The organism is Martinezella tropici (assembly GCF_003287875.1).
In the GTDB taxonomy this organism is placed as follows: Bacteria; Pseudomonadota; Alphaproteobacteria; order Rhizobiales; family Rhizobiaceae; genus Rhizobium; species Rhizobium tropici_C.
On sequence record NZ_QMKK01000021.1, the window covers coordinates 114377 to 169139 of the forward strand.

57 protein-coding genes (2 of these 57 cut by a window edge) are annotated in these 54763 nt (G+C 60.4%); 20 read left to right on the top strand and 37 right to left on the bottom strand.

Annotated features, from left to right (window positions below; all coding sequences use genetic code 11):
- The 6 genes from DQ393_RS04835 to DQ393_RS04860 all read right to left on the bottom strand — a co-directional run.
- Positions 1–1218, bottom strand: partial view of an ABC transporter ATP-binding protein gene (locus DQ393_RS04835; protein WP_112340667.1) — the 5' portion only. Its footprint begins 627 nt before the window's first position; 1218 of the gene's 1845 nt are visible here — the first part of the coding sequence; it begins with the start codon at positions 1216–1218; the stop codon falls past the left edge of the window.
- Between the two features lie 243 nt (positions 1219–1461).
- Positions 1462–1665 (bottom strand): hypothetical protein, encoded by a 204-nt coding sequence (locus DQ393_RS04840; protein ID WP_112340668.1) that lies wholly within the window; start codon positions 1663–1665, stop codon positions 1462–1464.
- 101 nt (positions 1666–1766) lie between these two features.
- A complete protein-coding gene (locus DQ393_RS04845; RefSeq protein ID WP_181592285.1) occupies positions 1767–2609 on the bottom strand; it encodes an anti-sigma factor in 843 nt (280 codons plus the stop codon).
- A 3-nt stretch (positions 2610–2612) separates the two neighbouring features.
- A complete protein-coding gene (locus DQ393_RS04850) occupies positions 2613–3125 on the bottom strand; it encodes an RNA polymerase sigma factor (RefSeq protein ID WP_112340670.1) in 513 nt (170 codons plus the stop codon).
- A gap of 208 nt (positions 3126–3333) precedes the next feature.
- Complete coding sequence (locus tag DQ393_RS04855; protein ID WP_432421979.1) at positions 3334–3882, bottom strand: hypothetical protein; 549 nt, start codon at positions 3880–3882, stop codon at positions 3334–3336.
- Positions 3883–3991: 109 nt separating this feature from the next.
- On the bottom strand, positions 3992–4912 hold the full coding sequence (locus tag DQ393_RS04860) for a metallophosphoesterase family protein (RefSeq protein ID WP_112340672.1): 921 nt from the start codon (positions 4910–4912) through the stop codon (positions 3992–3994).
- Between the two features lie 68 nt (positions 4913–4980).
- On the opposite strand from DQ393_RS04860, the gene DQ393_RS04865 reads away from it, so the two are divergent.
- Complete coding sequence (locus DQ393_RS04865; protein WP_112340673.1) at positions 4981–5472, top strand: NUDIX domain-containing protein; 492 nt, start codon at positions 4981–4983, stop codon at positions 5470–5472.
- A gap of 15 nt (positions 5473–5487) precedes the next feature.
- On the opposite strand, the gene DQ393_RS04870 is transcribed toward DQ393_RS04865, so the two are convergent.
- On the bottom strand, positions 5488–6477 hold the full coding sequence (locus DQ393_RS04870) for a glutathione S-transferase family protein (RefSeq protein ID WP_112340674.1): 990 nt from the start codon (positions 6475–6477) through the stop codon (positions 5488–5490).
- Between the two features lie 347 nt (positions 6478–6824).
- On the opposite strand from DQ393_RS04870, the gene DQ393_RS04875 reads away from it, so the two are divergent.
- Positions 6825–7397, top strand: coding sequence for a GNAT family N-acetyltransferase (locus DQ393_RS04875; RefSeq protein ID WP_112340675.1), 573 nt, complete (start codon positions 6825–6827; stop codon positions 7395–7397).
- A 32-nt stretch (positions 7398–7429) separates the two neighbouring features.
- Here DQ393_RS04875 and DQ393_RS04880 read toward each other — a convergent pair whose 3' ends face one another.
- From DQ393_RS04880 to DQ393_RS04900, 5 genes are read right to left on the bottom strand one after another with little or no spacing between them, the layout of a single operon-like run.
- Positions 7430–7852, bottom strand: a complete 423-nt coding sequence (locus tag DQ393_RS04880) for a GNAT family N-acetyltransferase (protein ID WP_432421980.1) — start codon at positions 7850–7852, stop codon at positions 7430–7432.
- 5 nt (positions 7853–7857) lie between these two features.
- The gene (locus DQ393_RS04885) at positions 7858–9930 is read right to left on the bottom strand and encodes a hypothetical protein (protein ID WP_112340676.1); all 2073 of its coding nucleotides are present in this window, start codon (positions 9928–9930) and stop codon (positions 7858–7860) included.
- 1 nt (position 9931) lies between these two features.
- Positions 9932–12757, bottom strand: coding sequence for a DUF4159 domain-containing protein (locus DQ393_RS04890; protein ID WP_112340677.1), 2826 nt, complete (start codon positions 12755–12757; stop codon positions 9932–9934).
- On the bottom strand, positions 12754–13674 hold the full coding sequence (locus tag DQ393_RS04895; protein WP_112340678.1) for a DUF58 domain-containing protein: 921 nt from the start codon (positions 13672–13674) through the stop codon (positions 12754–12756). The genes DQ393_RS04890 and DQ393_RS04895 overlap by 4 nt, the downstream gene beginning before the upstream one ends.
- Positions 13675–13700: 26 nt before the next feature.
- Positions 13701–14711, bottom strand: a complete 1011-nt coding sequence (locus DQ393_RS04900) for an AAA family ATPase (RefSeq protein WP_112340679.1) — start codon at positions 14709–14711, stop codon at positions 13701–13703.
- Between the two features lie 167 nt (positions 14712–14878).
- Between DQ393_RS04900 and DQ393_RS04905 the strand changes: the two genes are divergently transcribed.
- Genes DQ393_RS04905 through DQ393_RS04915 form a run of 3 tightly spaced genes read left to right on the top strand, consistent with a single transcriptional unit; the run spans position 14879 to position 17387 of the window.
- A complete protein-coding gene (locus DQ393_RS04905; protein WP_112340680.1) occupies positions 14879–15502 on the top strand; it encodes a DUF1285 domain-containing protein in 624 nt (207 codons plus the stop codon).
- Positions 15499–16134 carry a CoA pyrophosphatase gene (locus tag DQ393_RS04910; protein ID WP_112340681.1) on the top strand — a complete coding sequence of 212 codons (636 nt, stop codon included), beginning with the start codon at positions 15499–15501 and terminating at the stop codon, positions 16132–16134. The genes DQ393_RS04905 and DQ393_RS04910 overlap by 4 nt, the downstream gene beginning before the upstream one ends.
- Entirely contained in the window at positions 16131–17387 is a 1257-nt protein-coding gene (locus DQ393_RS04915) for a CCA tRNA nucleotidyltransferase (RefSeq protein WP_112340682.1), read from the top strand. The genes DQ393_RS04910 and DQ393_RS04915 overlap by 4 nt, the downstream gene beginning before the upstream one ends.
- Positions 17388–17413: 26 nt before the next feature.
- Here DQ393_RS04915 and DQ393_RS04920 read toward each other — a convergent pair whose 3' ends face one another.
- The 3 genes from DQ393_RS04920 to hemF all read right to left on the bottom strand — a co-directional run bounded on the left by DQ393_RS04920 (position 17414) and on the right by hemF (position 19125).
- Positions 17414–17599, bottom strand: a complete 186-nt coding sequence (locus DQ393_RS04920) for a DUF1059 domain-containing protein (RefSeq protein ID WP_112340683.1) — start codon at positions 17597–17599, stop codon at positions 17414–17416.
- A gap of 142 nt (positions 17600–17741) precedes the next feature.
- Entirely contained in the window at positions 17742–18020 is a 279-nt protein-coding gene (locus DQ393_RS04925) for a hypothetical protein (RefSeq protein ID WP_112340684.1), read from the bottom strand.
- Positions 18021–18213: 193 nt separating this feature from the next.
- The gene (hemF, locus tag DQ393_RS04930; RefSeq protein ID WP_112340685.1) at positions 18214–19125 is read right to left on the bottom strand and encodes an oxygen-dependent coproporphyrinogen oxidase; all 912 of its coding nucleotides are present in this window, start codon (positions 19123–19125) and stop codon (positions 18214–18216) included.
- A 174-nt stretch (positions 19126–19299) separates the two neighbouring features.
- Between hemF and DQ393_RS04935 the strand changes: the two genes are divergently transcribed.
- The gene (locus DQ393_RS04935; protein WP_095435419.1) at positions 19300–19557 is read left to right on the top strand and encodes a hypothetical protein; all 258 of its coding nucleotides are present in this window, start codon (positions 19300–19302) and stop codon (positions 19555–19557) included.
- Positions 19558–19646: 89 nt separating this feature from the next.
- On the opposite strand, the gene DQ393_RS04940 is transcribed toward DQ393_RS04935, so the two are convergent.
- Both DQ393_RS04940 and DQ393_RS04945 read right to left on the bottom strand, forming a co-directional pair.
- Positions 19647–20804, bottom strand: coding sequence for a hypothetical protein (locus DQ393_RS04940; protein WP_112340686.1), 1158 nt, complete (start codon positions 20802–20804; stop codon positions 19647–19649).
- Positions 20805–20898: 94 nt separating this feature from the next.
- Positions 20899–21390: a tRNA (cytidine(34)-2'-O)-methyltransferase gene (locus DQ393_RS04945; protein WP_112340687.1), complete on the bottom strand. Its 492-nt coding sequence runs from the start codon at positions 21388–21390 to the stop codon at positions 20899–20901.
- Between the two features lie 393 nt (positions 21391–21783).
- Here DQ393_RS04945 and DQ393_RS04950 point away from each other — a divergent pair, with 393 nt between their 5' ends.
- Positions 21784–23637 carry an ABC transporter ATP-binding protein gene (locus DQ393_RS04950; RefSeq protein ID WP_112340688.1) on the top strand — a complete coding sequence of 618 codons (1854 nt, stop codon included), beginning with the start codon at positions 21784–21786 and terminating at the stop codon, positions 23635–23637.
- 41 nt (positions 23638–23678) lie between these two features.
- Here DQ393_RS04950 and DQ393_RS04955 read toward each other — a convergent pair whose 3' ends face one another.
- Together DQ393_RS04955 and DQ393_RS04960 are read right to left on the bottom strand one after the other, a co-directional pair.
- Entirely contained in the window at positions 23679–23954 is a 276-nt protein-coding gene (locus DQ393_RS04955) for a type II toxin-antitoxin system RelE/ParE family toxin (protein ID WP_112340732.1), read from the bottom strand.
- Entirely contained in the window at positions 23954–24229 is a 276-nt protein-coding gene (locus DQ393_RS04960) for a CopG family ribbon-helix-helix protein (RefSeq protein ID WP_112340689.1), read from the bottom strand. Before DQ393_RS04960 ends, DQ393_RS04955 begins: the two co-directional genes overlap by 1 nt.
- Positions 24230–24435: 206 nt before the next feature.
- Here DQ393_RS04960 and DQ393_RS04965 point away from each other — a divergent pair, with 206 nt between their 5' ends.
- Positions 24436–26298, top strand: coding sequence for an ABC transporter ATP-binding protein (locus DQ393_RS04965; protein ID WP_112340733.1), 1863 nt, complete (start codon positions 24436–24438; stop codon positions 26296–26298).
- Positions 26299–26310: 12 nt separating this feature from the next.
- Here the strand turns inward: DQ393_RS04965 and DQ393_RS04970 are convergent, their stop codons facing one another.
- Positions 26311–27282 (bottom strand): endonuclease/exonuclease/phosphatase family protein, encoded by a 972-nt coding sequence (locus tag DQ393_RS04970; RefSeq protein WP_112340690.1) that lies wholly within the window; start codon positions 27280–27282, stop codon positions 26311–26313.
- 468 nt (positions 27283–27750) lie between these two features.
- On the opposite strand from DQ393_RS04970, the gene petA reads away from it, so the two are divergent.
- The 4 genes from petA (at position 27751) to DQ393_RS04990 (ending at position 31171) form a co-directional block, all read left to right on the top strand.
- Positions 27751–28329 (top strand): ubiquinol-cytochrome c reductase iron-sulfur subunit, encoded by a 579-nt coding sequence (petA, locus tag DQ393_RS04975; RefSeq protein WP_112340691.1) that lies wholly within the window; start codon positions 27751–27753, stop codon positions 28327–28329.
- A 14-nt stretch (positions 28330–28343) separates the two neighbouring features.
- The gene (locus tag DQ393_RS04980) at positions 28344–29624 is read left to right on the top strand and encodes a cytochrome b (RefSeq protein ID WP_112340692.1); all 1281 of its coding nucleotides are present in this window, start codon (positions 28344–28346) and stop codon (positions 29622–29624) included.
- A gap of 21 nt (positions 29625–29645) precedes the next feature.
- Positions 29646–30512 (top strand): cytochrome c1, encoded by an 867-nt coding sequence (locus DQ393_RS04985; RefSeq protein WP_112340693.1) that lies wholly within the window; start codon positions 29646–29648, stop codon positions 30510–30512.
- 116 nt (positions 30513–30628) lie between these two features.
- Positions 30629–31171 carry an adenine phosphoribosyltransferase gene (locus DQ393_RS04990; RefSeq protein WP_112340694.1) on the top strand — a complete coding sequence of 181 codons (543 nt, stop codon included), beginning with the start codon at positions 30629–30631 and terminating at the stop codon, positions 31169–31171.
- Positions 31172–31217: 46 nt separating this feature from the next.
- On the opposite strand, the gene DQ393_RS04995 is transcribed toward DQ393_RS04990, so the two are convergent.
- From DQ393_RS04995 to ychF, 3 genes are all read right to left on the bottom strand, one after another.
- Entirely contained in the window at positions 31218–31685 is a 468-nt protein-coding gene (locus DQ393_RS04995; protein ID WP_112340695.1) for a MaoC family dehydratase, read from the bottom strand.
- Positions 31682–32146: a MaoC family dehydratase gene (locus tag DQ393_RS05000; protein ID WP_112340696.1), complete on the bottom strand. Its 465-nt coding sequence runs from the start codon at positions 32144–32146 to the stop codon at positions 31682–31684. Before DQ393_RS05000 ends, DQ393_RS04995 begins: the two co-directional genes overlap by 4 nt.
- Before the next feature lie 138 nt (positions 32147–32284).
- Positions 32285–33388, bottom strand: coding sequence for a redox-regulated ATPase YchF (ychF, locus tag DQ393_RS05005; protein ID WP_069612665.1), 1104 nt, complete (start codon positions 33386–33388; stop codon positions 32285–32287).
- 235 nt (positions 33389–33623) lie between these two features.
- On the opposite strand from ychF, the gene clpS reads away from it, so the two are divergent.
- Positions 33624–33935 carry an ATP-dependent Clp protease adapter ClpS gene (gene clpS / locus DQ393_RS05010; RefSeq protein ID WP_112340697.1) on the top strand — a complete coding sequence of 104 codons (312 nt, stop codon included), beginning with the start codon at positions 33624–33626 and terminating at the stop codon, positions 33933–33935.
- 16 nt (positions 33936–33951) lie between these two features.
- On the opposite strand, the gene DQ393_RS05015 is transcribed toward clpS, so the two are convergent.
- The 5 genes from DQ393_RS05015 to DQ393_RS05035 form a co-directional block, all read right to left on the bottom strand.
- Positions 33952–34431 carry a GNAT family N-acetyltransferase gene (locus tag DQ393_RS05015; protein WP_112340698.1) on the bottom strand — a complete coding sequence of 160 codons (480 nt, stop codon included), beginning with the start codon at positions 34429–34431 and terminating at the stop codon, positions 33952–33954.
- 1 nt (position 34432) lies between these two features.
- The gene (gene pth / locus DQ393_RS05020) at positions 34433–35149 is read right to left on the bottom strand and encodes an aminoacyl-tRNA hydrolase (protein WP_112340734.1); all 717 of its coding nucleotides are present in this window, start codon (positions 35147–35149) and stop codon (positions 34433–34435) included.
- Between the two features lie 73 nt (positions 35150–35222).
- Entirely contained in the window at positions 35223–35954 is a 732-nt protein-coding gene (locus tag DQ393_RS05025) for a substrate-binding periplasmic protein (protein ID WP_112340699.1), read from the bottom strand.
- A 14-nt stretch (positions 35955–35968) separates the two neighbouring features.
- Positions 35969–38335: an EAL domain-containing protein gene (locus DQ393_RS05030; RefSeq protein ID WP_112340700.1), complete on the bottom strand. Its 2367-nt coding sequence runs from the start codon at positions 38333–38335 to the stop codon at positions 35969–35971.
- Between the two features lie 246 nt (positions 38336–38581).
- Complete coding sequence (locus DQ393_RS05035) at positions 38582–39199, bottom strand: 50S ribosomal protein L25/general stress protein Ctc (protein WP_112340701.1); 618 nt, start codon at positions 39197–39199, stop codon at positions 38582–38584.
- A gap of 298 nt (positions 39200–39497) precedes the next feature.
- On the opposite strand from DQ393_RS05035, the gene DQ393_RS05045 reads away from it, so the two are divergent.
- The 3 genes from DQ393_RS05045 (at position 39498) to DQ393_RS05055 (ending at position 43773) form a co-directional block, all read left to right on the top strand.
- Positions 39498–40940 (top strand): hypothetical protein, encoded by a 1443-nt coding sequence (locus tag DQ393_RS05045; RefSeq protein WP_112340703.1) that lies wholly within the window; start codon positions 39498–39500, stop codon positions 40938–40940.
- Positions 40941–41051: 111 nt separating this feature from the next.
- Entirely contained in the window at positions 41052–42512 is a 1461-nt protein-coding gene (locus DQ393_RS05050; RefSeq protein ID WP_112340704.1) for a hypothetical protein, read from the top strand.
- 25 nt (positions 42513–42537) lie between these two features.
- Entirely contained in the window at positions 42538–43773 is a 1236-nt protein-coding gene (locus DQ393_RS05055; protein ID WP_112340705.1) for an MFS transporter, read from the top strand.
- A gap of 15 nt (positions 43774–43788) precedes the next feature.
- Here the strand turns inward: DQ393_RS05055 and DQ393_RS05060 are convergent, their stop codons facing one another.
- The 6 genes from DQ393_RS05060 to lgt form a co-directional block, all read right to left on the bottom strand.
- On the bottom strand, positions 43789–44721 hold the full coding sequence (locus DQ393_RS05060) for a ribose-phosphate pyrophosphokinase (protein ID WP_112340706.1): 933 nt from the start codon (positions 44719–44721) through the stop codon (positions 43789–43791).
- Positions 44722–44826: 105 nt separating this feature from the next.
- Complete coding sequence (locus DQ393_RS05065; protein WP_112340707.1) at positions 44827–45696, bottom strand: hypothetical protein; 870 nt, start codon at positions 45694–45696, stop codon at positions 44827–44829.
- A gap of 54 nt (positions 45697–45750) precedes the next feature.
- Positions 45751–46902, bottom strand: coding sequence for a M24 family metallopeptidase (locus DQ393_RS05070; protein ID WP_112340708.1), 1152 nt, complete (start codon positions 46900–46902; stop codon positions 45751–45753).
- A gap of 1 nt (position 46903) precedes the next feature.
- Positions 46904–47731: a peptidoglycan editing factor PgeF gene (gene pgeF, locus DQ393_RS05075; protein WP_432421978.1), complete on the bottom strand. Its 828-nt coding sequence runs from the start codon at positions 47729–47731 to the stop codon at positions 46904–46906.
- Between the two features lie 90 nt (positions 47732–47821).
- Positions 47822–48919 carry a class I SAM-dependent methyltransferase gene (locus DQ393_RS05080; protein ID WP_112340710.1) on the bottom strand — a complete coding sequence of 366 codons (1098 nt, stop codon included), beginning with the start codon at positions 48917–48919 and terminating at the stop codon, positions 47822–47824.
- Positions 48920–48995: 76 nt separating this feature from the next.
- Positions 48996–49883: a prolipoprotein diacylglyceryl transferase gene (gene lgt / locus DQ393_RS05085; protein ID WP_112340735.1), complete on the bottom strand. Its 888-nt coding sequence runs from the start codon at positions 49881–49883 to the stop codon at positions 48996–48998.
- A 241-nt stretch (positions 49884–50124) separates the two neighbouring features.
- Here lgt and DQ393_RS05090 point away from each other — a divergent pair, with 241 nt between their 5' ends.
- The 4 genes from DQ393_RS05090 to DQ393_RS05105 all read left to right on the top strand — a co-directional run bounded on the left by DQ393_RS05090 (position 50125) and on the right by DQ393_RS05105 (position 52474).
- On the top strand, positions 50125–50385 hold the full coding sequence (locus tag DQ393_RS05090; protein WP_112340711.1) for an accessory factor UbiK family protein: 261 nt from the start codon (positions 50125–50127) through the stop codon (positions 50383–50385).
- A gap of 389 nt (positions 50386–50774) precedes the next feature.
- On the top strand, positions 50775–51275 hold the full coding sequence (locus DQ393_RS05095) for a YbjN domain-containing protein (RefSeq protein WP_112340712.1): 501 nt from the start codon (positions 50775–50777) through the stop codon (positions 51273–51275).
- 1 nt (position 51276) lies between these two features.
- On the top strand, positions 51277–52116 hold the full coding sequence (proC, locus tag DQ393_RS05100; protein WP_112340713.1) for a pyrroline-5-carboxylate reductase: 840 nt from the start codon (positions 51277–51279) through the stop codon (positions 52114–52116).
- A 16-nt stretch (positions 52117–52132) separates the two neighbouring features.
- Positions 52133–52474: a tRNA-binding protein gene (locus tag DQ393_RS05105; RefSeq protein ID WP_112340714.1), complete on the top strand. Its 342-nt coding sequence runs from the start codon at positions 52133–52135 to the stop codon at positions 52472–52474.
- A gap of 191 nt (positions 52475–52665) precedes the next feature.
- Here the strand turns inward: DQ393_RS05105 and DQ393_RS05110 are convergent, their stop codons facing one another.
- The 3 genes in view from DQ393_RS05110 to DQ393_RS05120 are tightly spaced (at most 22 nt apart) and all read right to left on the bottom strand, a layout consistent with a single transcriptional unit that may run on beyond the window.
- Positions 52666–53247, bottom strand: a complete 582-nt coding sequence (locus DQ393_RS05110; RefSeq protein ID WP_112340715.1) for a DUF1349 domain-containing protein — start codon at positions 53245–53247, stop codon at positions 52666–52668.
- 11 nt (positions 53248–53258) lie between these two features.
- Positions 53259–54641 carry an ATP-binding protein gene (locus DQ393_RS05115; protein WP_112340716.1) on the bottom strand — a complete coding sequence of 461 codons (1383 nt, stop codon included), beginning with the start codon at positions 54639–54641 and terminating at the stop codon, positions 53259–53261.
- Between the two features lie 22 nt (positions 54642–54663).
- Positions 54664–54763, bottom strand: partial view of a response regulator gene (locus DQ393_RS05120; RefSeq protein WP_112340717.1) — the 3' end only. The gene runs 602 nt beyond the window's last position; only the last 100 of its 702 coding nucleotides appear in the window; its start codon lies off the right edge, out of view — the gene reads right to left on this strand; its stop codon occupies positions 54664–54666.

Genomic DNA, 54763 nt, shown 5'->3' on the forward strand with positions numbered 1-54763 from the left:
CAGGTTGACCAGGGTCGATTTGCCGGTGCCGGAGCGACCGACAAGGCCGACCTTCTGGCCTGCAGCAATTCGAAGCGAAACGCCGTTCAGCCCGCCATCTCCCTTGCCATAGTGATGCGTGATTTGCCGGAAGACGATCTCACCCTTGGTGACGGCAAGCGGCTTGGCGTCCGGCATATCGGCAATCGCAAGCGGCTGCGAGACGGTCAGCAGTGATTGCCGCATGGCCCCGAGATGGGCAAAAAGCGACGACACCGCATCCAGCATCCATTCGGCCATGCCGGTTATGCGGAAGCTTAAGGCGAGCGATGCCGCGATCAGTCCTAGCGGTGCGCCGCCGGACTGCCACAGCACGACCGCATAGCCGACGAGCGCGACGATGAGGAAGCTGCCGAGAAACAGCATGCTCGAATTGACAAGCACTTCCAGCCTCTGCACCCGGACGAATGTTTCTCGCGTTTGAGAGAAACGACGACGGGCTTCCTTGTCTTCCGCCATGGCATCGGCAAAAAGCTTGATGAGGTCGATATTGGCATAGCTGTCGACCAGCATGCCCGTCAGCTGGGCATAGGCTCCCTGGTACTGTGCGGAAGCCTTTTGCAGGCGAGGGATGACATAGGCCATCAGTCCGAGATAGCAGAGCAGCCAGATGGCGAGGGGCCAGATCAGGCGCGGGTCGATCGAGGCCATCAGCCAGAGCGAGCCGGCCACATAGATCGTGACGAAAGACAGCGTGTGCAGCACGGCATAGGCGGCGCCTGTTGCCGCCGTACCGATGTCGCGCACCTGGCTGGCGATCCGCCCGGAAAAATCCTGACGAAACCAGCCGACGGATTGCCGAAGGACGTGGCTATGGGCGCGCCAACGAAACAAGGTCTCGGCATTCGGCCGAAATGCGATGTCATCCAGGCTTTCGCGGAGATAGCCGGCAAGCGGCCGTCCGATCAGCACAAGTGCGGCCGCAGCAAGCAGGCCCAATCCTTCGGACGTCCAGAAATCCTCCCGGCGAGCGCCGGCCAGATTGTCCACCAGCCGGCTGGAATAGCCGATGAGCCAGATCTCGATGACAGCGCCGATGACAGTCAGGCCGAGGCTCATCGCCATGACTGTGCGAAACGGGCGAAGGTTGGTTAGGAGATAGCGCCAGGCCTTGGATGATGGTTGCGGCTCATCATGATCCTGGAACGGATCGACAAGCTCTTCGAAGCGACGAAACATGAGGGCCCTCCACGGGCGAACATAGCAATCTGATGGTCGGGCCGATAAAGCAGCCCTTCACGGCACTGCTTTTCAGCGGTGGTTTCCTGTGCCGTGATTTTTCATCAGAGTGCTCTCCTCATTGATCGCTACAACCTACATAGCGTGTATTGGCGCCGATGTCAGCAGCAATTGTATTGTGATCGCTCGACACGGCTCGCGTCGAAGTCGTCCGAGGATATGTGCTTCAATGGCGTATTTTGTTCAAGGCCTGCCCTTGGCAAGCTCTTCGCGCTGCTTCGTCAGGCGCTCGAGTTCTTCTTCCTGTTCGGCAATCCGCTCCGACGTCCGTTCTTCGTCGGCTGCGCCGGAGAAGGCGGCAGCTTGCTCGATCAGTTCGCGAAGATTGTCTCTTATCACCGCAATGCGCCTGTCGATTTCCGGAATGGTCAGCAGAACGTCGGACATGTGGAAACTCCAGTAAGAATATCGGCCTCATGCGATTGCCGCAGGGTCATTATCCATCCGCGAGCGTTCGGCTGCAAGCTGCAAAGAAAGAGAGGGGGCGGTCAGATCTCCGACGATACCCTATTGGCGATCTGGTCGAGCATCGCATCCGAGGACGGGCCGACGACGGCGTAGGTCGCGCCATCGCGATGCCAGGACACGATGCTGATATCGTCCTTGATGGTCTCGTTGAAATCGTTGTCGTTGACGGCGCCGTCAGTCTTGGTGAAACAGACGGCGACGACATCGCCATCGAGATTCTTATAGATCAGCTGGCCAACGGGCTTGCCGCCGGCGATGAACATCCGCGCGCCCTGGAAGACAAGGCCGTCGGCAGCCAGATCCGGGAAATTGAACTTGACGCCGACCGTGCTGCCCAGCCACTTGCTGATTTCGTCCAGTTCGCTTGCCTGCAGTTCGACCATATGGCGTGGCTGACGCGAATAGATGCGATGATAGGCGGCTATGTCATCCAGCCAGTTTCGCGTCGCGGCCTGGGCCGGGGTGACGGGTGCCGCCTCCGGCGCATTGGCGGGTTGTGCGCCCAGGAGATATCCTATGCCGCCGCCGACCGCGAAGAGGATCAGGGCCGCCGCCAGCGACTGCCTGCCGTTCGGCGCCAATTTCAGGGATGGCCTGGCGAGACGGGGAGAAGGGTCGCGGGTCTTCGGGGGCTGGGCGCTCTTGATGGAACGGACGAGTGCAAGCGGGACAGGCTCTTTCAAAACCTCGTCGAAAGCCTTGCGGCCGACATCGGAGCCGTGCTTCAGCTCATCGAATATGCGCTGCGCATTCGGATCGGAAGCGATGAGCTTTTCCAGCTCTTCCTTTTCTTCCCGGGTCGTCTCGCCATCCATGAAGGCGGACAAGCGGACTTCGAGCGGCGTTTTTTTCATGTCCTGCAATGCTTAAAACCTTCGAGGCGAGCGGCTGTGACCTTGAGAAGCAAGGTAAAGGCGTGCGCTGGAGAGTCGCGACATCACTGCCGACAGCGGAATGCCGAGGATATCGGCCGCCTGCTTGTAGCTGTGTCCTTCGACATCGACCAGCAGGAAGACACTGGCAAGTCCTTCGGGCAAAGATGTGACGAGGCGATGCGCTTCCCCGGCTTCAACCGGATTTAAATGTGTTCCGGATGCCGGGTCGCCCTCTTCCAGAGCATTGCCCTTGCCGGCAGGGCGCAGCTTGTGGTGCCGCGCCTCGTCGATCCATTGATGCCGAGCCATGGTGTAGAGCCAGCTCTCCAATTTGCCGCCGCTGTTCCACAGATGGAATTTGGCTATGCCGCGCTGACAGACGCTCTGCACAAGCTCGTCCGCCTCGGCCAGATCGCCGGTCAGCGTTACCGCGAAGCGCCGAAGCTTCGGAAGAAGGCCGACCAGATCGCGTCTGATATCGATGGCTGCTACCGGCGTTGGCATGGTCTTTCCAAAGAAGCGTTGGAGGTTGTCACATGGGCGACGTGCTTCCGCAAAGAGTGACCTTTCCCTTGGAAAAGGTGATGCGAGCAGAATGTTCGTCCTGTGTTGGTATGAACCATTTCCGTGCCGTTTCGCAAGCCTTCAAAACACTCGCACTTAACTGTCCTTCTCCGGGCGGCGGTCTGTGCATGCGCCGACCCATGCTGTCTCAATAGGTGACATGGCCCTTCAGCGATTGCAGTAGCGAGCGGTAAGCCCAGCTATTTTCGCCGCCGCGATCGCGGATCTCGACCAGCTGCACGCGGGCGCCCTGAACATCGCCCTGCTCGAGGAGGGCCTGTCCCATATAGGAGCGCGCAAGGATATAATTCTCGTCGCGTTGCAGCGCCTTGCGATAGTAGCTCATGCCGAACTCCATGCGGCCTGCTTTGCGATTGGCGTAACCAAGGTAGTTGAGGATGCGGGGGTCGTCCTGGTTCCTCGCCAGCTTCAGGACGATGATGGCGTTATCATACTGCCCCGCATAGGCGAATTCGCGCGCTGCCTGGAACAGTTGATCGTCATTGAAGGCGCTTTGCTTTGGCTTCACGCATTGCTTCTTATCCTTGTCCCAAACCTTGCCATCGGTGCATTGGGTGGTCGTCTTGCTCTTTGGCGGCGGGGCCGTTTCGTCATTTTCCGAGCCGGCGGCGATGGCCTGGAGGCTGGCGGCAGCCAAGAATCCGGCGGCGAACGCCACAGTTGAGAAGCTTTTCATCACCGCCTTGAAACCCATCCTATCCTCCCGGGATTCCGATGGTCCGATTGTAGCTCCGTATCTTAGAAAACGCTACCGAAACGATGCGCGCGACGTTCTAAAATGCCGATCATGTCGCCAGGATATCGATGCCTTCCGGATCGACGCCATTGCCGTTGTCGTTGAGGCTGTAGCGTTCGGCCTTCAACTCCCAGGCGCCGGGACGACCGGCGATCGTAAAGAGATTGTAGGCGGCGCGCGGCTTCAGGCCACCGACCCCTTGCGAGGCGGAAGCGATCCCGACGATCGGCACGGGACCCATGTGGCCGCGCAGCCAATGCAAGGTGTTGAGATGCGTATGCCCGTGCAGGACCAGTTCGGCCCCGCCCGTCGAGAGGACCGCCGCAAAGCGGCGGATGCCGATCATGCGCTTGTAGAAGCTGGTCGCGCCGCGAATCGGCGGGTGATGGATCATGACGACACGAAAGAGCCCGGCTTCGCCGGCAGCGCGCAGGATATTGACCGTCTCGCGCGCCTGGCGGGCGGAGTAGAAGCCGCTGGCGGCAAAGGGCGGCGTGGCGACTGCGGTCGAGCAGCCGATCAGCGCCACTTGATCCCGGATGCGCAGATAGGGAAAAATGCGCTGGTCTTCCGGCCATTCGGCGGGAGCGTGATCGCCGCTCACATAGGGATACCAGGCACGCATGGCCTTTTCGTAGGCGCCGGGCACATAGGCATCGTGATTGCCCGGCACGACTGACGTGTGCAGCGGATCGCCGACCGTCTTCAGCCATGCTGCTGCGGTCTGGATCTCCATGCCGCTCGCAAGATTGACGAGATCGCCGGTTACGGCCAGATGATCGGCCTGCTTTGCCCTTATGTCGTCAAGAAGGAGATCAAGCGTACCGCCAAAAAGGTGCTTGCGCCGGTTTCGGTGCCAGTTCACAAATCCGGTAATGCGTTTGGAGGCGAGCTCTCTGATCGAAAGGCGTGGCAGCGGACCAAGGTGAACATCGGAAATATGCGCGAGCTTGAACATGGGATGAGACATAGCCCACTCTATTGTCAAAACAAATACATGCCCAACCTCAATGCGGATCGGGACATCGGGTTTCACGCATGAGCGACGATATTTCGAGGGACGAAAAGCAGAGTTTGGCAGTGCGGTTGTTCGGCCGGGCACTGCATGTCTATTTCGGCCTGACTCGCAGCATGACGCTTGGCGTGCGCGCCGCCTGCTTCGATCGGGAGGGGCGAGTGTTCCTGGTGCGCCATTCCTATATCGCCGGCTGGCATATGCCCGGCGGCGGCGTCGAACGTCATGAGACGGTGGAGGAAGCGCTTGCGAAGGAGCTGCGGGAGGAGGGCAATCTGGTGATCTCGGGCCGGCCGCAGCTCTTCCACGTCTATTTCAACAATCGCACCAGCAAACGAGACCACGTCGTTTTCTACCGTGTCGAGGTCACGCAGACCGCGCCGCGCAAGCCGGATCGCGAGATCGTCGAAAGCGGTTTCTTCGCGCTCGATGCGCTGCCGCCCGGAACGACGAAGGCAACCTATCGCAGGCTGAAGGAATTGGAAGGAGCGGAAGCCCCTTCCAATCACTGGTAGCCACCGGCATTCAAGTCAAGCGGCTTTTGCCAGTCGCTCGCGGCCGTGCGGGCGATCAAACTCCAGATCGGGGCCGACCGGCACGATGCCTGTCGGATTGATCGTCTTGTGGCTGCGATAATAGTGGTTCTTGATATGCGTCAGGTTCACCGTCTCGGCAACGCCGGCGATCTGATAGAGATCCCGCAGATAAGCCGAGAGGTTGGCATAATCGGCGATGCGGCGGATGTTGCATTTGAAATGGCCGACATAAACGGCATCGAAGCGGACGAGCGTCGTGAATAGGCGCCAGTCGGCTTCCGTCAGCCGGTCTCCGAACAGATAGCGCTTCGTCGCCAGCCGCTGGTCCAGCATATCGAGGGTTTCGAAGAGGCGAAGTGCGTTTGCCTGGTAGGCTTCCTGCGTCGTCGCAAAGCCGGCCTTGTAGACGCCGTTGTTGACGGTATCGTAGACGCGCTCGTTCAATGCATCGATATCGGCGCTGAGATCGGCGGGATAGAAATCCGCCTTGGAGCCGGTGAGGCCATCGAAGGCGGTATTGAACATGCGAATGATTTCGGCCGATTCGTTGTTAACGATCGTGCCGGTCTGCTTGTCCCATAGAACGGGAACGGTCACCCGGCCGGAATAACGCGGATCGGCCTTGACATAGACCTCCCAGAGCTTCGTCGCGCCGAAGAGATGGTCGACGGTGCCGCCGTCTGTGCCTTTGAACTCCCAGCCATTTTCCAGCATCAGCGGATCGACGATCGAGACCGAGATCAGCTCCTCCAGCTTCTTCAGCTTGCGGAAGATCAGGGTCCGATGTGCCCAGGGGCAGGCGAGCGAGACGTAGAGATGGTAGCGCCCGGCTTCAGCCTTGAAGCCGCCGGTGCCTGTCGGCCCAGCGCTGCCATCCGCGGTCACCCAGTTTCGGAACTGCGACGCGGCGCGCTTGAAATGGCCCTTCGTTTCTTTGGTATCGTACCAGACGTCATGCCAGACGCCGTCCACCAACATGCCCATTGCTTGATCCTTTCGGGAAACTGCCGAAACTATATATCAAGAGATACGGCATGCACGCCGGATTTCGAGACGGCAAATGATGAACACTGCGTCGCATGCATGGCTGAGAGGCTTCGGGCACCGGCGTTATGCGTGAAGGCCAGAATGTGGGCACGATGCCGCATTAAAAAATGGCATCATGTATTTTGCATTGGACGCGCCGGATATTTCCTGCTATCCGGCTTTTCACAATTTAAGGACCCTTGTCATGAAAGTAGCCAGAAGCCTGCGACGACGCCGATGATCTTGAACGCTCCACGAGCGCTTTCGGGAACAATATCGTTCGTCTATCTGGTTTCACTGGTCTAATGTACAAGCACGATCTGGTCTACCTCACTGAGGATGCGTCGCACGACGCCGTCATCGAAATCATCAACGAAGAAGCGTTCGGTCCTGGCCGGTTTACGCGCGCTGCCGCTCGCATTCGCGAACAGGGGCCGCATGACCGGTCGCTGTCCTTCATCTGCGCCGACGATGGCGAGACGATCGCCTCCGTGCGGATGACGCCGGTGCTGGCCGGATCGGTCAAGGGCCATCTGCTCGGCCCGCTTGCCGTGCGCCCCTCCCACAAGAACAAGGGCATCGGTCGCGAGCTCGTGCGCATCGCCGTCGAGGCCGCCAAGCGCAAGGGCTCGGAAGCCGTCATCCTCGTCGGCGATCCACCCTATTATGGTCCGCTCGGTTTCGAGAAGGTCGCCTACAACGCATTGACCTTCCCGGGGCCTGTCGATCCCAACCGGGTGCTGGTCGTGCCGATCGCCGCCGACACGCATGCGCGGTTGCACGGTTCGATCGCCTGGCGCGATGATTCCACTGCGGCTACGGAAGCCGAAGACGACGATCTGGATGATGTCGTGCAGTTCACGGCGATCGCTGTCTAAGGCGCTATCAATAAAAATCGCCCTGCTTGATGTCAGCGGGGCGACAACGTCTTCTTCAGAAAGAATCGGCTGCGACCAGCCGGGAAATCCGGCAGTTCGCCGAAGATCGTATAGCCCTGCCGCTGATAGGCTTTCAGCGCCTGCGGGTTGAAGGTATCGATCCACGCGCCGAAACAGCCGCGCGCGCTTGCCTCCGCTTCCGCTGCCTCTAGCAACTTTCCGGCCATGCCCTGGCCGCGCAGACTTTCGGGCACGAAGAGCCATTGCGTGAACAGCCACCCCCAGGCGGTATAGCCGGAAATGCCGCCGATGGTCCTGCCGGCATCGTCGCGGATCAGGACCGCCAGGGGACGGCGCTCCGAGGGCCCGACATCGGCAGCATTGAAGGCCGTCAATCCCTCGCTGATGGCTGCGAGTTCGCTTTCGCTTGGGGCATCGGTCACGTCAATTTTCATCACGGTCACCGTCCTTCGCGCCACCATGTGGCGGAGAAGGCAAAGAGGAGGGCGGCAAGACCGGCAAAGCCCGCAAACAGCGGCAGTGTATTGATGCCCTTCAACACGGTTTCGTCGGTCATGCGGATGGTCAGGCGCTGGTTGTCGGCGACGCGCACGGCGCCGCGCACGGGAAGGACCTGAGGCACTGTCACGCTGCCATTGACGCCGGCAACCCGGGTGACGAGACCCTTTGTTTTCTGCGACAGCGGCTTCAACGTCTCGGTGGTCGAGATCATCGCCCGGAATTCCGGGGCATCGATGGCGCCGATATGGACGAGCGTCGACAGATTGCCATTGGCAATCTGATAGAGCCCGATCTCGTCCATATGTTTTTCGGCCTGATAGAGACCCGGCTGCGTCTGTTTCAGCGGCAATGTCTGTGACCTGCCGGATGGCGATTTGATCGTGGCGGGGCCGGGATCGTCGCCGATGGTCTGGCGCGTCACCTGCAGCGTGCGGCCGGCGGCGTTCGCAGTCAGCGCTTCTTCCTCCAGCGCCGGCTCCTTCAACAGCCAGTGGGCGATGCGGCGATAGAGCGACACGTGCGGGCCGCCGCCTTCGAAGCCGCGCGCCCAGAGCCAGCCTTCGTCGGAGAGCAGCATGGCGACACGGCCCTGGCCGACGCGGTTCAGCACCAGCAAGGGGCTGCTATTCGCGCCGACCATCACGGTCTGTCCCTGCGGCGGTTCGACATCGACGCTGCGGAACCAGCGGCCCCAATGCGGCGGCTCGGCGTCGGATCCATCCAGGCCGCGTGTCACGGGATGTTTGCGGCCCTGATCCGACAGACGCGGATAGAAGGCCTTCTCGATCATCTGGCCCGTCGGCTCGGCCGGCAGCACGGAAGCTAGCGGCGTCAGCGCGATCGAACTGCCGCCGGCATGTTCCGGACCGGCGGCCACGAGCAGGGCGCCGCCGTTTTCGACATATTGCGCCATATAATCATAATAGATCGTCGGCAGGACGTTCTGACGATCCTGGTAGCGATCGAAAATGATCAGGTCGAAAGAATTGATCTTGTCGACGAAAAGCTCGCGCGTCGGGAAGGCGATCAGCGACAATTCGTTGATCGGGGTACCGTCCTGCTTATCCGGCGGACGCAGGATGGTGAAGTGCACGAGATCGACCGAGGCGTCCGATTTCAAAAGGTTGCGCCAAGCGCGCTCGCCGGCATGCGGTTCACCCGAGACGAGCAGAACGCGCATGTTCTGGCGGATGCCTTCGATCAGCTGGACGGTGCGATTGTTGATCGCCGTAACCTCGCCAGGCACCTCGGCGACGGCGAATTCGAGGACATTGTTGCCGGCGCGGGGCACCTTGAAGCTGAAGGGCATGTCCTGGCCGGGTGTCGCCTGCAGCGTGGCGATTTCGTCGCCGTTCATCTTGACGGTCACTGCCGCCGTGACGCCAGGGCTCTTGCCATCGTCAACGACACGAAAGACGAGCTGCTGCTCGTCGTTGACGATGCCGAAACGAGGGGCGCGCACGATTTCGATGCGGCGATCGAATTCGTCCGGCTTGCCTGTGATTAGCCCGTGGATGGGTGCGTCGAAGCCGAGTTGCTGGTTGATGCCGGGGATGTCATGGATCTGGCCGTCCGTGAGGAAGATGGCGCCGCCGATGCGGGCGGGCGGCACGTCCGCGATCGCCGAGGACAGCGCCGAGAAAAGCCGCGTCGACGGCGATTCTGCTTCCGCCGGATCGCGCACCTCGACGATGCGTGGCTCCATTCGGGGGAATTGCGCCAGCCGGTCCTTGAGCATCGCCAGAGCGTCATCCGTCATCTTGGAGCGTTCCGGTGTCTGCTGGCTGAGACTGTGGTCGACCACGATTGGGACGATGGTCGTCAGTTGCTCGCGATCCTCCTGCATCAGCACGGGGTTGGCGAGCGCGGCCAAGAGGGCAATCCCTGCCAGCGCGCGGATCCAGCCGCCGCGAAGGCGCCTGAAGATCGCAAGCGCCGCGATGGCGAGCGTCAGCACCGCCAGAGCGGTCAGGATAGGCCAGGGGAGGAATGGGGCGAAACCGATATTCATATTACTGCCCCAAGCGCTGCAAGATATCCGGAACGTGGACCTGATCGGATTTATAGTTTCCGGTCAGCATGTACATCATGATGTTGACGCCGGTGCGATAGGCGTATTCGCGCTGGGTTTCGTCCGGCGGCACGGTCGGCAGCAGCGGTGAACCGTTTTCATCGATGGCCCAGGCGCCAGCCAGATCATTGCCCGTTATGATGATCGGCGTCACACCGTCGGAGGTTGCGACCGCATTTGCGTCGCGGCGCACATCCTGCCGCGCCTCCACCCAAAGCGGACTGTCGGCATAGCGGCCGGGGAAGCTCGACAGAAGATAGAAGGATTTGGTCAGCACGTGTCCTGCCGGTACCGGCTCCAGGGGCGGAATATCGAGATTGGCGAGGATCTGCTGCAAGCGCTGGCCGTTCGGGCTTGGCGTCGAGGTATCGCCCATCGTGTCGATGGCGTCACGGGTGTCGAACAGCACGGTGCCGCCATTGCGCATATAGGCGTCGATGCGGTTGATGGCGTCATTGGAAGGCATCGGCGCGGTCGCTGAAACCGGCCAGTAGATCAGGGGGTAAAAGGCCAACTCGTCCTTGGTCAGGTCCAGCCCGACTGGAGGGCCGGGCTCGAGCGTCGTGCGATAGGTGAGATAGTCGGAGAGGCCGGCAAGGCCGCGCTCCGAGATATGATCGACCTCCGACTCGCCCGTGACGACATAGGCAAGATGGGTCTTATCCAGCCGCGAAAAGATGGTGTCGTCACCGGGTTTTGAATCGTCGGCCAATGCGATTGCCGGATGCAGGAAGATGGCAAGCGAGGCGGCCAGCAGCAGCATCGCTGCGCCACCCGCCATCGTCTTTGCCGATCTGCCGAGGCGCGGGAAGGCGCCATTCATGAACAATACGATGATGCTGTCGGCCAGCAGGATCAGGAAGGCGAGGGTGAAGAGGATCGGCTTTGCCGACCAGGCTTCTCCGCCGATTAGGCCCTCCCGTGCGACCGAACCCAAAGCCGAGGCATCCAGCGGTTTCAGTTGCGTGCCGCTCGAAAGCGTATTCAGTGCGACAAAGCCTTCTTCGGAGCCGTAGAGGCCGGGCGGATTATCGAAACTTGCAATCGACGCTCCCTTGCCGTTCGGTTCCAGCGGGCGCGCGCTGCCGATTTCGCTGGTCAATACGCCCTTTGCGGTCAGGAGCCGGTAAGGCGGCATCGCTTCGCTTCCCTTGGCTGCGGCACCTTCCGCCGGAGTGACGCCGCCGGCATGGGACAGTTGCACGATCCGGCGCAGCATTTCGACAAAATCGCCTGAGATCGGCAGGTCGGACCATTGCGGCTCGGCGCTGACGTGGAAGAGAACGATGCGGCCTGCCTGCATCTGCTTTTCGGTGACCAGCGGAGTGCCGTCGGCAAGGCTTGCCCAGGTGCGCTCGGCCAGATCCGGCGTCGGCTCGGCCAGGACCTGCCGCTTGATGAGCACATCCTTGGGCTTCGGCATGCCGGCGAAGGGGCCGAATGCCGGGAAATCGGAAAGTGGCTGCGGCTCTGCCCAGGAAAGTGCGCCGCCGAATGTGCGCTCGCCCTGCCGCAGCGTCACGGGCACGAGCGGATCGTCGGCGGGTGCCGCGGCAAGGCGCGGGCCGGCGAAGCGGACGAGCGTGCCGCCATTCTGGATCCACTTCTGCAGCGGCGCATAGGTTTCCTGCGGCAGGCGGCCGACATCGGCCATGATGATGACCGAGGGATTGCCGGTGAGCAGCTCCGGGATCGATTTGGCAAGATCGGCGCTATTCGGCTGGGTCAGGTCGACATAGGGCTGGAGGGCGCGCTGGATATAATAGAGTGGCGACAGGATCGGCTGGAATTCGTCGGCTGCCTGACCGGAAAGAAGCGCCACGCGCCGGCGCCGGAAACCATCGTCGAGCAGATAGACGCTTCCGGCACTCGCTTGCCGGTCGAGGCTTATGCGGGCGAAATCATTGCGCATCTCGAAAGGAGCGGCAATGGAGCTGGTGGCGACGGTCTGGCCGCCGGCGAAATCAAGCGAACCGGCGGCAATCGGCCGTCCCTGATTGTCCTGTGCGGTCAGCCCGAGGCGCACCGGGGCGGTACCATTCAGCCGCGTCGCGGTGACGGTCATGTTGTTGGCGGTATTGGCCGCGCCGGTGATTGCAATGATATTTTGACCGTCGCCTTCGATCAGCCGCAGCTCGCCTGGCTGCAGCGCGGCGAGCCGGCTGACGATGTCGTCCTTATCCCTGCTCTCGACGCCATCGGAGATGAAGGCGATCGTGCCGGGCTTGCTGCCGTTGAGCGCGGCCTTAACGGCGTCGGCAGCGCGCTCGCGATCAGGCCCCAGCGGCCTTGGATTCATGGCATGCAGCTTGTCACGCGCCGATGTCGCAGCTCCTGGCGTCGCATCGTTGCTCTGCTCTGCGGTGAAGGCGATCGATACGGGAATGCTCTTGGCATCCGCATTGTCGATCAGCGCGTCAGCCGTGCGTACGCGGCGTTCCCAGTCGGAGACGCTCGCCCAGCTATTGTCGATCATCAGCACCAGCGGCCCGCCGCTCGATAGCGTATTGGTGCGCGGATTGAACATCGGGTTGGCGATGGCGAGGATGACGAGGGCGGCCAGCAGTATGCGCAGCAGCGTCAGCCACCAGGGGCTGCGCGCCGGCGTTTCCTCGCGCTTGAGGATGGCGGCCAGAATGCGGAGCGGCGGGAACACTTCGGTGCGCGGTTGCGGCGGCGTCAGGCGCAGCAGCCACCAGATCGCAGGGAGCAGGATAAGAGCCGCGAGGATGGCGGGCGAGGCGAATGCAAAGGAGAGACCGCTCATGGCTGCCCTCCGGAAGCTACTCTGGCGGGCATGCCGGAAAGATACATATGCACGGCGACCAGCGCTTCGGAGGCCAGCCGGTCCGTGCGGTGGCTGACGAAGGTCCAGCCGAGATGACGCAGCGATTGGCCAAGGTTTTCACGGCGAGCGAGATAGGCGCGCTGATAATCGTCTCGCAGGTTTTCTGCGCGGCCGGCAATCAGCTTCGAGCCCGTTTCGGGATCGCTGAATTCGGTCCTTCCGCTATAGGGAAAGAGCTCTTCGGCGGGATCGGCAACCTCGATCACATGGCCTCGCAAGCCCCGGCGCGCCAAGGGGCCGATCCTGCCCATGACGCTATCGGCATCGTCGAGAAAATCGCCGATCAGCACGATATCGCTCCAGCCACGGATCATTGATGTCTGCGGAAGACCGCCTTCGAGCGGGGTATGCATCAGGGCTGCGGCCAGACGCTCGGCAGCGTTGCGGGTCGAAACCGGCTCCATGATGCCGGGGCAGCCGATACGCTCGCCGGAGCGGGAAAGAATTTCCGCCAGGGCCAGCATCAGGACGAGCGCGCGACCCTCCTTGGACACATGGCCATAGGTCGACTTATACATCATGGACGGCGACAGATCGGCCCAGAGCCAGATCGTATGCGCGGCTTCCCATTCATGATCGCGGATATAGGTATGATCGTCGCGGGCCGAGCGCCGCCAGTCGATGCGCGAAAGGCTTTCACCTTCGGTATAGGGGCGGAACTGCCAGAAATTCTCGCCGATCCCGCGCTTGCGCCGGCCGTGCCAGCCGGCGATCACGGTATTGGCGATGCGCTTGGCTTCGACGAGGCAATCAGGCACGAGGGCGGCACGGCTGCGGGCTCGGGAGAGGGCATCGTTGCCTGAGGTCGGTCTGACGATCTGTCCGATGGATGCCACGCGCTATACTCTCCTCGACATCCGGGTCACGATTTCGACTTGACCAGCCCTGCAATGACATCGCGCACGGACATACCTTCTGCGCGGGCGGCAAAAGTCAGCGCCATGCGGTGTTCCAATACGGGTTCGGCCAGTGCATGAATGTCGTCGATCGACGGCGCAAGCCGGCCTTCGTAAAGGGCGCGGGCGCGGGCGCAGAGCATCATTGCCTGGCCGGCGCGTGGGCCGGGACCCCAGGCGACATGCTTGTCCGTCGAGGCATTGCCCTGGCCCGGACGGGCCGAGCGCACCAGCGACAGGATCGCATCGACCACGCCGTCGCTGACCGGCATCTGCCGGATCAGCTGCTGGATTTCCAAGAGGCGCTCGGCATCGATGACTGCCTGCGGCGTCGCTTCGCTCAAGCCCGTCGTTTCCAGCAGGATGCGGCGCTCGTCGGCAAGCTCGGGATAATCGACGTCGACCTGCAGCAGGAAACGGTCGAGCTGGGCTTCCGGCAGCGGATAGGTGCCTTCCTGTTCCAAAGGATTCTGTGTTGCGAGAACGTGGAAGGGAGCGGGAAGGTCGTAGCGCTGGCCGGCGATGGTGACGTGGTATTCCTGCATGGACTGCAGCAGGGCCGACTGCGTGCGCGGCGAGGCGCGGTTGATTTCGTCGGCCATCAGCAATTGCGCGAAGACCGGTCCCTTGACGAAACGGAAGGAGCGGCGGCCGCTCTCGTCCTGATCCATCACTTCGGAGCCGAGAATATCCGACGGCATCAGGTCGGGGGTGAACTGCACGCGATTGGAGGCAAGGCCGAGCACGGCGCCGAGTGTCGTCACGAGCTTCGTCTTTGCAAGGCCAGGTACGCCGACGAGCAGGGCGTGACCGCCGGCGAGCACGGCGAGCAGCGTGTTTTCCACGACGCTTTCCTGGCCGAAAATGACCTTCGACACCTCTTCGCGGACGCGGGCAATATCGCCAAGCGCCTTTTCGGCTGAGGCGATGATGGCCTGCTCATCGAGGCTCGTTTCGGTCGATTTGATCATGCCCATTTGCGTCTCCAATGGCAGAAAAACGGTGTGCGTGATTCGCAGACGTTACACATTTGCCTCATAATCAATACAACTTATCGCCACCAAGACGGCTGACAAGCACGTTTCAAATGACTATCTCGTGAGAACTGTCATATTCCTGACTAACGACCAACCGGGACAGAAGAATGGCAACCGAGGAAATCAGGACAACGGGCGATGCCGCAAGCCTCGCGGCGCTGATTTCGCGCGCGGCCGGTGATAGCGGCGGCCGTAAGAAGGGGCTGCCGCCCGTCGATCGCTGGAATCCGCCGTTCTGCGGCGATATCGACATGGAAATCAGGGCCGACGGCACCTGGTTTTATCTGGGCACGCCGATCGGCCGCGCGCCGTTGGTTCGGCTGTTTTCCACCGTCCTTCGCAAGGATGCCGATGGGAAGACCTATCTCGTCACGCCTGTGGAAAAAGTCGGCATCCGCGTCATCGACGCGCCTTTCGTGGCTGTCGAGATGAGCGTAACGGAGCGCGACGGCAAGCGCGTGTTGACCTTCCGCACGAATGTCGGCGATGTCGTCGAGGCTGGCAGGGACCATCCGATCCGCTTCGTCATCAGCGGTGAGAACGATGAATTGAAGCCTTACCTGCATGTCCGGGGGCGTCTTGAAGCGCTGGTGACGCGGGCGGTCATGTACGACCTCGTCGAACTCGGCGAACCCGTCGAAATTGCCGGGCGCGAGATGTTCTGCGTGCGCTCAGGGGGCACGATCTTCCCTGTCATGCCGGTTGCGGAACTGGATGCGCTGACTCGATGAGCGAATTCCCTCTTTATTCCGCGGATGAATTCCGGCGTCGCGCCCTCAATCAGAGCGGTGGCCCGATCGATCTCGCCTGGCGCGATCATGGCGATCATCTGCTTAATCCGGAGACCATAGCGCAGGTCGCGGACCTGAAGCTGAAGGATGCTGCCGTACTCGTACCGGTCGTCGACAGCGGCGACGATGCCAAGGTCATCTTCACGCTGAGGACATCCACCCTGCGCAAGCATTCCGGCCAGATCGCCTTTCCGGGCGGTGCTATCGACCCGGAAGATGCCTCGCCGGAAATGGCGGCAGTGCGCGAGGCGGGCGAGGAGATCGGGCTGGCCGACATCTTCATCGAGCCGGTGGCGCGGCTGCCGCATTATCTGGCGGCGACCGGCTTTCGCATCACGCCGATTCTCGCGGTGGTGAAGCCGGGCTTTCACCTGGCTCTCAATCCGACGGAAGTGGAGGATGTCTTCGAGGTGCCGCTCTCCTTCTTGATGGACCCCGACCACCACGTGACCGACACGATGCTCTGGCAGGGAACTGAACGCCATTTCTACCGCATGCCTTATGGGCAGCGCATGATATGGGGCATTACCGCCGGTATCGTCCGCACGCTTTATGAAAGGCTCTATACATGACGTCCGTTGCCGATGAGGCCTGGTTTCGCGATGAGGCATTGCAGCGGGTGCTGTCGTTGCTCGATGCCGAGGGTGGCGAGGGGCGCGTCGTCGGCGGGGCGGTGCGCAACAGCCTGATGGGATTGCCGGTCGCCGATATAGATATAGCGACCACCCTGTTGCCGGAGGCCGTTGTCGAAAGAGCCGAGGCGGCGGGGATCAAGGCGGTGCCAACGGGCATCGCGCATGGCACCGTGACCTTGGTCATTGATGGAAAACCGTTCGAAATCACCACCTTGCGGCGCGATGTGGAGACGGATGGACGCCGCGCCGTGGTTGCTTTCAGCCAGGATTGGCAGGCCGACGCCGAGCGGCGCGACTTGACCATCAATGCGCTCTATGCGTCTGCCGACGGCGAGGTCGTGGATCTTGTCGGCGGGCTGGCCGATCTGGAGCGCCGCAATATCCGCTTCATCGGCGACGCGGCGACACGGATCGCCGAGGATTACTTGCGTATCCTGCGGTTCTTCCGCTTCTTCGCCCACTACGGCAGCGGCCGGCCGGATGCGGACGGGCTTCGCGCCTGCGCAGCTGCGAAGTCGAAGATATCGACGCTCTCGGCCGAGCGCGTCTGGTCGGAAATGAAAAAGCTTCTGGCGGCTCAGGATCCGGGCAGGGCGCTGCTCTGGATGCGCCAGATCGGCATATTGACCGAAGTGCTGCCGGAAACCGAGAAATGGGGCATTGACGCCATTCCGGGGCTTGTCGCCACCGAGCAGGCGCTCGGCTGGCCGGCGGAGCCGTTGCTGCGGCTCGCCGCGATCGTGCCGCCGGATGCCGCGAGACTTGCAAAACTTGCCGAGCGGCTGCGTCTTTCAAAAGCCGAAGGCGCCTATCTCCAGGCATGGGCGAATGCGCCTGTGGTCAAGGACGATATTTCGGAAGCGGCCTTCGACCGCCTGCTTTATCGTCACGACCCATCGGGCATCGTGGTTCGCCTGAAGCTGGCGCTTGTGACGGCGCGGAGCAAGGCGGAGAGCGATTTCGAGGAAATGGGACGTGCCGCGCGGCTCGGCAAGCTGCTGGAACGAGCGGCAAAATGGAAAAGACCCGCTTTCCCGCTCAGCGGTGCGGATGCACTGGCTGCGGGCGTCGCCGCGGGGCCGCGCGTCGGCGAGCTTCTTGGCAAGCTCGAGCAGGAATGGCTCGACGGAAACTTCAAGATGAACCGGGCGAGCCTTCTCGCCCGACTGAAAGAGTTGGCTGCCGCGTGATATCGAGACCCGTTGCCGGCGCCTAATCAGGCCGCATTGGCTTCGTCGCGAATGCGTGCCTTGATATTGTCGACCATGTTTTCCCGAATGATCGTCTCACCATGCGCATCGCGCATGTGCTCGACGGCACGGCGAACCACTTCGGCATCGTCCTGGGCGCGAGTATGCCAGGAGCAGCCCGGCACCAACGTACCACACTCGAACAGTCGCATATCTTCCTCCTCATCTCTCCAATCGTTCCGGTCCCTCCATGCCAAAGGCGTAGGGCTGAACGACATGGGGCTAAACGCGGTCGGTGGAAAAAAGTTTCTGCCGGCGCCAAGCCTCCCGCTTGCCGCCGGCTGTCTCCCGGATTCAATCCGGCATTGCCCAGGATCTGAAGCAGTCCGATGACTGATACTTCGTAACCGGTGGCTGCCTTGCCGAGCGATCGGCCGCGAAGCGGGCGATGTCGTTCGGTGATTTACCCGCCAGCTGCATCCTCACCTGTTCGATGAAGCAGGATAGCGGCAGGTCGGATCCGCTGCGGATCCGCATATCTTCGGCCAGTCGGACGATAAACTCGGGACTATCGACCGTGCGTGAAAGTTTCTGCTCTTTCGAAGCTTCGGTGACGTGTTTCTCTGCTGCCATTTACAACCTCCTCCGATTGAAACGAGCATTAGGTCACTTAGTCACTCCTCCCGCCGATTTCAGGGCATTATCCGATCAACTCCGTCGGATATCTAAAGCGTATCGCGATTTTTCACACTCGCCCATTACGCCCCGCATTGCCTGCTTTTGCATGTCGTTATCGCAAAACGCCGCCACACTTGCGCGACATGCATCAGGGCCAACGCACCACCGGCGGCAGGGACGAAAGAATGGACTCCACATTGCCGCCAGTCTTTAGTCCGAATATTGTACCCCTATCGTACAGCAAATTGAACTCCACATAGCGCCCGCGGCGAATTAATTGCTCGTCACGGTCCTCTTCCGTCCATGTTTCGTTGAAATTGGAGCGGACGATGCGCGGGTAGACCATCGTGAAGGCGCGGCCGACGTCGCGGGTGAAGGCAAAATCGGCATTCCAGCCGCCGGCTTCTTCCGAAGAATGCAGCCAGTCGAAGAAGATGCCGCCGATACCGCGCGGCTCGTTGCGGTGCTTCAGGAAGAAATATTCGTCGCACCAGCTCTTGTAGTGCTGATAGTCCGCGACGGCGTGACGGTCGCAGACGATCTGCATGGCGCGATGGAAGAGCGCGCTGTCGGCATCTTCCTGCGTGCGCCGGCGCTCGAGCATCGGCGTCAGGTCAGCGCCGCCGCCGAACCACTGGCTCGTCGTCACCACCATGCGGGTGTTCATGTGCACGGTCGGCACGTTCGGATTGACGGGATGGGCAATCAGCGACAGTCCCGAAGCCCAGAAGCGCGGATCTTCCTCGGCGCCCGGAATCTGGCTGCGGAAATCGGGAGAGAATTCGCCATAGACCGTCGAGGTGTGGACGCCGACCTTTTCGAAGACGCGGCCTTCCATCATCGACATGCGGCCGCCGCCGCCCTGGCCCTTGTCTCTCTGCCAGTCCTTGGCGACGAAGCGGCCGGGCTCCTGGTCGGAAAGGGGCCCGGTCAGCTCGTTCTCCAACTGCTCGAACTCCGCGCAGATCGTGTCGCGCAGGCTTTCGAACCAATGTCGTGCTGCTTCTTTCTTCTCTTCAATATCCTCGGGTAATCCTTTGGGAAGATTGGGTCGTTCCATTCATGCTCTCCGACGGCGCGAGCAGCTGGCGGCCCGCGATTCGCGCTGTATGTATCGTGAGTTGGAATATCAGCAAGATTGCGGCGCAGCCAGTGCAGCAACGTCGCAGGAGAATCGACTCGCAAATTTCACAATGCGGTATTATGTTCCCTCTCTCAAAGGCGAGGTTTTATCATGAGGATACCTGGACCGCCGCCCCTTGATGGGTTGAGACGCAGAATATTCCGTTACCGGCAGGACCATCCCGCCGGTGGAAAGAGTGAATTCGTTCGCGAGACCTTTTGTCTCAGTCGCCCCGAAGCGCGTGAAAAGGCGCGTGAATGGTTCACCGAATTCCCGAAAGCTGCCTACTGGACCGAAGTCGAAAGCTGGCGTCAGGTCGACGGCGACCGCATCGAATTCACCATGCGGCGCTTGCCATCGGCGGACTGAAACCGAACGACATGGCGCCCGCATGAGGGGTGATGGCTCCCGAAGCGTGCTCCCGTTTCTCCGAGGCGTGCTGGCGATGTGTCGCGAGCTCAATGCGGCATGGGCGGTGGCGGATCATCCGATGGACCGAACGCGGGCGGCTGAGCGCTTGGCATGGGCCACGGGGAGAAAGCTTTCTTGACCTTCTCGATCCCAGTCGTGTTGCCACTGGCTGGAGCCGGAGGTGAGGGAGGCTTTGTCTCTGGTATTGCCGGCCGTTCGGCCGCGGCACCGAGTGTTGCAGCTTGGTGTTCTCCAGCTTTCCGATCTTCGGCGACGGGCGATGCCGCAAGAATTTCCATCAGCGTGATGGTCACCGGCAGGTGGCCGCTCAAATCGGTGTTCGTGTGATGCCATGCATGCGCGACGCGCTGATCGGCGCGGATGAACCGTCGGGAATTGATCTCGCCGAACCAGTCCCACTCGCCCATGACATCGACGACATCGGTGAATGCCGATGGCATCGCGATGCGCGTACCGATCGTCACGATCTTGGTATGCCGCGCCAGCTCCGCAACCCGCCCCTCATCCTGCTTCGAGAGGTTATGCAGGGCGGCAGAGAGGACCAGATTGCCTTTGGAGTGGCCCGCCAGCAGAGGGAAGGAGAGGCGGGGATCGGCAAGAAGCGCCTGCACCGTTCTGGTGTCCAGGCTGGTGCGGGCAGCAGTTCCATCGCGCTGCGCTCCAACCTTGGGCCGGCCGGCAAGATCATCCAGGCTTTCAAGCAGCGGCCGCAGCCCCCTCAAATGACCGAAGAAAAACGATCCGCCGAAGGCTTCCGTGATGGCATCGGCTATGCCGTAGCCTGAGACGACGACCGCGACCGGTGCGTCGATCGCATCTGCCACGTTGCGGGCAAAGGCGGCCGCGCCGAGCGCGGAGCCGCCGATGCCGGCGACTGCGAGCGCCCGGGCATTACCGCCGCCGCGCAAGACGAATTCATCGATGGTTTCGCAGAGGGTGAGCGCCCCAAGACCGCTCGGCGGCACGATCAGGATCGCGCCTTCGGCGGCGAGCGAGTCGCTGATGTAGAAGGCTTCCTCGGGTGTGATGACCTTGACGTCGTAAAACAGCGCATCGAGAGCGAAGTTGCGCTGGCGAAGGCCCTCCAGCGCGAGGTTGCGCAAAGGGGAGTGCTGGAGCCGCTCGGGAAGGCTCAATGTACGTGCGAACTGCGTGAGGGAAAGCGTGAATGCCGTCTGGAACATGGGTCACCTCGTCAAGGCTGCCTGAGTTAGAGCATTCCAGAGCGAAGCTTCTCACACTTTATCCGGCGTGCCAACGCCTATTCGGGTGCGACATTCAGGCCAGGTGCGGCCCCGGTGCGGTAAGCGGCGGCCATTGCGTTTGCCGCAAGGCTTCCCCCGATATCATGGCGGCTGACATCGCAACATTGATGGAGCGTTGGCCCTCGACCATGGGGATCAGCACGCGGCCATCGGCCTTTTCATGCACATGCTCCGGCACACCGGCGCTTTCGCGGCCGAAGAGGAGAATATCGTCGTCGCGGTAAGCAAAATCCGTGTAGCGCTGGGCCGCCTTCGTTGAGGCCAGCACCAGCCGCCGTCCGCTTTCCTGCCTCCATGCCTCGAAGCGCTCCCAATTGACGTGTCTGGTCAGGGTGACAGTGGCAAGATAATCCATGCCGGCGCGCTTCAGATTGCGGTCCGATATGTCGAAGCCGGCCGGCTCGATAATGTCGACGCCGAGGCCGAGGCAGGCGGCGAGCCGCAGGATCGTGCCGGTGTTGCCGGGAATGTCGGGTTGGTAAAGGGCGATGCGCAGTTTTGTCATATGCTGCAACTAGCGAAATCGCCTGGATTTGTCTCAGATTTTTCGCGCACCCTTCATTTCCGTGATCTCTCCCATAAAGAGAATTGAAGGATTCAGCCCATTTTTCAGGCATATTTCGCTTTTCAAACAGGAAAAGTCGCGCTAAAAAACGTGCGCTCTACAACTTGCGAAAGAAGGAGGCACAGATGGATATCTTGTTTGTGATAATGCGCCTCCAGGCCGTGAACACACGGATTTGACTGGCGCTACAAGGCGCGTATTCGCAAGTACCCCCTTTCTTTAAGTCATTGCGCGGCCGGCTTGGCCTCGTTGTTTTATCTTCCGGCCACCATATGAGTCTGCGATCTTTCAGCGCAGTGGGTGGTCGAAGGGTCGAGTCTCTGGAGCATTTCAATGTTTAGCTGGTTCGAACGCCGACTAAATCCATTCCCGAGCGAAGTGCCGGATACGCCGCCGCGCGGCCTCTTCGCCTTCTGCTGGCATTATTCCAAGCCGGCGCTGCCGTGGCTCATCGCCATGAGCATTCTCACCATGTCGATCGCTATCGGCGAGGTGGCGCTGTTCCAGTTCCTCGGCGATATCGTCGACTGGTTGACGAAGGCAGACAAGGCGACCTTCCTGCAGACGGAATGGCCCAAGCTGTTCTGGATGGGGGCGATGGTGCTGATCGGCTTGCCAGCTGCGGCGATCCTCGACAGCTTCATCATGCACCAGGTGCTGCTCGGCAACTATCCGATGATTGCGCGCTGGCAGATGCATCGCTTCCTGCTGCGCCACAGCATGACCTTCTTCGCCAACGAGTTTGCGGGCCGCGTCGCCACCAAGGTGATGCAGACCTCGCTTGCCGTGCGCGAGACGGTCATGAAGATCCTCGACGTCTTCGTCTACGTCTTCACCTATTTCCTGTCGATGATCCTCGTCATCGCGGCAGCCGACTGGCGGCTGATGATTCCGATCCTGCTCTGGCTCGGCGTCTATGTCGCCATCGTCGCTTACTTTGTGCCGGTGCTGCGCAAGATCGCAGCGCAACAGGCCGATGCGCGATCGATGATGACGGGCCGCGTGGTCGACAGCTACACGAATATCGCCACGGTGAAGCTATTCTCCCATGCGGGCCGCGAGGAGACCTATGCCAGGGCCGGCATGGAGGAATTCCTCGATACCGTGCACAAGCAGATGCGCAAGGTGACGCTGTTCCACGCCTCGGTCTATTTCAACAACTGCGCGGCGCTGTTCATCGTCTCGGCTCTGTCGATCTGGTTCTGGCTCAACGGCTCGATCTCCGTCGGCTCCATCGCCATTGCCATCGGCCTTGCCATGCGCGTCAACGGCATGTCGCAGTGGGTGATGTGGGAGGTTTCGGCGCTCTTCGAAAATATCGGCACCGTCTATGACGGCATGGAGATGATGACGAAGCCGCACGATATCGTCGACAAGCCGGCGGCATCGCCAATCGTGGCCAAGCAGGGTGCGATCCGCTTCGACCACATTCGCTTCCATTACGGCAAGGCGAAGGGTGTCATGGAAGACCTGACCCTCGATATCCGCGCGGGCGAAAAGGTCGGTCTTGTCGGCCGTTCCGGTGCCGGCAAGACGACGCTGATGAACTTGCTGCTGCGCTTCTACGATCTGGAGGGCGGTCGCATCACCATCGACGGCCACGATATTGCCGGGGTAACGCAGGACAGCCTTCGCTCGATGATCGGCGTGGTGACGCAGGACACATCGCTGCTGCACCGCTCGATCCGCGACAACATCGCCTACGGCCGTCCGGACGCGACCGACGAGGACATCATCCAGGCGGCCAAGCGCGCCAATGCCTGGGACTTCATCGAAGGTCTGGTGGATATGCATGGCCGCACCGGGCTCGACGCGCAGGTCGGCGAGCGCGGCGTCAAGCTTTCCGGTGGCCAGCGCCAGCGTATCGCGATTGCCCGCGTCTTCCTGAAGGACGCGCCGATCCTGGTACTCGACGAGGCAACCTCGGCGCTCGATTCCGAAGTGGAAGCGGCGATCCAGGAAAACCTCTTCGCGCTGATGCACGGCAAGACGGTGATCGCCATCGCCCACCGCCTGTCGACCCTGACAGAGATGGACCGCCTCGTCGTCCTCGACAAGGGCCGGATCATCGAGATGGGCACGCATCAGGAACTGGTCCAGGAGGGCGGCATCTATGCCGAACTCTGGAGCCGGCAATCGGGTGGCTTCCTCGCCGACCACGAAGAGGTCGAGGCGGCTGCGCAATAATGAATCGGAGAGCTGGGGCGCCACGGCGCCCCATCATTGTTTCAACGATCTTCTCGTCCGTGCCATATGCGCAGAATGAAAACAGTCGAGCCTGCAATTTCGTAGCGCATTTCATAAGCGCCTACCAGGATGCGCCTGACGTCGCGAGGCTCGAATTCTTCAAGTCTTTCCCCGATGCGCGGATGCTGAAGGAGCTGCGGCGGAGCGGATGAAAGAGTTTGTGCGGCTCTGATTGCCGCAGGCCTGTTGACCGGTGCCAGAAAGTCGTAGACGCGGATCAAATCGGATTGTGCTTTCGCAGTCCACTTGATTTCGATCAACGGGATTGAGCCTCGTCTTCCGACGTGCCCAAGCTGCGCACCCAATCCCCAATAAGCTGATGGTCGACAACATTCCCGGCATCCACATCGGCCAGTGCTTCAAGTGTCAGCCTGTGACGCTCTTCCTGCAGAGCGACCCAGTCATTGAGTGCTTGCTTCACGATCCATCCCCGGGAGCGCTCCAGCCGAGCGGCTATCTGGTCAACTTTTTCCGCCAACGACAGCGGAACATGTGTCGTCAGAACTTTCGTATCGGCCGTCTTGTTGTTCATTTCGATCGCGTCCTATCCCTTGCTATAAAATAGGCGAATGATAGATTTTGTATAGATTTTATCGGATTCAATCTTTCTGATTAAGGTTGATTAAATCACCGATGACGAACGGAACTCAAGTGCGCGGCTGAACATGAAGAAAATATAAGCCTTTCTGCGGCACGCCGTGAGTTTGCGTGTGTCTCAAAATTCCCTATATCGCTGGCATGCTCATCCGCTCCGTATACCGTCTCTTCGAGACCTGGATTGATCCCTATTACCGCAGCGGCGATCTCCGGCCGCCGCGGTCGCTCGGCGCGTTCATCTGGTATTATGTCAGCCAGGCCAAGGGGCCTTTCCTGGCGATGGCGGCGCTCGGCGGGGCCGTCGCCATGCTCGAAGCGGCGCTGTTCTGGTTCGTCGGCCATCTCGTTGATATCCTTGACAAGGTGAAGCCGGGCGAGGGGTGGAGCGGGCTGCTTGCCGGCCACGGCGCGACGCTGCTCGGCATGGTTTTCGTCGTCCTTGTCGTGCGTTTCGTGGTGGTCAGCCTCGGTGCATTGGTCGAGGAGCAGGTGGTCGTGCCGGGGTTTCTCAACCTCGTGCGCTGGCAGGCCTACCGGCATGTGGCGAGACAATCCGTCGAATTCTTCCAGAACGATTTTTCCGGCCGCGTCGTCACCAAGGTCTGGTCGGCAGGGCAGGCGACGGGCGATCTCGTTGTCTCGCTGCTGCAGGTCGTCTGGTTCATCATCATCTATGCGGCATCGACCATCGCGCTGGTCGGCGGACTGGATTGGCGGCTTGCACTTGTGATCGCGGTCTGGATCGGTGTCTTCTCCATGCTTGCGCGCTATTTCGTGCCGCGCATCCGCAGGCATGCGCGCAATGCGGCCGAAGCGTCATCGATGCTGAACGGCCGCATGGTCGATGCCTATGCCAACATTCAGACGCTGAAGCTCTTCGGCCGCGAAGAACAGAACGACTATTACATCCGCAATGGCTTCGACCGCTTTCAGGCGGCCGTCATGCCGTTTACGCGATTGCTGACCGGCGTGCGTTCGTCGCTTGCGCTGCTCTCCGGCGTCATGATCACCACCATCGGCGCGCTGGCTGTCCATCTCTGGCTATCGGGCGAAATTTCGACCGGCGGCGTCGCCTTCACACTCAGCATGGTGCTGCGGTTGAACATGCTCTTCGGCCGCATGATGGCGCAATTCAACGCCATCATGCGCAACCTCGGCACGATCCAGAATTCGGCCGAAATGATCTCCGAACCGATTGGCCTTGTCGACCGGGCAGATGCCAGGGACCTGACGATCACGGGCCCCGAAATCCGTTTCGACAATGTGGCTTTTCACTATGGGCGCGGCGGGGGTGTCATCGACAATTTTTCCCTCAACGTCGCCGCCGGCGAGAAGGTCGGCATCGTCGGCCGCTCGGGTGCGGGCAAGACGACGCTCGTCAATCTGCTGCTGCGCTTCTATGATCTCGAGGGCGGCCATATCCTGATCGACGGCCAGGACATCGCCGCGGTGCGGCAGGAATCTCTGCGCGGCGCGATCGGCATGGTGACGCAGGATACGGCGCTGCTCAATCGCTCCATTCGCGACAATATCCTTTTCGGCCGTCCCGATGCCACAGACGAGCAGATGGTGGAAGCGGCGCGGCAGGCCGAGGCGGATCGCTTCATCACCGCTCTGGAGGATCAGAAGGGGCGCACCGCCTATGCCGCCCATGTCGGTGAGCGCGGCGTCAAGCTTTCAGGCGGCCAACGCCAGCGCATCGCGATCGCGCGCGTCATGCTGAAGGACGCGCCGATTCTGGTGCTCGACGAGGCGACATCGGCGCTGGATTCGGAGGCCGAGGCCGTGCTGCAGTCCAACCTCGATGTGCTGATGAAGGGCAAGACGGTTCTCGCCATCGCGCACCGGCTCTCGACCATCGCCAAGCTCGACCGGTTGATCGTCATCGACAAGGGCAAGATCATCGAAGAGGGGACGCATGACGAGCTGATTGCCCGCGGCGGCCTCTATTCCGAGCTCTGGGCCCGTCAATCCGGCGGCTTCATCGCGGTGGATGCCGATTGACCGGCATCGGGCCTAATTGATCGCGGCGTCGTTTGAACCACCGCTGCGAGGCACGCTGAAGTCCGTCATCAAGCCAAAATGGTTCGAGCCCATAGCGTTGCGAATCTGCTTGACCGATATCAGCCTCAGTGGCGCGCCGGCGAAGACGTGATCGATGCTGACGCCGTAGGCACCCAAAGCGATCGGCCAGGTCGCAGGTTCGGGGAAGGCATGGCGAAGGCCCGTCGCGGCCAGGAACTCGCGCATGTCGGGAGCGATGACCGACGCGTTGAAATCTCCTGCGAGAATCAACGGCCCTTTCACGTCGTTCAGGGCCGGAGCGAGGAGGCCGAGTTCGATCTGGTGGAATGCATCGAAATAGGGTTTGCTCAGATGCACCGAGGCGAAATTCACGGGCTGGCCGTCCATGTCGATGGCGGCCAGAATGAAGCGATTGTCCCAGAGGCTGCCGAGGCTGCGCATCAGCTGACTTTGGAACGGCCTTTTCGACAGCAGCAGGGAGTCGCAATCGGTGGTCATTACGCCGCAACCGATGCGGTAAGGATAGACCTTGGTGATGCGGTCCATCTCGGAAAGGATTGGCCCCGCCTCAAAAATTTCGACGACATCGGCTTTCGAGGTGATAACGAAATCGGCGATGCGGGCGCCGTTTTCGAAATTGCTATCCTCGATGTTGAAGGATAGGAGCCTGAAATTTTTGCCACCTGCCTCTGCCGAGGCGAGGAGGGAAGACGCTGCGTATTCCTGGAGCATGAGGAGCGAATGGACCAGCAGCACGGTTCCGGCCGCCGTCAGGAACAGCGCGTACCAGTGACGCTTGAAGACGAATGCGATCAAGGCAAGCAGGATCGCAAAGAGGCTCACGTGGGTCTGCAGGCTTTCGAAGAAGGCCAGCAACCAGGAATCGGCGATATAGCGCGCCGCAAGGATTCCCAGCGCCAGCGTGGCGAGAACGCACAGAACGCAATAAATCGTGTGTCTCATGGCAAGTTCTCGTGCTTCATGTTCCGATGTTTTGACGGCACAAGGCAACAGTGACAATCGTCCACAAATCGCAAGACAAATCTATTTGGTTTTAAGAGGTAAAGGCTCATGCTGACGATGGACAAAGCTGCGATGATCACGCGGACTTTTGCGCTGCAGCATTGAAATTATTGCTTATTTTGCGATGCGGCAGGAAGGAATACTATATGAATCCACTGTTTTTTCATGCGCTTAACCTTCACGCTGCCGGGAGGGGGAGCTTGAGCTTCGAACCTGCGACGCAATAGCGCGATTTTGCCGCGACATTGTGCCCTCTCCCCTTGCCAAGACTGGACATAATTTGCGATCAAGCTTAGAACGCAGCGGGTTACGGAGGAATCTATGGCGGAATTATGGTCGCATTGATTCGCCGTTAGTGAGAGGGGTACCGCGGTTTTGCCGTGGTTTGCGGGAAGAGGATGTGCAGCCTTGAGCGAGCATAGTACGACAGTTGATTCCACCGGCGAGCCGACTCGTCGCGATTTCCTTTATTTGACGACAGGCATGGCCGGCGCGGTGGGTGCAGCTGCCGTCGCATGGCCGTTTATCGACCAGATGCGGCCGGACGCATCGACACTCGCTCTTGCATCCATCGAAGTCGACGTGTCGAGCCTGGAGCCTGGCATGTCCCTGACCGTGAAGTGGCGGGGCAAGCCCGTCTTCATCCGCAACCGCACGCAGAAAGAAATCGACGATGCCAAGGGCACGCAGCTTTCGGATCTGAAGGATCCGATCGCTCGCAACGCCAATCTTCCGTCCGATGCACAGGCAACCGACGTTGCCCGTTCGGCCGGCGAGGGCAAGGAAAACTGGCTCGTCATGATCGGCGTCTGCACCCATCTGGGTTGCATCCCGCTCGGCCAGGCAGGTGAATATGGCGGGTGGTTCTGTCCCTGCCATGGTTCGGTCTACGATACCGCCGGTCGCATCCGCCATGGGCCTGCGCCGCAGAACCTCTTCATACCGCAATATGCGTTTACGTCGGAAAAGAAGATCAAGGTCGGTTGAGGGGGAGCTGAATCATGAGTGGTCATTCGTCTTACGAGCCATCCACAGGGCTCGAAAAATGGGTCGACGCGCGGCTTCCGCTGCCGCGTATGGTCTATGATAGTTTCATCGCCTATCCGGTCCCGCGCAATCTGAACTATGCCTATACGTTCGGCGCCATGCTCTCCGTCATGCTGCTTTTGCAGATCCTGACCGGTGTCGTTCTTGCCATGCATTATGCGGCCAATACGGCGATCGCCTTCAATTCGGTCGAAAAGATCGTCCGCGACGTCAACCACGGCTGGCTTCTGCGCTACATGCATGCCAACGGCGCGTCCTTCTTCTTCGTGGCCGTCTATCTCCATATCGCCCGCGGTCTCTACTACGGCTCGTACAAGGCGCCGCGCGAAATCCTCTGGATTCTCGGCGTGATCATCTACCTGCTGATGATGGCGACTGCCTTCATGGGCTACGTACTGCCCTGGGGTCAGATGTCCTTCTGGGGTGCGACTGTTATCACCGGTTTCTTCTCGGCCTTTCCATGGGTCGGCGACTGGATCCAGACCTTCCTGCTCGGCGGCTTTGCCGTCGACGATCCGACGCTCAACCGCTTCTTCTCGCTGCACTACCTGCTGCCGTTCATGATTGCTGGTGTTGTCATCCTGCACATCTGGGCGCTGCATGTGACCGGCCAGACGAACCCCACCGGCGTCGAAGTCAAGCTGAAGACGGATACAGTGGCCTTCACGCCCTATGCGACGCTGAAGGACGCACTCGGCGTCTCCATCTTCCTGCTGGTCTTCGCCTATTTCGTCTTCTACCTGCCGAACTTCCTCGGCCACGCCGACAATTACATTGCGGCCAATCCGCTGAAGACGCCGGCCCACATCGTTCCGGAGTGGTACTTCCTGCCGTTCTACGCGATGCTGCGCTCGATCACCTTCAACATCGGGCCGATCGATTCCAAGCTCGGCGGTGTCTTGACGATGTTCGGCGCGATCATCGTGCTGTTCTTCCTGCCGTGGCTCGATACGTCGAAGGTTCGTTCGGCCGTCTATCGCCCGTGGTACAAGCTGTTCTTCTGGCTGTTCATTGCCGACGCCGTCCTGCTCGGCTGGCTCGGCTCGCAGCCGGCGGAAGGCATCTACACCACGGCCGCGCAGTTCGCGACGCTGTTCTACTTCCTGTTCTTCCTCGTCGTCATGCCGGTGCTTGGCATAGTCGAGACACCGAGGCGCATTCCGAATTCGATTACGGAGGCGGTTCTTGAAAAGCAGGGCGTCAATAAAAAAGACGCCGTCGCGATGAGCGCCTGAGCGGTTGGAAGGAAGAAAACGATGAAAAAGATTGTTGCCGGCCTTCTCTCGCTTGCCCTGATCGGCGGCTCCATGACGGTAGCCGCCATGGCGGCGGAGACGAAACCAGCCGCAGAGAACGAAACGCCGCATTATCCGCTGAAGGAACCGCGCGAGCAGCATTGGACCTTCGCCGGCCCGTTCGGCTATTACGACAAGGCCCAGCTGCAGCGTGGTCTCAAGGTCTATACGGAAGTCTGTTCCGCCTGCCATTCGATGAAGCTGGTGGCTTACCGCACGCTGGAAGACCTCGGCTATACGGAAGCCCAGGTGAAGGCCTTCGCCGCCAATTATGAAGTGCAGGACGGGCCAAACCCCCAGGGCGAGATGTTCACCCGCAAGGCACTTCCGTCGGACCATTTCAACTCGCCGTTCCCGAACGACGAGGCTGCTGCGGCCTCCAATAACGGAGCGGTGCCGCCTGACATGTCGCTGCTTGCCAAGGCGCGTGAAGTCGAACGCGGCTTCCCGCAGTTCATCTTCGATATCTTCACTCAGTATCAGGAAGGCGGCCCGGACTATATCTACTCGCTGCTGACTGGCTATGAAGAGCCGCCGGCTGGCTTCAAGGTGCCGCAGAACTCGCACTACAATCCGTATTTCGATGCGGCCGCGACCTTTGCGATGCCGAAGCCGCTTTCGGATGGACAGGTAACCTACGACGATGGCGCGCCGCAGACCGTCGATCAGTATGCGCGCGATGTGTCCGCATTCCTGATGTGGACATCCGAACCGCATCTGGAAGACCGGAAGCATCTCGGCTTCATGGTCATGGTGTTCCTGCTGATCTTCTCGATATTGATCTATCTTACCAAGCGCTCCGTCTATGCCAAAGCCGGCGCTCACTGAGTATTGTGATGCTTCAACGAAAAGGCGGCCCGTCGAGGCCGCCTTTTTTGTTGGTATGGAGCGCTGGTCTTGATAGGGTGCGGCCGGCCCTATCATAGCCTGAGAGTACGTATTTCATGAACACCATTGCTTCGGAGCTCGCTGCCAGCATCCGCTCCATTCCGGATTATCCCAAACCCGGTATCATCTTCCGCGACATCACCACGATGCTTGGCGACGCCAGGGCATTCCGCCGTGCTGTCGATGCGCTGGTGCAGCCCTACGCCGGCACGAAGATCGACAAGGTCGCTGGAATGGAGGCGCGCGGCTTCATTCTGGGCGGCGCGGTGGCGCATCAGCTGTCATCCGGCTTCGTGCCGATCCGCAAGAAGGGCAAGCTGCCGCACGATATCGTCTGCATCGCCTACAGCCTGGAATATGGGGTGGACGAGATGGAGATGCATCGCGATGCCGTCAATCCGGGCGAGAGGGTCATTCTCGTGGACGATCTCATCGCAACGGGCGGCACCGCCGTCGGCGCGACGAAGCTTCTGCGGCAGATCGGAGCCGAAGTGGTTGCCGCCTGCTTCGTGATCGATTTGCCTGATCTCGGCGGCCGCAAGAAGCTCGAAGAGCTCGATGTGCCGGTTCATACGCTGGTGGAATTCGCCGGACACTGAGTATGCTCGTTAGCTGGCGGGGCCGCGTCGACGGCACCGCCGGCCGTTATTCGAAGGCCAGCACGGTGCTTTCGAAGCGCAGGGCCGGGGCGCCATGCTGGTTTATGCCATCGCAGCTGAGTGTGTAGAGCGCCCAGCCGGGGCGCGAGGCGAGTGGCCGGCTGCCGAGGATCGCAACGCCATAGCTGATCGTGTCGCCGGCAAAGACCGGCCTTAGCCATTGCAGGTTCTTGAACCCCGGAGAGGGACCGAGATTGGGCGGCGTCTTGCCCTCGGCGATCAGCCGTGCGGTCTCGGACTTCCAGTAATCGACGAAAGTGCGCATCCACATGGAGCAACTATGCCAACCGGAGGCGCAGAGCCCGCCGAATAGGGATTGCTTTGCCGCTTCAGCATCCATGTGGAAGATCTGCGGATCGAAGCGCGAGGCAAAATGGATGATGCCCTCCGGCGTGAAGGTATGGCTGCCGATGTCGATGCGTTCGCCGACAGCGTAGACGTCGCTCAACTTCATGCCGAAACCTCCGCGACGCTGCGCATGCGGATCATGACCGCGTTCTCTCCGAGGCAGACGAGCTCGCCGCGCTGGTTCTCGACCTCATGGCGAAACTTGACGATGCCGATGCCTGGACGAGAGCGCATGGGGCGTATCTCGACGACGATGGACCGGCCTGAGAGAGTATCTCCGGCCAGAACCGGCTTCTTCCATTCCATGAAATCGATACCAGGCGCACCCTGCGCGTCGGTAGCGAGGAGGTAGGAATCGCACATCATGCGCATGAACATGGATGAAGTATGCCAGCCGGAGGCTGCGAGGCCGCCGAGAATACTGGCGCGGCCTGCCTCCTCATCCAGATGCATCGGTTGAGGGTCGAATTCACTAGCGAATTCTATGATCTCCGCCGCCATCACATGTCTAGGGCCGAGCGGAAATTCCCGTCCCGGCTGAAAGTCTTCATAGACGAGTTTCGTCATCTTTCCTTCCATCCTCCCATTCTGCCTATGGGCCATCGCATCTGGGTGGCGATGGCGCAAGCATTTTCGTGGTCGCAGGGAGGGCAAAGATCTGCAGCTGAGCCGGCGCTCCGGTGGGCGCCGGCAGCCGAAAAGCAATCAGGTGTTGAAGCGGAAGTGGATGACGTCGCCGTCCTGGACGACGTATTCCTTGCCTTCGTCGCGCGCCTTGCCAGCTTCCTTGGCGCCGGTCTCGCCATTGTAGGCGATGTAATCGTCATAGGCGATCGTGTTGGCGCGGATGAAGCCGCGTTCGAAATCCGAATGGATGACGCCGGCGGCCTGCGGCGCCTTCGTGCCCTGTTCGATGGTCCAGGCGCGCGTTTCCTTCGGTCCCACGGTGAAATAGGTGATGAGGTGCAGGAGCTTGTAACCTGCGCGGATCAGGCGGTCGAGGCCAGCTTCATCGAGGCCGAGCGCGGAGAGGAATTCCTTCGCCTCTTCGTCGGGCAGCTGCGCCACTTCCGCCTCGATGGCGGCGGAAATGATGACGACTTCCGAATTTTGCTCCTTGGCCATGGCGGCGACGGCCGCCGTATGCTCGTTGCCGGTCGCGGCATCACCTTCGGCGACGTTGCAGACGTAGAGCACCGGGTGCGAGGTCAGAAGGTTCAGGCTCTTGAGAATGCGGATCTCTTCGGCATCAAGCTTCGACAGCAGAGTGCGCACCGGCTTGCCTTCCTGAAGCAGCTTCAACGAGGCTTCCATGATCGGCAGCATCGCCATGGATTCCTTGTCCTTGCCGGTGGCGCGCTTGCGCGTCTGCTCGGTACGGCGCTCAAGGCTCTCGAGATCGGCGAGCATCAGCTCGGTCTCGATCGTTTCGGCATCGGCGACGGGATTGATGCGGCCCTCGACATGGGTGATGTCGCTGTCTTCGAAACAGCGCAGCACATGCACGATGGCGTCGACCTCGCGGATATTGGCGAGGAACTGGTTGCCGAGGCCTTCACCCTTTGACGCGCCGCGCACGAGGCCGGCAATATCGACGAAGGAGATGCGCGTCGGGATCAGTTCCTTCGACTTGGCGATGTCGGCGAGCTTGCGCATGCGCGGGTCGGGGACGGCGACTTCGCCCGTGTTCGGCTCGATGGTACAGAACGGATAGTTTGCCGCCTGTGCCGCCGCCGTCTTGGTCAGCGCGTTGAACAGAGTGGACTTGCCGACATTCGGCAGCCCGACGATACCGCATTTGAAACCCATGGCACCTTGTCCATATCTTGAAAATCTTTGCAGTGCCTATGGGGGAAGGGCCGTTGCGGGTCAAGTCTTGTGCGGGCAAGGAGGCTTTTTTCTGCCGAAAGGGAGGCGGGAGTCGCTCGAATGCCCCTTTGCCTTCCTTAATAGATGCCGTCGTCCTTGAACCGCGTGGTGCGCTGCACTATAATTTCTCCCTATTAGCCCAAAACTCTTTCCCCTGTCGTCAACGGTGATGCCGATGAGTGACAATGATGTTGTCCTGAAGCCAAAGCCTAAAACCAAGCCCAAGGTCGAAAGGCCGAAGCTCTATAAGATCATTCTCGTGAACGACGATTATACGCCGCGGGAATTCGTGATCATGGTGCTGAAGGCCGTCTTCCGCATGAGCGAGGAGACCGGCTATCGCGTTATGATGACGGCGCATAAGCTCGGTACTTGCGTGGTCATGGTCTGTGCGCGGGATATTGCCGAGACGAAGGCGCAGGAGGCGGTCGATCTTGCCAAGAGCGCCGGTTTCCCGCTGATGTTCACGACAGAGCCGGAAGAATAGGAATGACTGCGACCCGTTAGGTCGCCGAGGTACGGCGGACCTGGAAGCCGGTCTTGTCCTGCTTGAAGCCGCAATTGGCATAGAAGCGTAGCGTTGCTGGATTTTTCGAGCCGGTCAGCAGCATGACCTTGTAGCAGTTCCTCTCCCAGGCGATTGCGAATGCCTTGCGGATGACCGTGCCGGCGAGACCGCGTCGCCGATAATCGGCGTGGGTCACCACATTCTCGATCAAGGCATAGGGCGCGCCGCCGCGCGTGAGATTTGGGATGACGGTCAGCGTCACGGAAGAGACGGCCTTGTCGCCATCAAAGGCGGCGAGGATCGTCATGCCGGGATGGGCAAGGATTTCCGCCAGGCGGCTCTCCGCCAGCCCTAGCTCCAGCACCGGATCTTCCGCGTTCAGGTGCTGGTAAAGTGCAAGCAGCGTCAGCAGGTCCGCCATCGCAACCGGCCTGATGGGGAGATTGGCGACGTCTTCCATGGCTGTCTGCGACATCTCAATTGTCCTTCTTGCCGAACATCCTCTTCAGCATTTCCGCCATGGGACCGGTTTCCGGAATCTTCGGCTGGCTGTGATTGCGTGCCTGATGGATATGGGACTTGGCCGGTGCCTTCTTCTCCGGCCTTGGCTTGTCCTCTTCCGCCTTGCCGCCCAGGGCAAGCGCGATCTTGTTCATCAGCTGCGAATCCTCGCCGCGCACCAGCATGTCGGCGTTGTCGGCAAGTGCGTCGAACAGCGGTTCCAGCCAGCTTTGGTCCGCTTTGGCGAAATCGCCGAGAACGTGGTTGTGCACCAGCTCCTTGACACCGGGATGACCGATGCCGAGGCGCAGGCGTCGATAGTCCTTGCCGCAATGGGCGTCGATCGATTTGATGCCGTTGTGTCCGCCATGACCGCCGCCGGTCTTCAGCCGCGCCTTGCCCGCCGGCAGATCCAGTTCGTCGTAGATCACCACGAGGTCGGAGGGTTGGAGCTTGTAGAAGCGCATGGCTTCGCCAACGGCTTCGCCCGAGAGATTCATGAAAGTCTGCGGCTTGATGAGCAGCACCTTCTGGCCGGCGAGCTCGCCTTCGGCAATCTCCGCCTTGAACTTCTTCGACCAAGGCGAAAAGTTATGGCGGCGATAGATCGCATCCACGGCCATGAAGCCGATATTGTGGCGGTTGCCCTGATATTTGGCGCCCGGATTGCCGAGGCCCGCGATGAGAAGCATGCGCTTCACCCCTTGGAAAATATCGATGCCCTTCACCACAGGGATTTGGCGGCAAAGTCAAGGCGGGATGCGGTCAGTCGCCGAGGTTGAGGCCGTACTTCAGGTAAATCTGCTTTTGCGTTCCGTCGGCGATCTGCGCATTCAGCGCTGCCTGCATCCTGTTCAGAAGGTCGGTCGGGAAATCCTTCTGACAGGCGATCCCCATGGGCTGCTGGGAAAGGATGGTCACCTTCTCCACGGCATTCCCCTGGGCTTTCAGCTTGTCGAAATAGAATTCCGAAATCGGCATCAGGTCGATGCGATCGCTCATCAGTTTCTTGAGCGTGGCCTTGAAATCGCTGCCGACGTCGATGCGCGGGAAATTGTTCCGGCGCAGTATCGTCTCCGTATAGTCCTCCCGCCAGGTGCCGACGAGATATTTCCTGGCTTCGTCAATGGTGGCGGCAGCAATCTTCGAGCCGCTATGCTTGATCAGGATACTGCGATCGATCAGCAACGGTTGCACCCATTTAAAGAGCGGATCGCGTTCTTCATTGTGGGCGGTCGCAAAGACACAGGTCATGGGCTCCGCCAGCGCCTCATTATAGGCCCGCGCCCAGGGCATGATGGCGATGGTATAGTCGACGCCGATATCGGCCATCACCTTCTGCACCTGTTCGGTGATCGCTCCGACAGCCGTCTTGCCGTCGCGATAATTGAAGGGCGGATATTCCTCGGTGGTGAAATGAACTGTTTCGGCGCGGGCCGGAGAGAAAAGGAATAGCGAAAACAGGCTGATTGCAATCGTGAGCAGCGGCTTTCGCATGCGGTTCCTCATCGCTATGACGCTTGCGCTATGGGTGAAGGATAATCCTGCTGCTGGCTGACGAGCGTCTTTGCCAGTATATCCGGATGCAGCGGCCGATAGAACAGGTAGCCTTGGCCGTAATCAATGCCCATGGTGCGCAGCGTCGCGCACTCCTCTTCGGTTTCCACGCCTTCGGCGATGACCGTGCAGTTCATCTTGTGCGACAGCGTGGTGATGCTTTCGACGAGCATGCGGCTCTTGGAGCTGACATCGGATGCGGTATCGTTGATCGCGCGGATGAAGGACTGATCGATCTTGATGATATCGACCGGGAAGCGATTGATATAGCTGAGCGATGAATAGCCAGTGCCGAAATCGTCGAGTGCGATGCGGCAGCCGTAGCGGCAAATCTCGTTGATGACCATGCGTGTCTCCGGATTGTCGTCCATGAGCACGGCTTCGGTAATTTCGACGACGATGCGCCGGGCAGGAACGTCATAGCTCGAAAGCAAGGCGGCAATGCGCAGCGGCAATTCGGGCTCGAATTGCAGGGGCGAGAAGTTGATGGCGAGATAAGTGTCCTGCATGCCATCGAGACGCGACAGGCGCGCGAAATTGGCGATCGCCTTTTCCATGATGCGGTTGCCGATGCGAATGATCGAGCCTGTCTCTTCGGCGACCTCGATGATGCGGGCAGGGGGCAGGATACCCTTCTGCGGATGGTGCAGGCGCATCAGCGCCTCGAAGCCGGCGATCGAACGGTCGTCGATATTCACCACCGGCTGCAGATAGGCCTCGAACCAGTCCTCCGCGAGGCCGGCTTCGATGTGGCTTTCCAGTTCGGCGCGGCGGCGCGAGTCATCGAGCATGCCGTTGTCGAAGATTTGTGCGCCGTTCTTGCCGTCGCGCTTCTTGGCATACATGGCGATATCGGACTTCAGCAGCAGTTCGGCCGCATTGGCCGCATGGCGCGGATAGATGGCGATGCCGATGCTGGCGCTGAGGCGCGCATCGCCATGGAACGGCGCTTCGAAGATTTCGGCGATGCGGGAGGCCATCTCCATAGCTCTCGCTTCGGCGTTTTCCGCCAGCAGCAGGATCGCGAATTCATCACCCCCCAGGCGGGCGGCGATGTCACCCGATTTCAGGCATGTCTGCAGGCGGGAGACGAGCTCGCGCAGGGCCGCGTCGCCGGCAGCATGGCCCATATTGTCGTTGATCCATTTGAACCGGTCGAGATCGATGAAGAGACAGGCAAGTTCGCGCTGGCGCAGATCGGCCTCGTTGATCTTGGCGTCCAGTGCGGTCTCGAAGCCCTGACGGTTGAGGAGGCCGGTCAGGTGATCGGTGATGGCCTGCCGGAGGTTCTTGTCCTCGGACTGCTTGAGCTCGGTGACGTCGGTCATGACGGAAAGCGAAAGGCCGTCCTGGATCGCGGTGGTCTCCAGAATCAGGACGTCCATCACCCGTCCGTTCCGGCACAGGAACTTGACGGTGACCGCTAGACGGGCGGCGGTATCGGGATTGCCGTTCTTGCGCTCGACATACTGAGCCCGCGATTCCGGCAGGACCAGGCTTGCAAACTCGCGGCCGATCACCTCGGCGCGGCCATAGCCGGTTGTGGCGAGCCAGTAGTCGCTGACGGCGGCGATGCAATCGTCCTTGTCGAGGGAAAAAAGCATGGCGGGCGTCAGGTTATAGGTATCGGTGGCGCGGCGATGGGCAAGCTTCAGTTCGGTTTCCTCGCGTTGCAGCTTGCTCTGCATATCGTTGAAACTGCTGGCGAGCCGCCCCATTTCGTCGTTCGACTGCCAGTCGACATGATGACGAGAGCCGAGCCGCCGTGTTGCCTCGATGGCATGCGTCAGGCGCATCAACGGCTGGATAACGAAAATACGGTTGCCGATCAGCGCCGCGCCGAAGACCGTCAGCACGGCGAAAATGAAGATGGATATGAAGACGATTTCCTCGTTCTTCAGACCATCGAAGAGACCGAGCTGGGGATAGAAGACCGTGATGGTGCCGAGCCTCTTGGTGCCATCCACGCCGTTGTAGACGATCGGCCGCGCAATGGACTCCAGATTGCCCTTGTAGGATTTCGGAATAGTGGATTGGGTGACGTCGAGCTGGCCGGAGAGATCGCGCACATTGACCCGAACGATCGCGCCTTCGGCGACCGTCGTGGCGCTGATCTGGGTGACGCTATCCTCATCCAGATCCCACAGCGGTTTCGCAAGCGCCTGGGCATTGGCGACGAGCAGGACGGTTATATGATCCTTGATTTCCTTCTCGGCGCGTTCGGACGACAGGAAAAGAAAAAGGATGAAGAGCGGCGCTACGAAAACCAGCAGCGCACCGCAGACGATCGCGAAAAACCTGTTTTCGACCGAATGGCTCATTGTTCCGTTTGCTCCGCAAGCCACAGACCAGCGGATCTTGGGGGCCGCTTTCTACAACTCTTTCGCGTAGATTTTCATGAATCTGTTAAATGTTGCTGAAATTCTGGGGTTAATGGAAATCAACGATAGTATAGATTTCAAGACGTTTATATTTTTACTTTCTCTAATATTTGTTTTCGAGCATAAAAAACCCACCTTCCCTCGAAAGGGGAGGCGGGTTTCGATGCCTTAGGTTGAAGATGCCAATCAGGCGCTGGCTTCTTCACCGCCTTCTGCTTCTTCTTCAGCAAGACCGGCTGCCGGGGCAACGATCGTTGCGATCGTGAAGTCACGGTCGGCGATGACCGGGGTCACGTTCTTCGGCAGCTTGACGGCCGAGATGTGGACGCTGTCGCCGCTCTTCAGGCCGGTCAGGTCGACGGTGAAGAATTCCGGGATCGCATCGGCCGGGCAATGGACTTCGACTTCGTGGCGAACGATGTTCAGCACGCCGCCAGCCTTGAGGCCCGGGGACTTCTCGTGGTTTTCGAAGTGAACCGGGATTTCGACGGTGACCGCGGTGTTGCCGGAAACGCGCAGGAAATCGACGTGAAGCGTGAAGTCACGAACCGGATCGAGCTGGTAGTCCTTCGGCAGAACCTTGATCTTCTTACCGTCGACGTCGATCGTTGCGATCGTCGTGAGGAAGCCGCCGGCGTGGATGCGCTTCGTCACCTCATTGGTGTTGAGAGCGATGGAAATGGGGGCCTGCTTGTCACCATAGATGACAGCGGGAATCAAACCGTTGCGGCGAAGTTCACGGGCGGACCCCTTACCAACCCGTTCGCGCGCCTCGGCCTTGAGCTCGTAGTTTTCGTGGCTCATGGCTATTCCTTTCGAGGTTATTTGGAGAGTTCATCCGATCGGCCAGTGCCATGTCGGCTGAACTGGAGGAGGGCATGCCCTGCCTCATCCGCGTTGCCTCCAAGGGTGTCTACGCGGACGCGTGGCGTATAATACAAAGCGGCCAAAGGTGCAAGCACCCCGGAATGCGAAGCTTTGTGGTGGCCTTGCAACGGCTGAGACAAGCCTGCGATACCGTGTCTATCAACGCCTTGACATATACCGTCGGCCCCATCAACAGTCGAATTCAATCGATCAGGGTCAGAAAGTGAGGTCGGGCATGCGCTCTAGGGTTATTGCCGCCGCCGTTTTTTCCATAGGTCTTGCCGGCGCGCCGCAGGCTGCCGAGATTAATGAGCAGGGCGCCAGGGAACTTCGCAATATCCTCACCCAACCGCTCTCGCAGGATCTTGCCCGCAGCGATTTCGTAACCGTCAAGCCGGTGGGCGACCAATACGAAATTGTCTACGATCTCGCGAAATTCTTCGACAAGATCAATTCGCGCGCCTTCTCGGTTACGGGCTTTAAACCGCTCTCCCTCTTCGCGCGGCCTCTCGAACAAGGGAGATGGCACCTGACGGGCGACAACAGTCTCGATGTCGCCCTGCATTCGCCGACTTCAGACCTTGCCTATTCCATTGCTTCCAACTCCTTCGACGGGATTTTCGATCCGAAGATCGAGATGATGCGGTCAATGGGCATCAAGAGCAGTGGTGTGAAATTCTCCAGCGTCGGTAGCGGCCCAAAGAGCGGGCGCAAGCTCGATGCCACCATCGACAGCCTCTCTTTCGCTCACACCGTCACCGACAGCAGCGAAGCCGGCAAGGTCGACCTGCAATTGCAGGGGACGCTGCAGCGTCTGAGCGAGCAATTCACCGTGCGGCCGGATGGTTCGCCCGTCACCTTCAGCGCCGACAGCGTCGATACGAACCTCACCGCCACCAGCCTGCCGGCGAAGGACCTGCGCGCGCTCATTCGCTTCTTCGTTCAGCACGTCAAGGCCAAGCAACTTTCCGAAAGCGGCAGCGAGAAGTTCGAGCAGCTGGTGCATCGCGCCTTGCCGGTTTTCGGATCGCTCAACAAGACCGTCACCCTCAACGATGTCCTGGTGGTGACCGACAAGGGCAAGGTCGGCGTGAAGCGCATCGACTACAGCTTCAAGATGGATGGCCTGACCAAGGCCTCCAACGTCAATCTGGAGCTGCGGGCCGAGCAGGTCACACCGGATTCGGGTTTCGTTCCGGCGGCTTATTCGGCATTCCTTCCGTCAACGCTCGACGTGCAGCTCGGTGTCCCCAACATCAACTTCGAGGGTCTTATCGATACCGGGCTCGATGCGATCGCCCCGAATGCCGCGCCGGTTTCCGGCGAGGCGTTGAAGCGCACGATGTTCCCGAGCGGCTATGGAACTCTGGAGTTTCCGAAGATCAGCGCCACTTCAGGCGTCTATGATGTCGAGATTTCCGGCGCGCTGAAAGGTTCGACCAAGCCGCATACCGGCTATTCGCTACAGGCGACGATCCTGGCGCGCGATTTCGACAAGACGGTTGCCGCCATCCAGGATGCCGCCAAGGCGGAACCGCGCCTGAATAAAGTTTCTTTTGGCTTGCTTGCCGCCAAGGGTTTTGCCAAGACCGATCCCGACGGTCGTCTACGCTGGGACATCGCGATGGATGAAGACCGCACAGTGACGGTCAATGGTCAGGTGATGAAGAAGCCTTGATGTCTGGGGAGCAGGCCGATGGATCGGGGCGGCAATAGAGTTTCATTCGAAAGACCGCCCGGTCCTTTTCGAATTTTCACATTTCTTTTCCATCATGTTTGGGGGTGAATTATGCGTTTCAAAGCGATTGCTGCAGCGACTGTCGTCGCTGCCGGCGTTATTGGCGGTGTGCAGGCGGCTGAGGTCAGCGAGCAGGGTGCGAAGGATCTCTATGGCAACCTGACCTATTTCCTGCCTGACGATATCGCCAAGAGCGGTGCAATCTCCGTCAAGCCGGTCGGTGCGAATTATGAGGTGACTTATGATCTGCAGAAGCTGCTCGACAAGTTGAATGTGAGCGGTTTCAACATCAGCGGACTCAAGCCTTTGATGATGCTGGCGACGCCGCTCGACAGCGGCCTTTGGAATATCGAAGGCAACAATGCCATGGACGTGACGGCGCGCTCCGAGCCTGGCAAGGGGTCTGACAGCGAGTTTCGCTATGCATTGGCCTCATCCACGGTCAAGGGCGTTTTCGATCCCGCGCTCCACTATCTGCGTTCGATGGAAATGAAGGGGCAGGGCCTTACCTTCGCCGCCAAGACGACCGACGAAAACAAGAGCGTTCAGAAGAACGACGCCACCGCCGAGAGCATCTCTTATGCGCTATCGTCGGCCGATAGCGGTGAGCCGGGCAGGCTCGATATCAAAATGGACGGCAGCCTGCAGTCGCTCTACAACAAGATCTCGTCGGATGACGAGACGCTGGGTGAAATCAAGATCGCGGCAATCGATTTCAACATGGGTGCGACGAAACTGCCCTTGAAGGCGGTGAACTCGTTGCTGCAGTTCGTCTCCGAGCACAAGGAAGAGAAGACGCTTTCGGATAAGGACAGCGAAGCACTCAAGGCCTTGGTTATGAATGCCATGCCGATCGTCGGCTCCTTCGATGAATCTGTTGCCATAAAGGACATCGCGCTTGCGACGCCGCTCGGTAATGGCGGGCTGCAGAAGATGGGCTACTCCTTCAAGATCGCCGGGCCTGCCGATGCCATGAACGCCGATTTCGGATTAAGTGCAGAAAAGCTTACTTTGGAAACGGGCATGGTACCCGAGGACTACGTCGCCTTCATTCCCGATACCGCCGATATTCAGGTGCAGGTACCGAACCTGAACTTTACCGCCCTGATGAATGTCCTGAAGGACACCAATTTCAAAGAGCCGGACGGCAATAAGGCCATCGACGAGAAGCTGCAGAAGGCCATGTTCCCCGATGGGACGGTGACCATCAACTTCCCGAAAATCAGCGCCGTTTCCGGCCTCTATGATGTCGAGGCTTCCGGCAGCATGCGCAGCTGGCTGACCGAGAAGGATCGCGTCGCCATGAAGATGACGGTTTTTGCCCGCGATCTCGACAAGACGATCGCCGCCATCCAGGAGGCGGCAAAGACCAAGGCCGATCTTTCCCAGGTCTCTTTCGGCCTGATGATGGCCAAGGGTTTTGCCAAAACGGACGCGGATGGGCGCTCGCGCTGGGATATCGATCTTTCCGATGACGGTCACGTGTCGGTCAACGGTCAGGTCGTGAAGTAAGTCATCCTCAAATCAGAATGCGATCATGTTTGTCCTGAAGCCACTCAGCCAGCGCTCGATCTCGCTTCTATGGGCCGGTCAGGTGCTGGCGGCGACAGGCTCCGAATTCTACATGGTCGCGGTCGTCTGGATCGCGGCCGATTTCATCGGCAGCGATGCGGGATATGTGTCCGCGCTGCAATCCGGCGCGCTGCTGATCGGCAGCTTTTTCGGCGGCATCGTTACGGATCGTTGGCGCCACAGCACCACGATGATCGCGAGCGATCTCATGCGGGCGGCTCTGCTGCTGATGCTGTCGCTCGCCGGGCTTCTGCATATGATGAGCCTGCCGCTACTGATGGTGCTTGCCGGGTGCATCGCCTTGCTCACATCAGCATTCGATCCGTCGCTGCAGGCAACGCTGCCGAGGATTGCGGTCGATCCGGACGTCCGACATGCGACAAACGGCCTGTTCGACGCCACCCGCCGCATGGCGCGCATTCTCGGCCCGAGCCTGATCGCACTGGTGAACGGGTTTCTACCGAAATCGCAATTCTTCACCGTGACGGCAGCGACTTTCGGGCTTTCGGCGCTTGCGGTTTGGCTGGCGGTGGCAAGGCTGCCGGCGGCCCCGCGACGGCGCGAATTTTCTGGAATGGCCGCTGTCGTGGATGGTGTTCTCGGTGGATGGCGCGCGGCGCGAGGCCATGCGGCGATCCTCTATGGCCTGTTCACCAACCTGATGGGAAATATCGCCTGGGCCATGGGAATCCTGCTCGGCATGATCCTGCATCTGCGCGAAACCAGCGCCGATCCGCTGACCGATTATAGCCTGATGATGACCGCTTATGGCGTCGGCAACCTGACGACAAATCTGATCCTAAGCAGCGTCAGGCCACGCCGGCCGGTGGTCTGGATCGTCGCGGCAAAGCTCATTTTCGGAGCAGGAGTCTTCCTGTTGCCGCTGATGCATGACCGCATATGGCTGATGATCGTCGCCTGCTTTGCGGCGATCAACGGTCCGTTCGAGAACCTTGCCATGCTGCATCTGATGCAGACGCGCAGTGAGCCGCATAGGCTGGCGCAGGTCTATCGTCTGCTGATGTGCGCGATCTTTACGGGCCTGCTTTTGGCCTATCTGATGTCGCCGAGCTTGTTTGCCTGGTTCGGCATCGGACCTTCGATCATGGGATCGGGGGCGGCCGTCTTCATTTCCGGCCTGATCGGAATTGGTCTGCTGGCATGGAAGCAGGCACATCCGGCGAGCGCAAAGGCCGTCTGAAATGTCGTTCTAGCCTTAATCGAACAGGCTTGAAACCGATTCTTCCTGACTGGTGCGGTTGATGGCTTCGCCGATGAGGGTTGCCGTCGTGATGACGCGGATGTTGGGCGCCGATTGCACGGCGGTCGTCGGCTGAATGGAATCGGTGATCACCAGTTCCTTCAGCTGCGAGTTGGCCACGCGCGTCACGGCGCCGCCGGAGAGCACGCCGTGGGTGATATACGCGGTGACGCTTGCCGCGCCCTTTGCGAGCAGAGCATCGGCCGCGTTGCAGAGCGTGCCGCCGGAATCGACGATGTCGTCGATCAGCAGGCAGTCTTTCCCTTCCACTTCACCGATGATGTTCATCACTTCGGATTCACCCGGGCGATCACGGCGCTTGTCCACGATCGCCAGCAGACAGTCGAGGCGTTTGGCGAGCGCGCGGGCGCGTACGACACCGCCGACGTCCGGGGAAACGACCATGACGTTGCCGATATCGTAATTCGCCTTGATGTCGCGCGTCAGGATCGGCAGCGCATAGAGATTGTCCGTCGGGATATCGAAGAAGCCCTGGATCTGGCCCGCGTGCAGGTCAAGCGTGAGAACGCGGTCGGCGCCTGCCTCGGTGATCAGATTGGCCACCAGCTTGGCCGAGATCGGCGTACGACCGGAGGCTCGGCGATCCTGGCGGGCATAGCCGAAATAGGGAAGGACCGCCGTGATGCGTCGCGCCGAAGAGCGCCGCATGGCGTCGATCATGATCAACAGTTCCATGAGATGATCGTTGGCCGGGAATGAGGTCGGCTGGACGACAAATACGTCCTCGCCGCGCACGTTCTCCTGGATTTCAACGAAGATTTCCTGGTCCGCGAAGCGCCTGACACTGGCCTTGCCTAAGGGAACGTTGAGATAATTGCAGATCGCTTCGGCGAGATGCCGGTTCGAATTGCCTGCGAAAACCTTCATTGTGGCCCGCCTGTTACCAACCTGATAGCCGCGCTTTTAACCGCCTTGCTCTCGAATGCAAGGGGGAGATGCGCGTTAGCTTTCATATTTCTGAAAAGCTTATGGCTATCCACCGTTGGAATCGCGCCAGGAATTGAATTCCGACATGGTTTTGGAGGCAATTTTCTGCATGACGGTCGGAGGAACGGCCGACCATGGGTCGCCGCGCTTCAGCGGCGTGCTTTCCGAACCCTGTATGCGGTGTACGCGGTTGCCGTTGCCATCGAGTACATCCCACACATAGGTCACCGAAATCTGCGGACCGTCCTCGAAAGCCGAGAGATAGCCCTTGAGAATATAGGCTGCGCTGGAATCGCTCGAGCTCTTGATCGTCAGGCCGAGGGCGCGGGCGTCGGCGCCGAGCTGGCGCGACAGCGGCGTGACGGCATCGACGGGCGCACCGATGATCGGCAGGAAACGGATGCTGTTGCCTCCGGCCGCAGCTGCCGGCGGCAGGGATGCCTGCTGTTGCGGCGGCTGATCATCCGCAGCCTGTTCCTGCTGCTGTTGTGGTGGTGGCGGATCTTCCAACAGGCGCCGGTCGGCCTCGCGTTGCTCGTCGGCCTCCGAGAACTGATTGTTGGCAGGGGCGATGGATGCGGTACGGGAACCGTCGAGCGGGCGGGAGGCATAAGGATTGGTGCCGTTCGATTTCAGAGCCGATGCCTGTTCATCGAGCGTGCCGCCACCGCCGTAGTTTTGCGGCTGATAGGCTTGCTGCGAGGTCTGCTGCTGATAACCGTAGCTCTCCTGAGAGCCTTGATAGGTCTGGCGACGCTGGGGTGCCGCGGCTATGCGTTCGACATCGCGCTGCGTGACCGGGCTCGAGCCGGCATCGCCGATCGCCTCGGGCGGTGTCAGGGCGTCCGTGGTGTTGCAGGCGGAGAGCGCGAGGCAAATGCCGGCGACAGTCAACGTTATCCTGACCAATCCCATCGACGCGATCCTTTCTCCCGACGGCCTGACCGCCCAGGATCGCTATCTTACGCCCTAACGGTTAAGAAATTCGAGAGGGTGGCGGGAAAGGGCTTTCGGGGCTTGCGATGTCGTCAGATAGGTCTGGCCGAGGGTCATTGCGGTGCCGCTGTCGGAATCCATGATGATCATGTGCACGAAGAGGGACATGTTCTCCTGGATCTCCTGCGGATTGCCCATATGGAACATCTCATGCTCCATCCAGGAGGGCGAGAAGCGGGCGCCGAGCGAATAGCCGCAGGCGTTCAGCCGATGCCGGGCAAGGCCGCGTTCATCCATGATCTTGGCATGCATGTCGAAGACGTCGCCGAAGGTGTGCCCCGGCATCAGGATCGTCTCGATCGCCTGCAGAGTTTCCAGGCACGCGCTGTAGAGTTCGCGGTGGCGATGGCTGGGATTGCCGATGACGATCGTGCGCATCATGGCCGCATGGTAGTGGGCATCGACCCCAGCCCATTCAAGCGTCAGCTGATCATCGGGGTCGAGCTTGCGGCGTCCGGATTTGTAGCGGCAGAGCAGGGCTTCCGCGCCGGAGCCGATGATGAATTCGTTGGCGGGGTAATCGCCGCCGCCGGAAAAGATGGCGCCTTGCATGGCGGCGAGGATATCGGCTTCGTCCGCGCCGGGCTTTATCAGAGACAGGGCTGCGTCCAGAGCATTATCGGCCAATGCGGCGGCGCGTTCGACATGGACGATTTCCGCAGGGCTCTTCGTCAGGCGCAGGCCGCTTATCAGATAGGAGGCATCGGCGATCTGGCCGAAACTGGCAAGCTGCTGATCGAGAAGGCGGGCTACTCGGCCGGTCATGCCATGGGTATCGTATTCGACGCCGATGCGGGTTCCGAGGAGGTCGAGGTCCGACAAAAGCTCCTTGAGATCGAGCGTCGGATCGGCGTTGACGCGATCGACCCAGATGCGGATGTCTGTCATAACGGATGTGAGTTGTGCCTGGCGCAGATCGGCCGAGCGCGTCAGAAGCGTCAGGGAACCGTCCGCCTTGACGACCAAGGCCTGGAAGAAGCAATAGCCGAACGTATCGTAGCCGGTCAGCCAGTACATGCTCTCCTGGGCGAAGAGCAGCATGGCATCGAGCTTTTCTTCCTGCATCCTCGCCAGCAGCCGCGCCAGACGAGCATCGTATTCGCTGCGTTCGAAATGCAGGGCCATATCAAGCTGCCTTCCCGATGGCGATGGCGGAAATCTGTCGACCGTAATCCGGCTCCCTGGCATGGGTCGTGCGCCGATAGGAGAAGAAGAGTTCCGGATCCGGGTAGGTGCAGAGGTTCAGGCTTTCGGCCGTGACGCCAGCCTTGCGCAGGCGATCGACGGTTAGGGACGGTAGATCGAACATGGCGTGGCCGTCTCGCTCCGAAGGGGCGAAGTATCGCGCATAGCCAGGATCATGGGCGAGGAAACGTTCGACGAATTCGGGGCCGACCTCATAACTCGACTGACTGATAGAGGGGCCGAGGCAGGCAACGATCGTCTCGCGTCTCGCGCCAAGTGCTTCCATCGCATCGATGGTGTTTTCCAGGACGCCGGTCAGCGCGCCCTTCCAGCCCGCGTGGGCGGCGCCTATGACCCGGTTTTCCGGATCGGCGAAGAGGATGGGGCCGCAATCGGCGGCGAGCACGCCAAGCGCAATACCAGGCGTCGCGGTCACCATCGCGTCGGCCTGCGGCCGGCTGCCGTCATAGTGTGCGCCGATGGTTACGACATCGGGCGAATGGACCTGATGCACGGTGGCAAGCTGATCGAGAGGAAGCCCGAACCAGCCGGCGACGCGGCGCCGGTTCTCCTGTACGTGCTCGCGATTGTCGTTCGAGCCGAGCCCGACGTTCAATCCGCGATAGAGACCTTCAGAAATACCGCCAGCACGGGTGAAATAGCCATGGCGGATGCCGGCAGCCTCGGCGGCGCTCAGCAGCGTGCTAGCAAGTGGTGTCGGCAACTGGAACGTCCCTTGATATCTGGTTTTGCCTATCGTGCTTGACATAACGCAGCCGCGGCGAAGCAGTTCGATCTCAGCGGCGATGTTGGCCCAGGCCTACGCGCACTGTCAATCCGCCGGATCGATAGTGGGGATTCAGCCGACAGGGCGAAAGGGCAGGAGCTCGATCGCCGGGCTGGAAACGGCCAGCACCTTGAAAAGCTCTCCCATCTTGCCTTCGCCTGTGCCGGCGAGCCTCTCTACGGCGATGCGGATGTTCTCCTGCGTTGCTGCATCCTGGTCCCGTCCGAGGGCGGCTGCGCGCTCGAGCAGACCGAGCCCGACGAGGAAATCGCCTTGATGACAGCAGCCATTGATGTGGATGCCGGAGGCGAGCGCGGTTTGCGCAAGATGCTGGAAATCGACATGGCTGGTGAGATCCGCTTCGCCGGGATGTTCCAGCGGCGGGTCGTATTCATGCATGCGCACGGCCTGCAGCGTGTCGCCGAAGCTTGTCGCCATGTGACCGTAATCGATGGCGAGCGCCGTACCGCCATGCGCCGCCAGCCGGTCGCAGATCGTCGTCATGACGGCCTGGCGGGCGGGAGCGATCTCGAACACCGTGCCGATCGGCGGAAGCCCGCCGTCCGGAAGAAGCGCGGGATCGAGCGTGGCGACACCCGTCGTGAAAGTCAGCTCGTCGTTGACGTCGAGGCCGACGGCGCGCTCGCGAAATCCGTTGGCGGTGCGAACGAACTGACGGATCGGAATGGCATCGAAGAGTTCGTTGGCGACAATCAGCGTGAAGCCTTCCGGCACTTCGGCAAAATCCGTGTGCCAGGAGATTTTTGCGCCGTAGGCTTCGAGGGTCTGCTGCTGGAAGCCCTGCAGGCGCTCGCTGGTTTCGACGAGATGGACCGTCATGGCATCATAGAGCGGCGGAGCCAGCTTGCCGATGACGCGCAGCATGTCCGACATCATCGTGCCACGGCCCGGGCCGATTTCGACGAGACGCACTTCGACCGGCGTTCCATGCCGCTGCCAGGCGTGCACCATGAAGACGCCGATCATCTCGCCGAAAAGCTGACTGATTTCGGGTGCCGTGACGAAGTCGCCGGACTGACCGAAGGGTTCGCGCGTCTTGTAATAACCATGCACCGGATCGGCGAGACACAGCGAAAAATAATCCGTGATGCTCAATGGCCCGTTGGTGCGGATGATGGCTTTGATTTTTTCACCGAGCGCCGTCGTCATTCTTTGCTTTCGCTAATGCGCGGTCCTGACAGGCTGGGAGCCTCTTTTGAAAAGACCACGCGATATTGACCCCACCTCAAACCATCTGCCTGATCGCCGCCTGACGGGCGCGGATCACAGCCCAAAGGCCGATGGCGACCATCGGAAGCGACAGTACCATGCCCATTGTCAGCCAGTTCGTGCCGAGCAGATAGCCGAGCTGTTCGTCAGGCTGACGGAAGAATTCGACAAAAATACGCGAGAAGGCGTAGCCGATGATAAAAATACCGCTGACCGTGCCTGGTTTCTTCAGTGCCAGCGCCCAGCGCGTAAGGGCAAAGAGAACGAGGAAGAGAATGATGCCTTCGATGCCGGCTTCATAAAGCTGGCTCGGGTGGCGCGGGTCGGGACCTGCAGGGCAGACGCCGTTATGGGCAGCGATCACATGCGGGCTGCAGAAGACCATGGCCCAGGGGACGTCCGTGACCCGTCCCCAAAGCTCGCCGTTGATAAAGTTGGCGATGCGGCCGAAGAAGAGGCCGACCGGCGCGGCTGCAGCGACGATATCGAACAGGCTCCAGACCGGAATCCCGCTGCGTTTGGCAAATAAAAACATGGCGATGGTCGTGCCGATTAAGCCGCCATGGAAGGACATGCCACCTTTCCAGATCTGGACCGCGCGGATCGGATTGGCGATTACCTGATCGAGGTCGTAGAAGAGAATATAGCCGATGCGGCCGCCCAGAACGATGCCGAAGGCGACCCACAGAATAAAGTCATCTAGGTGTTGGCGCGTCATCGGTGCGGTGTCGTTCAGCCAGAGCCTGCCGCTGTCGACCAGCCATCTTGCATAGAGCCATCCCAGCAGGATGCCCGCCACATAGGCGAGGCCGTACCAATGGACCGGGACGGGGCCGAGGTTGATAGCGATCGGATCGATATCAGGAAAAGGCAGGATGGCGGCGAGATTGGCGGATGTCAGCAAGATCGTCAGGCCCGTTGCAGCATGTTCCCGAAAGTACCGTGCCATTTCGGAAATGTGCGCGGAACATGGCGTTCGCTATCGAAACGGTCAAGTCGTTTGTTGCTGCGTCCGTGATCCGGAGGGGCATTGTCCCGTCCTATCTCAATTTGCTTGCATCGGCCCCTTGGAAATCTTACCTCAAGACTATCTGGCCCATATCGATGCCTGACCGTTGAGGGCCGACGGCCGCAAGGAGACTGCCATGAGCACTGGACCGAACCGAATCCTGGATGAATTCGCCAAGCTGATGACCGATGCCGCCGGTGCTGCCCAGGGCGTGCGCCGCGAGATAGAGACGGCCTTCAATGCCCATGCGGAGCGTTGGCTGAACAGCATGGACATCGTCAAGCGCGAGGAATTCGAGGCCGTTCGCGAAATGGCGATCAAGGCGCGCGATGAGAACGATGCACTGCTCGCAAGAATCGAAGCGCTGGAAGCCAAGCTCGCTTCCAAGGGCAAGTAAGTTCGATCTTCGCCCGCTGACCGGTGCGGCACCCGCTTGCCGCACCTTTTTCCTCTGAAAATTTCCGTCTGTTTTTCCACTTGTGGACATAGGCAAAAAAGCCAATCGCCAGAGTCGGTTATGACTCCCTTCTGAATAGACGTCGGAAGAGCTTTCCACAGTGCCGTTTCCAAAATCGATGCTCAGGGGCTGGCATGCCGGGCATGCCGCTATACACTGATTTTAAATGATGATTCGAAACGGACTTGGTAAGCCCCGGGCATGGTGGAAGCGTTAGTCTGGCAGCCGTTCAACATCATCCCGAATATGTTTCCGGAGTAAAACTGTTTGCGTTCTTTCAGTGTTGGGTCACGGGAAAACTGCAATCGTTCCGGTCAAGAAGGTGCTGCATGAGCCTTATGGAAATGGAAGTCGAACGACAATCGAATCCGGTCGACATGATCGAGTTCGTTGCTGCCAATAACGACTGGTCGTTCGAGCGGTCGGGCGAGGATGAAATCGCCATGACGGTCGAAGGGCGATGGACCGATTATCACGTCTCTTTTTCCTGGATGGAGGAGTTCGAGGCGCTGCACATAGCCTGCGCATTCGATGTCAAGGTTCCCGATCCGCGTGTCAACGAGGTGATCAAGCTCTTGTCCTGCATCAACGGACAGGTGCTGATGGGTCATTTCGATCTTTGGCGTCAGGAAGATATCGTCATCTTCCGGCAGTCGCTCTTGCTGTCCGGCGGGGCCGAGCCCACCAACCGGCAGGTGGAAGTGCTGCTTTCCAATGCGCTTGACACCTGCGAGGCCTACTATCAGGCTTTCCAATTCGTGGTATGGTCCGGGCTTGACGCGAACCGCGCCATGGAAGCCGTGCTTTTCGAAACGGTGGGCGAAGCGTGACATGACAGGTCAATCATCCGCCAATACATTCGTATCCTCCGGGCCGATCGTGCTGATCGGCGCGGGGAATATGGGTGGCGCCCTGCTGACGGGATGGCTGAAGAACGGTGTGCCGGGATCGTCTGTCATCGTCGTCGATCCCAATCCGGCCGAAGCGATGCGGAAAATGATCGTGGATGCGGGTGCCAGCCATGTCACCGAAGCTCCAGCCGGGCTGACGGCTGGCGTTCTTTTCATTGCCGTCAAACCCCAGCTCATGGATGCGGTCCTGCCGCCGCTCAGATCGCTTGTGGGCGAGGGGACGGTCGTCGTCTCCATTGCCGCGGGCAAGACGCTCTCCTCGCTTCAACGGCACCTTGGAGAGGCGGCGATGGTGCGAGCCATGCCGAATACGCCCGCCATGGTTGGACGGGGCGTGACCGGGGCTTTCGCGAATGCCGACGCGAGCGATCGCCAGCGGCAGCTGGTTCACAACCTGTTGAAAGTGTCCGGCCCCGTTGAGTGGGTGCCTGAAGAGGCCGACATCGACTCGGTGACCGCGGTTTCGGGCAGCGGACCTGCCTATGTTTTCTATCTCGTCGAATGCATGGCGGAGGCGGGCCGGAAGCTCGGCCTGCAGGCGGACCTCGCCATGCGGCTTGCACGGGAAACCGTCGCGGGGGCTGGTGAACTGTTGCACCAGTCTCCCGACGACGCTTCGCGCCTGCGCCAGAACGTGACGTCTCCCGGCGGGACGACCGCTGCGGCGCTCGGCGTGCTGATGGCGGAAGACGGCATGCAGCCATTGTTCGATGCGGCCCTGGAAGCGGCCCGCAAACGGGCACAGGAACTGGCCGGCTGAATTTTGAAGGCAAGAGATGACGGAAGAAATCACTTACGGCGATTTCGAGCGGGTGGACATCCGCGTCGGCACGATCCTCGAAGCGGAGACTTTTCCGGAAGCGCGCAAGCCCGCTTACAAGCTCAAGATCGATTTCGGGCCGGAAATCGGTATCAAGCGCTCCTCTGCGCAGATCACCGTGCATTATACGCCGGAAACTCTTGTTGGCCGGCAAGTGCTGGCCGTCGTCAATTTTCCGCCGCGTCAGATCGGGCCGGTTCGTTCCGAGGTGCTGACCCTCGGCTTCGAAGACGAATCCGGCGCGATCGTGTTGGCCGCGGTGACCCAGCCGGTGCCGAACGGCAAGAAGATGATGTGAAAGTGTTACCTTCGCCCCAGCGGGGAGAGGGTCGCGCGTAGGCGCGGGGTGAGGGGCGTTGCCGGGAAAGCGGCCTTTCATTTGTGCTCAAGCCTGCGTCGCTTTGCTCGGCCGCCCTCTCATCCGAGCTGTCGCTATTTCGCTTTGCTCAATCGTTCCAGCCCACCTTCTCCCCGCTGGGGCGAAGGCGCTCAGTGAATATCCCGTGATACTGGGTCGGTCAGGCTGAAATGGAGGAACTCCGCCTCGAAGCCTTCACGCTGCGGCGAGCAGAAGGCCGGGCCGACTAATAGGTCCTCTAACGTCGGATCGAACCAGGCGAGCCTTGCCATGCGCCACTCGCTCATCCGGTCGGTGCGGTATTGGATGAAGAGGGCATCCCCGTTGCGCGTGACCCGCGCGGATATGGCGTCGAAGTCGTGATCGAGCCGGAAAGCGGACCAGTCGGAATTGCCGTTGGTGACGACGACGCTGAAATGCTTGGCGCCGTCGGTATATTCGATCCCGCATTTCATCCAATGCCTGGCGTCGTGGCGGACCATGAGGCCGGCTTGATCGTAAAGCTCTCGATAATGTCCGATGAACGTCACCTCGGCGGTGAAATCGCCACGGCGGGGCATTCCGAGAAAATGGCCGTCGTCGCGATGGAAGCCGTAATAGGTTTCCTGCCAGAAATCGGTCTTGCTGCCGGAGCGGACGAATAGCCGGCCCTGGTTCATTTCCCACAGCGGCGGTGCGTTCAGCCAGTGCATGCCATCAATATCGATCGGCATAAATGTCCCCCTCAAGCAGGAATGCGGATCGTTGCGCGCAAGCCCCCGAGCGGGCTGTCGCCGAGCGTGACATTGCCGCCATGGCTGCGGGCTATATCGCGTGCGATGGCAAGGCCGAGGCCCGTGCCTGACTTGTCGAGATTGCGCGCGGTATCCAGCCGGAAGAACGGCTTGAAGACGTCGTCTCGCGCTTCGACAGGTATGCCGGGTCCGTCGTCGTCGAAGACGATCGTCAGCCATTTGGCGCTGTGCCGGGCCTCGACGCGGAGGCTGTTGGCATAGCGGCGGGCGTTGGTGGCGAGATTGGTCACCAGGCGCGTAAAGGCATTGGGCCGGACGGAGATCTCATCGTCGCCGTCGATGGAGAAGCTCATGGATTTGCCATGCAGCGTGAAGTCCTGTCGGATCTTTTCAAGGATATCGCTGAGTTTGAATTGACCGACATCTTCCTCCGCCTCGCCGCGGGCGAAGGCCATATAGCCCTCGAGCATGCTCTGCATGTCCTCGACATCCTCGCTGAGGCCGACAAGATCGGGATTGTCGCCGACAAGGGCGAGCTGCAGCTTGAAACGGGTCAGCACCGTCCGAAGGTCATGGCTGACGCCGGAGAGCATGGCCGTGCGCTGCTCGATCTGCCGTTCGATGCGCTCGCGCATCAGGATGAAGGCGAGGCCGGCGCGGCGTATCTCGTCGGCCCCGCGGGGGGAATAGTTTTCCAGCCGCTGTCCCTTGCCGAAGCTTTCCGCGGCCTGAGCCAGCGCCAGGATCGGGCGGATCTGGCCGCGCAGGAAAAGCACGGCGATGCCGATCAGCACCAGCGAGGTGCCGACCATCCACAGAATGAAGATATGAGTATTGGAGGCATAGGTCTGGCTGCGCTTGGCGAAGACGCGCAGCACCTTGTCGGGCAGCTTGATGCGGATCTCGACCAGGCTGGAATTGCCGACGGTGTCGATCCAGAAGGGCAGGTTGATCTGATCGCGGATCTCATCGCTCAGAATGCCATCCAGGATCGAGAAGAACGGCTTTTCGGCAGGCGGCGGCAGTTCACCACCCGGTTCGATCGAAATGGCCAGATCGAGCTTCTGGCGTGCCATCTGGGTGACAGCGGAATAGTCGGCATCCTGCGGATAGGTCTGGATGATGCTGATGATGGCGGCGATGTCGCGTGTGGTCGCCATCGACAGCCGCTGCGTCACCATCTGCCAGTGGCGCTCCATGAAGACGACGGTGACGACTGCCTGCAGGATGATCATCGGCAGGATGAAGATCAGCAGCGAACGCGCATAGAGACCGGTTGGGAGAACATACCGGCGCAGCCAGCGCGTCAGCCACCGGAATCCGTTGGAAGGCGTGTGGTCCTGGTCGCGCCTGATCGAATCGAAAGTCACCATCGCCTGATCCCGCTGGCCGATCTCAGTCTATGCTCAGGCGGTAGCCTATGCCACGCACCGTCTGCAGCCAGATAGGGTTGGCCGGATCGTCTTCAATCTTGCGACGCAGCCTGTTGATCTGC

What these genes read in the sequence shown, in the direction of transcription:
- DQ393_RS04840 (WP_112340668.1), bottom strand. Translation starts at nt 1,665, where the DNA reads ATGTCCGACGTTCTGCTGACCATTCCGGAAATCGACAGGCGCATTGCG.
- DQ393_RS04850 (WP_112340670.1), bottom strand. Translation starts at nt 3,125, where the DNA reads ATGCCAACGCCGGTAGCAGCCATCGATATCAGACGCGATCTGGTCGGC.
- DQ393_RS04855 (WP_432421979.1), bottom strand. Translation starts at nt 3,882, where the DNA reads ATGAAAAGCTTCTCAACTGTGGCGTTCGCCGCCGGATTCTTGGCTGCC.
- DQ393_RS04860 (WP_112340672.1), bottom strand. Translation starts at nt 4,912, where the DNA reads ATGTCTCATCCCATGTTCAAGCTCGCGCATATTTCCGATGTTCACCTT.
- DQ393_RS04865 (WP_112340673.1), top strand. Translation starts at nt 4,981, where the DNA reads ATGAGCGACGATATTTCGAGGGACGAAAAGCAGAGTTTGGCAGTGCGG.
- DQ393_RS04870 (WP_112340674.1), bottom strand. Translation starts at nt 6,477, where the DNA reads ATGGGCATGTTGGTGGACGGCGTCTGGCATGACGTCTGGTACGATACC.
- DQ393_RS04875 (WP_112340675.1), top strand. Translation starts at nt 6,825, where the DNA reads ATGTACAAGCACGATCTGGTCTACCTCACTGAGGATGCGTCGCACGAC.
- DQ393_RS04880 (WP_432421980.1), bottom strand. Translation starts at nt 7,852, where the DNA reads ATGAAAATTGACGTGACCGATGCCCCAAGCGAAAGCGAACTCGCAGCC.
- DQ393_RS04885 (WP_112340676.1), bottom strand. Translation starts at nt 9,930, where the DNA reads ATGAATATCGGTTTCGCCCCATTCCTCCCCTGGCCTATCCTGACCGCT.
- DQ393_RS04890 (WP_112340677.1), bottom strand. Translation starts at nt 12,757, where the DNA reads ATGAGCGGTCTCTCCTTTGCATTCGCCTCGCCCGCCATCCTCGCGGCT.
- DQ393_RS04900 (WP_112340679.1), bottom strand. Translation starts at nt 14,711, where the DNA reads ATGGGCATGATCAAATCGACCGAAACGAGCCTCGATGAGCAGGCCATC.
- DQ393_RS04905 (WP_112340680.1), top strand. Translation starts at nt 14,879, where the DNA reads ATGGCAACCGAGGAAATCAGGACAACGGGCGATGCCGCAAGCCTCGCG.
- DQ393_RS04910 (WP_112340681.1), top strand. Translation starts at nt 15,499, where the DNA reads ATGAGCGAATTCCCTCTTTATTCCGCGGATGAATTCCGGCGTCGCGCC.
- DQ393_RS04915 (WP_112340682.1), top strand. Translation starts at nt 16,131, where the DNA reads ATGACGTCCGTTGCCGATGAGGCCTGGTTTCGCGATGAGGCATTGCAG.
- DQ393_RS04920 (WP_112340683.1), bottom strand. Translation starts at nt 17,599, where the DNA reads ATGCGACTGTTCGAGTGTGGTACGTTGGTGCCGGGCTGCTCCTGGCAT.
- DQ393_RS04925 (WP_112340684.1), bottom strand. Translation starts at nt 18,020, where the DNA reads ATGGCAGCAGAGAAACACGTCACCGAAGCTTCGAAAGAGCAGAAACTT.
- hemF (WP_112340685.1), bottom strand. Translation starts at nt 19,125, where the DNA reads ATGGAACGACCCAATCTTCCCAAAGGATTACCCGAGGATATTGAAGAG.
- DQ393_RS04935 (WP_095435419.1), top strand. Translation starts at nt 19,300, where the DNA reads ATGAGGATACCTGGACCGCCGCCCCTTGATGGGTTGAGACGCAGAATA.
- DQ393_RS04940 (WP_112340686.1), bottom strand. Translation starts at nt 20,804, where the DNA reads ATGTTCCAGACGGCATTCACGCTTTCCCTCACGCAGTTCGCACGTACA.
- DQ393_RS04945 (WP_112340687.1), bottom strand. Translation starts at nt 21,390, where the DNA reads ATGACAAAACTGCGCATCGCCCTTTACCAACCCGACATTCCCGGCAAC.
- DQ393_RS04950 (WP_112340688.1), top strand. Translation starts at nt 21,784, where the DNA reads ATGTTTAGCTGGTTCGAACGCCGACTAAATCCATTCCCGAGCGAAGTG.
- DQ393_RS04960 (WP_112340689.1), bottom strand. Translation starts at nt 24,229, where the DNA reads ATGAACAACAAGACGGCCGATACGAAAGTTCTGACGACACATGTTCCG.
- DQ393_RS04965 (WP_112340733.1), top strand. Translation starts at nt 24,436, where the DNA reads ATGCTCATCCGCTCCGTATACCGTCTCTTCGAGACCTGGATTGATCCC.
- DQ393_RS04970 (WP_112340690.1), bottom strand. Translation starts at nt 27,282, where the DNA reads ATGAGACACACGATTTATTGCGTTCTGTGCGTTCTCGCCACGCTGGCG.
- DQ393_RS04980 (WP_112340692.1), top strand. Translation starts at nt 28,344, where the DNA reads ATGAGTGGTCATTCGTCTTACGAGCCATCCACAGGGCTCGAAAAATGG.
- DQ393_RS04985 (WP_112340693.1), top strand. Translation starts at nt 29,646, where the DNA reads ATGAAAAAGATTGTTGCCGGCCTTCTCTCGCTTGCCCTGATCGGCGGC.
- DQ393_RS04990 (WP_112340694.1), top strand. Translation starts at nt 30,629, where the DNA reads ATGAACACCATTGCTTCGGAGCTCGCTGCCAGCATCCGCTCCATTCCG.
- DQ393_RS04995 (WP_112340695.1), bottom strand. Translation starts at nt 31,685, where the DNA reads ATGAAGTTGAGCGACGTCTACGCTGTCGGCGAACGCATCGACATCGGC.
- DQ393_RS05000 (WP_112340696.1), bottom strand. Translation starts at nt 32,146, where the DNA reads ATGACGAAACTCGTCTATGAAGACTTTCAGCCGGGACGGGAATTTCCG.
- ychF (WP_069612665.1), bottom strand. Translation starts at nt 33,388, where the DNA reads ATGGGTTTCAAATGCGGTATCGTCGGGCTGCCGAATGTCGGCAAGTCC.
- clpS (WP_112340697.1), top strand. Translation starts at nt 33,624, where the DNA reads ATGAGTGACAATGATGTTGTCCTGAAGCCAAAGCCTAAAACCAAGCCC.
- DQ393_RS05015 (WP_112340698.1), bottom strand. Translation starts at nt 34,431, where the DNA reads ATGTCGCAGACAGCCATGGAAGACGTCGCCAATCTCCCCATCAGGCCG.
- pth (WP_112340734.1), bottom strand. Translation starts at nt 35,149, where the DNA reads ATGCTTCTCATCGCGGGCCTCGGCAATCCGGGCGCCAAATATCAGGGC.
- DQ393_RS05025 (WP_112340699.1), bottom strand. Translation starts at nt 35,954, where the DNA reads ATGCGAAAGCCGCTGCTCACGATTGCAATCAGCCTGTTTTCGCTATTC.
- DQ393_RS05030 (WP_112340700.1), bottom strand. Translation starts at nt 38,335, where the DNA reads ATGAGCCATTCGGTCGAAAACAGGTTTTTCGCGATCGTCTGCGGTGCG.
- DQ393_RS05035 (WP_112340701.1), bottom strand. Translation starts at nt 39,199, where the DNA reads ATGAGCCACGAAAACTACGAGCTCAAGGCCGAGGCGCGCGAACGGGTT.
- DQ393_RS05045 (WP_112340703.1), top strand. Translation starts at nt 39,498, where the DNA reads ATGCGCTCTAGGGTTATTGCCGCCGCCGTTTTTTCCATAGGTCTTGCC.
- DQ393_RS05050 (WP_112340704.1), top strand. Translation starts at nt 41,052, where the DNA reads ATGCGTTTCAAAGCGATTGCTGCAGCGACTGTCGTCGCTGCCGGCGTT.
- DQ393_RS05055 (WP_112340705.1), top strand. Translation starts at nt 42,538, where the DNA reads ATGTTTGTCCTGAAGCCACTCAGCCAGCGCTCGATCTCGCTTCTATGG.
- DQ393_RS05060 (WP_112340706.1), bottom strand. Translation starts at nt 44,721, where the DNA reads ATGAAGGTTTTCGCAGGCAATTCGAACCGGCATCTCGCCGAAGCGATC.
- DQ393_RS05065 (WP_112340707.1), bottom strand. Translation starts at nt 45,696, where the DNA reads ATGGGATTGGTCAGGATAACGTTGACTGTCGCCGGCATTTGCCTCGCG.
- DQ393_RS05070 (WP_112340708.1), bottom strand. Translation starts at nt 46,902, where the DNA reads ATGGCCCTGCATTTCGAACGCAGCGAATACGATGCTCGTCTGGCGCGG.
- pgeF (WP_432421978.1), bottom strand. Translation starts at nt 47,731, where the DNA reads ATGTCAAGCACGATAGGCAAAACCAGATATCAAGGGACGTTCCAGTTG.
- DQ393_RS05080 (WP_112340710.1), bottom strand. Translation starts at nt 48,919, where the DNA reads ATGACGACGGCGCTCGGTGAAAAAATCAAAGCCATCATCCGCACCAAC.
- DQ393_RS05090 (WP_112340711.1), top strand. Translation starts at nt 50,125, where the DNA reads ATGAGCACTGGACCGAACCGAATCCTGGATGAATTCGCCAAGCTGATG.
- DQ393_RS05095 (WP_112340712.1), top strand. Translation starts at nt 50,775, where the DNA reads ATGAGCCTTATGGAAATGGAAGTCGAACGACAATCGAATCCGGTCGAC.
- proC (WP_112340713.1), top strand. Translation starts at nt 51,277, where the DNA reads ATGACAGGTCAATCATCCGCCAATACATTCGTATCCTCCGGGCCGATC.
- DQ393_RS05105 (WP_112340714.1), top strand. Translation starts at nt 52,133, where the DNA reads ATGACGGAAGAAATCACTTACGGCGATTTCGAGCGGGTGGACATCCGC.
- DQ393_RS05110 (WP_112340715.1), bottom strand. Translation starts at nt 53,247, where the DNA reads ATGCCGATCGATATTGATGGCATGCACTGGCTGAACGCACCGCCGCTG.
- DQ393_RS05115 (WP_112340716.1), bottom strand. Translation starts at nt 54,641, where the DNA reads ATGGTGACTTTCGATTCGATCAGGCGCGACCAGGACCACACGCCTTCC.